Origin of the sequence: Actinopolyspora lacussalsi (genome assembly GCA_030803735.1) — a bacterium.
Lineage (GTDB): Bacteria > Actinomycetota > Actinomycetes > Mycobacteriales > Pseudonocardiaceae > Actinopolyspora > Actinopolyspora lacussalsi.
In genome coordinates this window covers 4662501-4720171 of sequence record JAURUC010000001.1, presented here as the reverse complement: position 1 = coordinate 4720171, position 57671 = coordinate 4662501, and the positions used below count along the sequence as shown (strand labels likewise).

Here is a 57671-nt window from a genome sequence, read left to right as displayed (position 1 = left end):
GCCGCGCTGGATCCGGCGACCGAGGCGATGGTGGCCGCGGCACACGCCGAGCTGGCCCGGAACCGGACGACGTTCGTGGTGGCGCACCGGCTGGCCACGGCCGCCCGTGCGGACCGGATCGTGGTGCTGGGCGGCGGCAGCATCGTCGAGCAGGGCGGGCACGGGGAGCTGCTGGCCGCGGGCGGGGTCTACGCGCGGCTCTGGGCCAACGGCGGTTCCGCCGACGACGCGGACGTGGCTGTGCCCGGCGCGGGGGAAGAGCTCGGGGCCGGGCGCGAGGAGTCGGCTCCGGCCAACCGCTGAGGCGGGGGGATCCACGCCGGAGGGACTGTCCGCGGCCGCAGGAAGTGTTCACGGCCGCAGGGACTTCGCGAGGATGCGGCCGAGGTCCCGGCTTCGACGTTCACCGGGTCGGTACCGGCCGCGCTCGCACCACATCCGCACGCCACTCGGAGCAGCCTCCGGCGACTCGGAGTAACGCCGAGTTGGCACCTGGCTGACAACGGTGTGGGCCACATTGCTCTGGGCTCGCACAGTTTCCCGTGATGTGGTTCATTCGGCTCAGGATACGGGATTGTTCACTTTTGCGTGAAACCTCACATTCGGGTTCCGTTTCGACATCGCGGACCTTCGGGAAAGCAAGATCACAAAAACCAAAACCCCACATACTACCGGAAACCGTGGATCTCGTCCGCCGGAAAACGCGCCGGAAAAGCAGCCGCGGCAACAACCTGATCGATTCGGAACGGCCGGAACCCGACCGGAGTGCACGGGACAGACCCAACCGAACGCCCCGGAAGCGTTAGCCTGGGTTGCGAGCGTTGAAAAACCACGAGCAGATGGATCGAGGCGAACGCCAGCCGTGTCCAGCAGCAGCCCTGCGTCACAGTTCGGCCCCAACGAGTGGTTGATCGAGGAAATGTATGAGCAGTACCTCAACGACCCCTCATCGGTAGACTCCGCCTGGCACGAGTTCTTCGCGGACTACCGTCCCGCGGGGCACTCGGCAACCGAGTCCGCCGCTGCGGCGACAGGCGCAACAACAGGCCAGAAGACCGCGACCGCCACCAAGTCCGGTGAGCAAAATGGTCAGGTGCACGACGACGGTGCCCGTACGACCACCACGACTCCACCGGCGAGCGACGCGCAGCAGACCGCCACCCGGCAGGGTGCGAACGGAGCCCAGCAGCGCACCACCTCCGGACAGGCGGGAACGCAGCAGGACGGAGGCGGCCGTTCGGCCACTTCACAACCGTCCGGGGCGCAGCAGTCCGCCAAGCCCTCCCCGCAGGAGGCAGCCAAGGCCGCTCCCGTGAAGGAGGAGTCCGGCGGCGAGGAGACCAAGACGCTGCGCGGGCCGGCCGCGGCGATCGCCAAGAACATGGAGCAGTCGCTGACCGTGCCGACCGCCACCAGCGTCCGCGCGGTCCCGGCCAAGCTGCTGTTCGACAACCGCATCGTGATCAACAATCACCTGAAGCGGAACAAGGGCGGCAAGATCTCGTTCACCCACCTGATCGGGTACGCCCTCGTTCGGGCGCTGCGGGACTTCCCCGGCATGAACCGCCACTACGGCGAGGACGCCAAGGGCAAGCCCGCCGTGGTGACGCCGGAGCACGTCAATCTCGGGCTGGCCATCGACCTGCCCGGCAAGGACGGCTCCCGCAATCTGGTGGTTGCCTCCATCAAGGCCTGCGAGAACATGAACTTCTACCAGTTCTGGCAGGCGTACGAGGACATCATCCGCAAGGCGCGCAACAACGCGCTCACCGCCGAGGACTTCGCCGGCACCACGATCTCGCTGACCAACCCCGGCCCCAGCGGGACGAACCACTCGGTGCCGCGGCTCACCCAGGGCCAGAGCGCCATCATCGGCGTCGGCGCCATGGAGTACCCGGCCGAGTTCCAGGGGGCCAGTGAGAAGGCCCTGACCGAGATGGGCGTCAGCAAGATCGTCACGCTGACCTCCACCTACGACCACCGGGTCATCCAGGGCGCGGAGTCCGGCGAGTTCCTGCGCAAGGTGCACCAGCTGCTGCTGGGCGAGGACAACTTCTTCGACGACATCTTCTCCTCGCTGCGCATCCCCTACGAGCCGGTCCGCTGGTCGACCGACATCCCGGAAGGCGCGGTCGACAAGACCGCCCGGGTGCTGGAGCTCATCGACGCCTACCGCACCCGCGGTCACCTCATGGCCGACATCGACCCGCTGAACTACCGGCAGCGGCGCCACGAGGACCTCGACGTCCTCTCGCACAGCCTCACGCTGTGGGACCTGGACCGGGAGTTCCCGGTCGGCGGCTTCGCGGGCCAGGAGCACATGTCGCTGCGCGACGTGCTCGGGGTGCTGCGGGACTCCTACTGCCGCACGGTCGGCGTGGAGTACATGCACATCCTCGAGCCGGACGAGCGCGAGTGGCTGCAGCACCGGGTCGAGAAGCCGCACGAGAAGCCGGTCCAGTCCGAGCAGAAGTACATCCTGTCCAAGCTCAACGCCGCCGAGGCGTTCGAGACCTTCCTGCAGACCAAGTACGTCGGCCAGAAGCGGTTCTCGCTGGAGGGTGCCGAGACGGTGGTCCCGCTGCTGGACGCGGTGCTGGACTCCTCGGCGACCTCCGAGCTGGACGAGGTCGTCATCGGCATGCCGCACCGCGGCAGGCTCAACGTGCTGGCCAACATCGTCGGCAAGCCGATCGCGCAGATCTTCCAGGAGTTCGAGGGCAACCTCGACCCGGGCCAGGCGCACGGCTCCGGCGACGTGAAGTACCACCTCGGTGCCGAGGGCAAGTACTTCCGCATGTTCGGCGACGGCGAGACCAAGGTGTCGCTGACCTCCAATCCCTCGCACCTGGAGGCGGTGGACCCGGTACTCGAGGGCATCGTCCGCGCCAAGCAGGACATCCTGGACAAGGGCCAGGAGGGCTTCACCGTGCTGCCGGTGCTGCTGCACGGCGACGCCGCGTTCGCCGGACAGGGCGTGGTCGCCGAGACGCTGAACCTCTCGCAGCTGCGCGGCTACCGCACCGGCGGCACCGTGCACGTCATCATCAACAACCAGGTCGGCTACACCACCACCCCCGAGTCGGGACGGTCGAGCAAGTACTCCACCGACGTGGCGAAGATGACCGGCTCGCCGGTGTTCCACGTCAACGGCGACGACCCCGAGGCGTGCGTCTGGGTCGCCAAGCTGGCCGTGGAGTACCGCAACACCTTCGGCAAGGACGTGGTCATCGACATGGTGTGCTACCGCCGCCGCGGGCACAACGAGGGTGACGACCCGTCGATGACGCAGCCGGAGATGTACGACGCGATCGACAAGATGCGCAGCGTCCGCAAGACCTACACCGAGTCGCTGATCGGACGCGGCGACATCACCGTCGACGAGGCGGAGAAGGCGCTCAAGGACTACGCCAACCAGCTGGAGCACGTGTTCAACGAGGTGCGCGAGCTGGAGAACCACCCGCCCGAGCCGAGCCCCTCGGTGGAGTCGGAGCAGCAGATCCCGGCCAAGCTGGAAACCGGCATCTCCGAGGACGAGCTGCGCAGGATCGCCGACGCGCAGATCGACCTGCCGGAGGGCTTCACCCCGCACTCGCGCGTGAAGCCGGTGCTGGAACGGCGCGCCAAGATGGGCAAGGAAGGCGGCATCGACTGGGCGTTCGGCGAGCTGCTGGCGCTGGGGTCGCTGACCACCTCGGGCTACCCGGTGCGGTTGACCGGGCAGGACACCAGGCGCGGGACGTTCGGCCAGCGGCACGCGGTGGTCATCGACCGCAAGAGCGGTGCGGAGTACGCCCCGCTGCAGCACCTCTCCCCCGAGCAGGCCAAGTTCCTGACCTACGACTCGGCGCTGTCCGAGTTCGCGGCGGTGGGCTTCGAGTACGGCTACTCGGTGGCGCACCAGGACGCCATGGTGCTGTGGGAGGCGCAGTTCGGTGACTTCTTCAACGGCGCCCAGTCGATCATCGACGAGTTCATCTCCTCCGGCGAGGCCAAGTGGGGCCAGCGCTCCGACGTGGTGATGCTGCTGCCGCACGGCCACGAGGGTCAGGGTCCGGACCACAGCTCGGCCCGCATCGAGCGGTGGTTGCAGCTGTGCGCCGAGGGATCGATGACGGTGGCGATGCCCTCCACACCCGCGAACTACTTCCACCTGCTGCGCAGGCACGCGATGGACGGCATCGACCGGCCGCTGGTGGTCTTCACGCCGAAGTCGATGCTGCGGCTCAAGGAGGCCACCAGCCCGATCGAGCACTTCACCAACGGCAAGTTCGCCTCGGTGATCGACGACCCGAGCGAGCCGGACCCGTCCGGGGTTCGCAAGCTCGTGCTGTGCACCGGCAAGCTGTACTACGAGCTGGCGGCCGAGCAGGCCAAGCGGGAGGCGAAGGACACGGCCGTGGTCCGGCTGGAGCAGCTCTACCCGCTGCCGCACCGCAAGCTCGGCAGGCTGCTGGAGCGCTACCCCAACGTCGAGGAGATCCGCTGGACCCAGGAGGAGCCGCGCAACCAGGGTGCCTGGCCGTTCCTCGGGCTGGCGCTGCCGCGCGAGTTCGGACCCGAGTTCGCGAGCAAGCTCAAGGTCGTCGGGCGCCGTCCGATGGCCGCACCGGCCACCGGGTTGAAGAAGGTGCACGACGTGGAGCAGGCAGAGGTCATCACCAACGCCTTCGCCGACTGACCGGGCGTTCCCGGTCGGATTTCTCGGCTGGTCGCTTGGCGGAACCTCTCGCACGGCTCTCGCTGCGGGGAGGCCCGACATCGGGTAGTTACTACACAACGTCGGGCCTTCCTCGCGAGAGCCGCACGGGAGAACCCGCTGCGGTGTCGACTGCACAGGTGGGGAACAAACAGCAGTGCCGAGCGCGCGGATGGTTCGGCTGCATGAGCGGTGGTTCGGCTCCGCGCCGAACTACCCGGGCTGATTCCGGAACGGATTCGTTCGAGCGGGCCGTCGATTCGTACGCGGATCGGCGGCCCGTTCTCCGTTCGCGCGAACGAGCGAAGTCCGCAGCCACGGACCTGTGGAAGGAGCAGTGATGTTCAGCGGACGAAGAGTCCCTTCTCGGTCGCGACAGCGGCCTGCCTGGTGTCGCGCGTGACGATCACGAGATCGTCGCCCGCGGCCAGCGGAGCGGCCTGTTCGAGAGCCGCCGCGAGATGTATCGCATCCAGCGTGCGGATCGCGTAGCCGATCACCAGTTCCTTGGCCCTGGGCAACAGCAGCCCCGGATTCAACCGCAGCGGGGTTATGACTCCCTCCTCACCGCAGTCCCAATCGAAACGGTTGATCACGTGCGAGGAGATCTCGACACGGTTGCCGCGCTGTGCGGCGGAGACGGCGGAAGCGAATTCGACCCTGGTCAACTCGCTGGTGACCACGGGGAGCTCGCCTTCCAGCAGCAGTTCACGGAATTCGGCGTGCTCGGCCTCGTCGGCGAGGTAGGCACGTATAAGACTGCTGGTATCGGCGTACAGCAGGGTCACCAATCCCCCCGATCGGCTTCCAGCGCCTCGCTTGCGCTACGACCGAGCCCCCGGGTCGCCGCTTCCAGTTCGTCCAGGCTCAACACGTTCTCGGGCGGCTGAACTTCCGCCAGCAGGCCGGAAGCACGAGCCCGCCGGCGTACCGTCCGATGGCCGGCCGGCCCGTCCACGACTTGCGAGAGCGCCTCCGTGACCAGATCGTTCATACTGCGGTTCTCGCTGGCCGCTTTCGCTTTCAGCTGCCCGTGCAGCTCGTCGTCTATCCGCGTTATCAGCTGCCGCATGCAGTTATGATAGCAAAAAAGAAAGGTTTGATAGCACGGACTCCGAGGCGATATGCCGGGCACTCGTTCCGGTCGGCGGCCCGTTCTCGTTACCGGTACCGCACACCGGCAGGGCCGCTCACTCTCGCGGCGGGTGGGCCTTCCCCCTTCCGGCGGAATCCGTACGACCCCCGAGTGCCCCGTGGGGCCGAACCACCTCGGGTTGCCTACGCTGCCGGAGAACCCCGAAATCGGGAACGCGAAGCGGTTAGGAGAGACGACGTGTATTTCACCGATCGTGGTCTCGAGGAGCTGGAGGAACAGCGCGGCGACGAGCGGGTGAACCTGACCTGGCTCGCCGACCGGATGCGCGCCTTCGTCGACACGAACCCGGAGTTCGAGGACGCGGTGGACCGGCTGGCCACCTTCCTCGCCAGGGACGAGGGCGACGAAGCCGATTCGGAGGAGGAAGAGGTCAGCGAGGCCGTGGAGAGCTGATCCCGCCCCGCTCCAGAACCGCGCTGTGCAGCCTCGCTTATCAGCCTGTGCGGAAAGTCCTGCTGGACCGCCGCCAACCACGGGGAGACAATCCGGCTCGGCGATCCCGATGCGCTCACCGGCGCTTCGGCGGCAGACCGCGGCAAACCACGGGCCAACAGCCCCGCCGGATCGCCAGCGGAATTGGAGGAACAGTGCGAGCACTGGTGAAACCCACCGCCGGGCCGGGACTCGAAATGACCGAGGTCCCCGACCCGAAGCCGGGCGCGCGGGACGTGGTCCTCAGGGTGCTGCGCACCGGCATTTGCGGAACCGACCTGCACATCGACGGCTGGGACGACTGGGCCGCCGAGAACATCACCCCGCCGCTGGTCGCGGGCCACGAGTTCGTGGGCGAGGTCGTCGAGATCGGGGCCGGTGTGCGCCAGGTGGCGGTCGGTGACCTGGTCAGCGGTGAGGGGCACGTGGTGTGCGGCCGGTGCCGCAACTGCCTGGCGGGAAGGCGCCATCTGTGCCCCAACACCAAGGGGCTGGGCGTGCACTACGACGGTGCGTTCGCCGAGTACGCCGTGCTGCCCGAATCGAACTGCTGGGTGCACCACCAGCACATCGACCACGACGTCGCCGCGATCTTCGACCCGTTCGGCAACGCCGTACACACGGCGCTGAGCTTTCCCGTGGTGGGCGAGGACGTGCTCATCACCGGTGCGGGCCCCATCGGGCTGATGGCCGCGAGCGTGGCCCGGCACGCGGGCGCCCGGCACATCGTGATCACCGACGCCAGCGAGTACCGGTTGGACCTGGCGCGGCGGATCGGCGTCGACCTCGCCATGAACATCGCCGAGCACGACCTCACCGAGGTGCAGGAACGGCTGGACATGACCGAGGGGTTCGACGTCGGCATGGAGATGTGCGGGCAACCCGTCGCGCTGCGCGACATGATCGCGAACATGGCCCACGGTGGTCACATCGCCATGCTCGGCCTGCCCTCCGAGGGCTTCGGGATCGACTGGAGCTCCGTGGTGCTGAAGATGCTGACCATCAAGGGAATCTACGGCAGGGAGATGTTCGAGACCTGGTACTCGATGTCGGTTCTGCTGGAATCGGGGCTGGACCTGAGCCCGGTGATCACACACCGGTTCGCCAGCGCCGACTATCAGAAAGCCTTCGACACTGCCCGACAGGGCCAGTGCGGCAAGATCATCCTGGATTGGACGGTGGAGTAGCCGATGTTCGGCAAAGCTGCCGAGGAACTGCGTGGCAGGCTGGACGAGATCCGGTCGGCCGGGCTGTACAAGCGGGAACGCGTCCTCGAAACGCCGCAGCGGGCACGCGTGGGAGTCGGCTCGGAAGCGGACAGCGGCGAGGTCCTCAACCTCTGCGCCAACAACTACCTCGGGCTGGCCGATCACCCGAAGCTGATCGAGGCCGCCAAGAACTCGCTGGACGAGTGGGGACTGGGGATGGCCTCGGTACGGTTCATCTGCGGTACCCAGGCCCCGCACAAGGAGCTGGAACGGCGCCTGTCGGAATTCCTGGGCACCGGCGACACCATCCTGTACAGCTCGTGCTTCGACGCCAACACCGGGCTGTTCGAGAGCCTGCTCGACGAGCAGGACGTGATCATCTCCGACGAGCTCAACCACGCGAGCATCATCGACGGTGTCCGGCTGTGCAAGGCACGGCGTGCGCGCTACGGCAACCGGGACACCGCCGATCTGGAACGCAAGCTGGTCGAGCACGCCGACGCCCGCTACCGGTTGATCGTCACCGACGGCGTGTTCTCCATGGACGGCTACCTGGCCCCGCTGGACGAGATCTGCGAGCTGGCCGAGCGCCACGACGCGATGGTCATGGTCGACGACTCGCACGCGGTCGGCTTCCTCGGGCCCAACGGCGCGGGGACCCCCGAACTGTTCGGTGTCACCGACCGGGTGGACATCGTCACCGGCACGCTCGGCAAGGCGCTGGGCGGCGCCAGCGGTGGTTACGTGGCGGCGTGGCCGGAGATCGTGGAACTGCTGCGGCAGCGGTCCCGACCCTACCTGTTCTCCAACTCGCTGGCCCCGCCGATCGTGGCCTCCGCGCTGGCCGCGCTGGATCTGGTGGCCTCGGAGCCGGGCATGCGGGAACAGCTGCGCTCCAACAGCGAGTTGTTCCGCCGCAGGATGACCGAAGCGGGCTTCGACCTGCTCCCCGGGGAACACCCGATCATCCCGGTGATGATCGGCGACGCGGCCGAGGCCAGTCGGATGGCGGATCTGCTGCTGGAGGAGGGCGTCTACGTGATCGGGTTCTCCTACCCGGTCGTGCCGCACGGCAAGGCACGCATCCGCACCCAGATGTCCGCGGCGCTGACCTCGGAGGACGTGGAGAACGCCGTCACGGCTTTCATCAACGCCCGGGAGAAGGCGGGTAAACTGGCCGAGTGATTGACCCGCGTCGACTGACCGTGCTGCGCGCACTGGCCGACCACGGCACGGTGCGCGCGGCGGCCGAGACGCTGTACCTCACCCCGTCCGCGGTCTCGCAGCAGCTCACCGCCCTGGAGCAGGAGGCGGGACAGGCACTGCTGATCCGCAGGGGCAGGCGGGTCGAGCTGACCGCGGCCGGGGAGCTGCTCGCCGAGCACGCGAAGGCCGTGCTGGCCGAGGTGGAACGTGCCGAGGCCAGCATGGCGGCCTGCGCAGCGGGCACCGTCGGGCGCGTCGAGGTGGCCTCGTTCGCCTCCGCCATCACGCGAGTGGTGGCGCCGTCCATCACCGCGCTGCGCGCCACCGCACCCGGGGTGACGGTGCTGGTGCGCGACGCCGAGGCGCACAACAGCCTGCTCATGCTGCTCGCGGGCGAGACCGACATCGCGATCTCGATGGAGTACGGCGCGACCGTCCGGTCCGACGAGGACCGGCTCACCAGGTATCCGCTCTACGCCGAACCGTTCGACGCGGTGCTGCCACCGCGCGATCCGCTCTGCGAGCGGGAGAGCCTGCCGGTGACCGAACTCGGCGAGTCCGACTGGATCGCGCCGCTGGCGGGAAACCCCTGCCGGGAGGTGGCGCAGACCTGTTTCGCCGACGCGGGATTCGCCCCACCCATCACCCACACCTCGGACGATTTTCACGCGGTGGTGGCCCTGGTGGCCGCCGGGACGGGCATGGCGCTGGTGCCGCGCAGCGCCATCCCGGCCGAGCACGGCGCCGAGGTGCGGCCGTTGCGCGACCGGGTTCCCACCAGGCGGGTCTTCGCGGCCGTACGGCGCGGCAGGGAGGAGCACCCGCTGCTGCGGCGGGTGCTGGATGCCCTGCTCACCTGCTCCGAAGAACTCTAGAAGCAGTGACGGCTTGCCGGGATAGACCGGGTAGCCGGCACGTGAGATGCGGCATACTCGCGGAACACCCGCCGGTTGGGGACACGTCCGACGATCGGCGTCCGACACACGGCGGATGAACGGCGAGCAGCCCGAATCACGCCAGGCTCGAAAGGAACGACACATGGCAGAGCAGGACAGCGAGCGGGCCGACAACGACTCCTCCGAGTCCCGGAAGCCCGTCCGGGTGGGCACTTCGGCCGACTCCTCGGAAGGCAGGACCAGCATCGCCGCCACGGTGGTGCAGAAGATCGCGGCGATCGCGGCGCGCGAGATCTCCGGGGTTCACGCGATGGGAGGCGGCGTTTCCCGCGCTTTCGGCGCGCTGCGGGAACGCATCCCCGGCGGCAGCGGCACCTCGACCGTCTCGGGCGTGCGGGTCGAGGTCGGCGAGAAGCAGACGGCGGTGGACCTGGACGTGGTGGTGGAGTACGGCCTGTCCATCGTGGAGCTGACCAGGAGCGTCCGGCGGAACGTGATCGAGTCCGTGGAACGCATGACCGGGCTGGAGGTCATCGAGGTCAACATCGACGTCAACGACATCCACCTGCCCTCCGAGGACGAGGAGGCGGAACCGGCGTCCTCCCGGGTCGAGTGAGTCGCGCACGCCGGTGAGCACGGCCGGAGCGCGCACACCGTGCTGCGAATGAGGAGCGATACCACCTCCGGGCATGCACGCGGAGGCCCACCGGTGGTGTGATGCGGTGGAAGGATTCGACGAAAGCGAGCGGCAATGGCGCCTGTGGAACGACAGCTGATCATCGGGGGTGGCTTCCGGGAAGCGGCCGACGGCCGAAGGACCACCGACAACGACCCCCTGACCGGCGAGGTGTTCGCCACCGTCGCGGCGGCCTCGGTCTCCGATGTCACCGAGGCGGTCGACGCGGCCGCGGCCGCGTTCGACGAGTGGTCGCGCACCGGGGCTCTGCGGCGCAGGGAGATCCTGCTGCGGGCCGCGGACCTGCTGGGGCAGTACACCGAACAGGCCGTCGAGCTGATGGCCGGTGAGGTCGGCGGCACTCGGCCGTGGGCGATGTTCAACGTCGAGCTGGCCGCCGACATCCTGCGCGAGGCCGCCGCGTCCACCACCGGACCGCGCGGCGAGGTGCTCACCTCCTCCGACCCCGACGAGTGGAGTTTCGCGCTGCGTCAACCCGCCGGAGTGGTCGCCGCCTTCGCGCCGTGGAACGCACCGCTGATCCTCGGCACCCGCTCGTTCGCCACCGCACTGGCCATGGGCAACACCGTGGTGCTCAAACCGAGCGAACAGGCCCCGCTGGCGGCCGGTCTGTGGCTGGCCGGGATCCTGCGGGAAGCCGGGCTGCCGGACGGCGTGCTCAACGTGGTCACCAACGACGGCGCGGACGGCGCCGAGATCGGCAACGCCCTGATCGCCGACCGCAGGGTCCGGCGGGTCAACTTCACCGGATCCACCGAGGTCGGGCGTTCCATCGGGATCGAGGCCGCCCGCCACCTCAAACCCGCCGTGCTGGAACTGGGTGGCAAGAACTCGGTCCTGGTGCTCGACGACGCCGACCTGGACTACGCGGTGGACGCGGTGACCTTCGGCGCGTTCATGAACGCGGGCCAGATCTGCATGTCGGCCGACCGGGTGCTGGTGCCCGAGACGATGCGGGCGGAGTTCGGCGAACGCCTGGGCAAGAAGGTAGCCGGACTTCCCTTCGGTGATCCCCGGGAGACGGACACCGTGATCGGCCCGGTGATCGACGAACCGGCCGCGCGACGGATCGCCTCGCTGGTCGACGACGCACTCGCCCGGGGAGCCGTGGCGCACTGCGGCGGGCAACCACCGGAGGGGGCGATGTACCGGCCGACCGTGCTGAGCGAGGTCACACCGGAGCACCGGATCTACTCGGAGGAGATCTTCGGCCCGGTAACCACGGTGCTCGGGTACGAATCCGTCGAGGAGGCGATCGGGGTGGTCAACGACACGCCGTACGGGCTGACCGGTGGCGTGATCACCACCGACACGCGGAAGGGCTGGGAGATCGCGCGGCGTGTCGAGACCGGCATCTTCCACATCAACGACCAGTCGGTCGGCGATCAGCCGCAGGCGCCGTTCGGCGGGATCAAGGACTCCGGTTTCGGCCACTTCGGCGGGCGCAGCGGCGTCGAGGCGTTCACCGACACCCGCTGGGTGACCTTCCGGGAGCGGCAGGCGCGGTACCCGTTCTGAGCACGCGCGGGGGAACGTCGCGCAGCTGGTCGGGTAGCCGGCACGTGAGTCGGCGCCTCGCCGCGTTGGGCCCGCTCTTGAGTAACGACGGTGCGTCCCCCGCTCAGCGCACCGGTCGTCCGGCTTGCCACACCCGGTGGGTCAGCGGAACCCCGGGGCGATAGGCCAGCCAGGACGCGGCGGGGGCGTCCAGCGCGTGCACATCGGCACGGGCGCCCGGACGCAACACACCGAGCGCTCCCTCGCCGGTGTCGCGCCGCAGTGCCCGGGCACCTCCCCTCGTGGCCGCGTACACCGCCTCGGACACGGTCATCCGCAGTTGCAGCACCGCCGTGGCGACGCAGAACGCCATGGACGAGGTGTAGGACGAACCGGGGTTGCAGTTGGTGGCCAGTGCCACCGTGGCCCCGGCGTCGAGCAGCTCCCTGGCGGGCGGCAGCGGTTGACGCGTGGACAGGTCGCAGGCGGGCAGCAGGGTCGCCACGGTCCCCGACCCGGCGAGCGCGGCGATGTCGGTACCGGTTAGGTGCGTGCAGTGGTCCACACTGGCCGCTCCCAGCTCCACGGCCAGCGCCACGCCCGAGCCCGGTTCCAGCTGGTTGCCGTGCACCCGCAGCCCCAGGCCGCGTTCCCGAGCGGCCAGCAGCACGCGGCGGGCCTGCTCGGCGTCGAACGCGCCGCGTTCGCAGAACACGTCGCACCAGGACACGTCCTCGGCGACCGCGTCGAGCATCGGCCCGCACACCAGGTCCAGGTAGTCCTCGGCATCCCGTTCGGGAGGCACGAGATGGGCGCCGAGGTAGGTGACCTCGTCCACCTCGGCCGCCGCGATGCGGGCGGCACGCAGCTCGTCCTCGACGGTCAGTCCGTAACCGGTCTTGGTCTCCAACGACGTCGTGCCCTGCGCGGCCGCCTCGGCGATGTGGGCACGCAGGTTCGCGGCGAGCCGCTCGTCGTCGGCCGCGCGGGTGGCGCGCACGGTCTCGGCGATCCCGCCCGCGGTGTAGGGCTTTCCGGCCATGCGGGCGGTGAACTCGGCGGTGCGATCACCGGCGAAGACCAGGTGGGTGTGGCTGTCGACCCAGCCGGGCAGTACGGCTCGCCCTTCGAGATCGACGCGGTTGTCGGCCCGCGGCGCGCGCTCGGCCGCGCCGACCCAGGCCACCCGGTCCCCCTCGAGCACCAGGGCCGCGTCGGTCCGCGTTCCCAGTTCCTCGTCGTTGGTGGTCAGCTCGGAGATTCCGGTGATAAGGGTGGACGTCATCGATCTTCCTCGCCACGTGGGTGGACTCGCGGGAAACCTCGTCGCTCACGAGTCCTCGACCAGTTCCCGAGTGCTTTCGCGCAACGTGCCCGCCACGTCCGGCACGAGCTGGTGGACGCCCTCGCGGACCACCCGCCTGCCGTCGACGACCACATCGGTCACGTCCCCCGACGTCGCCGCGGTCACAGCGGCACGCGGGGGCACCCCGGCCAGCCGCGGGCTGTCCAGGTCCAGGGTGACCAGATCCGCGCGGGCGCCGAGCTCGATGCTGCCCGCGTCCGGCCAGCCCAGCGCACGATGTCCGGTTCCGGTGGCCATCATCGTGAGCTCGTCCGGGGAGAAGTGGCCGCGCACCTCGCTGCGCAGCCGCATGCCGGACTCGACGGCACGTGCCTCGGCGAACGGATCGATCACCGAGTGCCCGTCACTGCCCAGCGACAGCGGGCAGCCCGCCACCGAGAGCTCGTCGGCCGGACCTGTCCCGTCGGCCAGGTCCGACTCGGTGGTGGGGCACAGGCACACCCCGGCGCCGCTGCGTCCCAGCCTGGCGATGTCGCCCGCCGTCGGGTGCGTGGCGTGCACCGCCGTGGTGGCGGTTCGCAGCATCCCCTGCTCCTCCAACAACTGGGTGGGGGTGCGACCGTGCACCGCGAGGCAGGCGTCGTTCTCCGCACGCTGCTCGGACAGATGAACGTGCAGCGGCACCCCTCGGGTGCGGGCGAACTCGCGCACCACCGGCATGGCGGCTTTCGGAACGGCCCGCACCGAGTGCAGCGCGGCACCGAGGATCACCCCGTCGTGGCTGCCGTCGAATCCGTGCACCCGCTGGGCCCACTCGTCCGCGGTGTCGTCGGAGAACCGGGTCTGCACCCCTTCCGGCGGGGGACCGAAACCACTGCTGAGATAGCAGGTGTCCAGCAGGGTCAACCTGATCCCGGCCTCGCGGGCCGCTGCCACCAGCGCCGCGCTCATGGCGTTGGGATCGTCGTAGCGCTGCCCGCCCGGGGCGTGGTGGAGGTAGTGGAACTCCCCCACGGCGGTGAACCCCGCCAGCACCATCTCCGCGTACACCCCCAGGGCCAGCCGGTAGTAGGTGTCCGGGTCCAGTCGCTCGGCCACGCGGTACATCCGGTCGCGCCAGGTCCAGAACGTGCCGCGTTGCTCCGCTCCCCTGCCGCGCAGCGCGCGGTGGAAGGCGTGCGAGTGCACGTTCGCGGCACCGGGCAGGGTCAGGCCGCGCAGTCGTGGGGTGTCCGGCGGTGGTTCGACCGCCGGGGTGACGCCGGTGATTCGCGCACCGTCGGTCTCGATCAGCACGTCACGGCCGGGGCCGTCCTGCAGCCAGGCCCACTCGCACCAGTAGGACATCCGTTCGGGCAGCTCCTCTCGTGTCACGGGCACCGCCTGTTGTCGAGGCCGACGGACGTCGGGTCCGGCGGTCATCGGCTCCACCGCCGCAGCACCGTCGCGAGCGCTTCGGCACCGGCGTCGCAGTCGGCCGGTTCGGCGTGCTCCTCCGGAGCGTGACTGACACCGGTGGGGTTGCGCACGAACAACATGCCGGTGGGCATCCGCGCGGCGAGCACCCCGGCGTCGTGCCCGGCGCCGGTGGGCAGTTCCGGTGCGTCCAACATCGTGGTGAGCTCGTCGCGCAGCGAGCCGTCGAAGGACACCGTGTCCGAATAGGACTCCTCGGACAGTCGTACCGAGCACCCCTCCTCGGCTGCCAGCACGCCCGCACGGCGGTGGAGCTCGTCCACCATTCCCCTGGTGTCGGCGTCGGTGTGCGCGCGGGCGTCCAGCCAGACGTCGACCGAGGCGGCGATCACGTTGGTTCCCGACGGGAGCGGCTGGATACGTCCGACCGTGGCTCTGGCGTCGTCGTGGTTCGCGGCGACGCGACGGGCTTCGGCGACCAGCAGCGAGGCGGGCAGCATCGGATCCCTGCGGTCGCCCAGTGGGGTGGCTCCGGCGTGATTGCCCTGTCCGGTGAACCGGAACCGCCACCTGCCGTGGGCGAGCATCGTGGACGCCACCCCGACGGGTCGCTGTCGGTGTACCAGCCCCCTGCCCTGTTCCACGTGCAGTTCCAGGAACCGGGACACCCGGGCCAGGTTGGACTCGTCCGGTCCGGTGTGGTCCGGGTTCTTCCCGGCAGCGCGCATCGCCTCGGCCAGTGTGGTTCCCGAGTCGTCGCGCAGCCCGAGCACTCGCTCCGGCGCCACGGTTCCGGCCGCCAACCGGGAACCCAGGCAGGGGAGCCCGAAACGCCCGCCCTCCTCCTCGGCGAAGACCACCAGGGCCAGCGGACGACCGGGGCGGAATCCCTCGGCACGCAACCGGTCCACCGCGGACAGGGCGCTGACCACGCCCAGCGGCCCGTCGAACTCGCCGCCGCCGGGCACGGAGTCGAGATGACTGCCGGTCGCGACCGCCCCCTCGCCGGGGCCGGACACTCCGGGTCCCGACCACCAGGCCCAGAGGTTGCCGTTGCCGTCGGGCACGACCTCCAACCCCCGTCGTGCGGCCTGTTCGACGAACCACTCGCGCAGCTCGTGCTCCGGGGTTTCGAAGACGTGCCGGGAGTACCCGCCACGGCCGTGGTCCCTACCCACTCGCTCGATGTCGGCGAGCAGCTCACTCGGCGTGGACACCGTTCCCTCCGTTCACTCGCTCCTCGGAGCTTCCCGCTCTCCGGTGGCCGTTGCCGATTCCGTTCCCCGCCCGTTCCGTTCCCCGCCCGGCGATTTCGCGAGAAATCGACACTCCCACGGGGGTGGTGGCGCGGCCGGGCGTCAATTTCGCGAGAAATCGACGTCCACCGACGATCAACCGCGCGGCTTTCGTCAGCCGCCCAGGCTTCGTCAAGGTCGTGGAATTCGGACACCGCGTTCGTCGGCCACCTCGCGCGCCCTGTCGTAACCCGCGTCGACGTGGCGCATCACCCCCGTGCCGGGATCGTTGGTCAGCACCCGACGCAGCTTGCGCTCCGCCAGCTCACTGCCGTCGGCCACGATCACCTGACCCGCGTGCAGCGACTTGCCGATACCGACACCACCCCCGTTGTGCACGGACACCCAGGTCGCACCGGATGCCGTGTTGACGAGGGCGTTGAGCAGCGGCCAGTCCGCGACGGCGTCGGAACCGTCTGCCATCGCCTCGGTCTCGCGGTAGGGCGAGGCCACCGAACCGGTGTCCAGATGGTCCCTTCCCAGCACCACCGGGGCACGCAGTTCGCCGGAGGCGACCATCTCGTTGAACCGCACCCCCGCCAGTTCGCGCTGTCCGTAGCCCAACCAGCAGATGCGGGCGGGAAGCCCCTGGAACGAGACCCGCTCGCCCGCCATCCGGATCCAGCGGGCCAGGTGCTCGTCCTCACCGAACAGCTCCAGGATCGCCCGGTCGGTGGCGGCGATGTCGGCCGGATCGCCGGACAGCGCGGCCCACCGGAACGGCCCCTTGCCCTCGCAGAACTGCGGCCGGATATAGGCGGGCACGAAGCCCGGGTAGTCGAAGGCTCGCCCGTAACCGGCGGTGCGGGCCTCGCCGCGCAGCGAGTTTCCGTAGTCGAACACCTCGGCCCCCGCGTCGTGGAAGCCGACCATCGCCTCGACGTGCCGGGCCATGGACTCCCTGGCGCGCGCGGTGAACTCCTCCGGATCGCGACCGGCGTAGTCGGCCCAGTCCGCGGTGGACACCCCGACGGGCAGGTAGGACAGCGGATCGTGCGCGGAGGTCTGGTCGGTGACGATGTCCGCCTCGACACCGCGCCGCAGCAGTTCCGGCAGCACCTCGGCCGCGTTGCCGATCACCGCCACCGAGCGGGGTTCGCGGCGTTTCCTGGCCGACTCGACGCGTTCGAGCGCGTCGTCGAGCCCCTCGGCCACCTCGTCCAGATAACCGTGCCCGACACGGCGGTGCGCCCGGTCCGCGTCGCACTCGACCACCAGCGCCACCCCCTCGTTCATGGTCACCGCGAGCGGCTGGGCACCGCCCATCCCGCCCAGTCCGGCGGTGACGGTGAGGGTTCCGGCCAGTGTCCCGCCGAAGCGTTTCGCGGCCACCGCCCCGAACGTCTCGTAGGTGCCCTGCAGGATCCCCTGCGTACCGATGTAGATCCAGGAGCCGGCGGTCATCTGGCCGTACATCGTCAGCCCCAGCGAGTCGAGCCTGCGGAACTCCGGCCAGTTCGACCAGTCCCCGACCAGGTTCGCGTTGGCGATCAGCACCCGCGGCGCCCACTCGTGGGTGCGCAGCACCCCGACCGGTTTGCCCGACTGCACCAGCAGGGTCTCGTCCTCGGAGAGTTCGGTCAGCTCACGCACGATCGCGTCGTAGCTGGCCCAGTCCCTGGCGGCCTTGCCGGTGCCGCCGTAGACGACCAGGTCGTCCGGCCGTTCGGCCACCTCGGGGTCCAGGTTGTTGCGCAGCATGCGCAGCGGTGCTTCGGTGCTCCAGCTCCGCGCGGTCAGTTCGGTTCCGCGCGGGGCGCGCACGGTACGGCTCGCTGTTGTCACGAGTGGCCTCCGAGTACGGGATCGACGTGTTCGGCCGCCGCCCGGTGGACCTCACCGGAGGCGAGCAGCTGTTCGGCGGCCAGGATCTGGGGAGCGACGTGCTCGTCCGGCCCCGGACCGGACACCTGGGTACGCAGCAGGTCGCGCACCGCAGCCGTGGCGGGTGCCGGACGCAGCGGCGCGCGCAGGTCGAGCGCCCGGGCGGCTGTCAGCAGCTCGACGGCCAGCACCTTGCGCAGCCCGGACACGGCGGTGCGCAGCTTGCGGGCGGCCGACCAGCCCATGGACACGTGGTCCTCCTGCATCGCGCTGGTCGGGATGGAGTCGACCGAGGCGGGATTCGCCGCGCGCTTGAGGTCGGTGACCACGCCTGCCTGGGTGTAGTGCGCGATCATGTAGCCCGAGTCCACCCCGGGGTCGTCCGCGAGGAAGGCGGGCAGGCCCTGCGACCTGGCGACGTCGAGCATCCGGTCGGTACGGCGCTCGGCGATGCCCGCGACGTCGGCCAGCGGTATCGCGAGGAAGTCGAGCACGTGCGCCAGCGGCGCGCCGTGGAAGTTGCCGTTGGACTCCACGCGCCCGTCGTCGAGCACCACCGGGTTGTCGATCGCGGCGGCGAGCTCGCGTTCGGCGACGGTGGCGGCGTGCTCGATGGTGTCGCGCGCGGAGCCGTGCACCTGGGGCGAGCAGCGCATCGAATAGGCGTCCTGCACCCGGGTGCAGTCGGGTCCGCGGTGACTGGCCACCACGGGTGAATCGGCGAGCAGCGCACGCATCCGCGCGGCCGAGTGGGCCTGTCCCGGATGCGGGCGCAGCGCCTGCAGGTCGGCCGCGAACGCGCGGTCGGTGCCCAGCAGCGCCTCCACGCTCATCGCGGCGGTGACGTCGGCGACGTCGACCAGTTCGGACAGGTCGCGCAGTGCCAGCACCAGCATCCCCAGCATGCCGTCGGTGCCGTTGGTGAGTGCGAGACCTTCCTTCTCGGCCAGCGTGACCGGCCGGATTCCCACCTCCGGCAGCGCCTCGGCCGCGGGCCTGCGCGCTCCCGCCGCGTCGAACACCTCGCCCTCGCCGGTCAGCGCCAGCGCCACGGCGGCCAGCGGCGCCAGGTCGCCGGAGCAGCCCAGCGAACCGTACTCGTGGACCACCGGGACGATGCCGGAGTTGAGCAGCTCGGCCAGCGCGTGCGCGGTCTCGGGGCGCACCCCGGTGCGGCCGGTGGCCACGGTGTGCAGCCGCAGCAGCATCAGTGCGCGCACCACCTCCGGCTCCACCGGATCGCCCGCCCCGGCCGCGTGGGAGCGCACGAACGACGCCTGCAGCGCGGCCCGCCGTTCCGGTGGGATGTGGCGGATTGCCAGCGCGCCGAAGCCGGTGGAGACCCCGTAGGTGGGTTGTTCGGCGGCGGCGAGGGTGTCGATGTGCTTGCGGGTGTCGCCGATGCCCTGCTCGGCCGATTCGGAGAGCCGCACGCTCGCCCGCCCACGGGCCACCGCCATCACCTGTTCGACGGTGAGTGGTTCCGGCCCGACCTCGGTGGGCGCGGTGCCGGAATGCCCCGGGACCGGATGCTGGGTGGGCGGATGCTCGACGTTGTACCGCATGGGTCCATCCCATCGCGGGACGCGCCTGCCGGAAAGCCGGGATACGGTGTTCGTGTCTGGGATTTCAGACATCGGCGCGTTGCCGGGTAGGCATACCGTTCCGGGGCGTCGGTCAACCGGATCGGGATCAACCGGATCGGGGTCGGCGAGCTCGGTGCGGCGGGCTTGGTTCAGCCGGTCGGGCCGGTCGCGTTCGAAGGAGAGAGCTCTTGGGATCCAGCAGCGACGTTCCGGCGCTGCGACGCGGACTCGCGGTGTTGCGAGTGCTGGCGGCACGGCCCGGACCGGTGTCGGCGGCGGTGATCGCGCGGGAGCTGGAGCTGCCCCGCTCCACGACCTATCACCTGCTGGCGGAGCTGACCGAGGCCGGTTTCGTGACCCACCTGCCCGAGGAACGGCGCTACGGGCTGGGGGTGGCGAGTTTCGAACTGGGTTCGGCCTACCTGCGGCACGAGCCGCTGGAACGGCTGGCCGGACCGTTGCTGCGGGATCTGGTGGACCGGGTGGGCTACAACGCACACCTCGGCGTACTGCACGGCAACGAACTGCTTTACCTGATCAAGGAACGGCCGTCACGACCGCAGACGCTGGTCACCGACGTGGGCGTGCGGCTACCCGCGCAACTGACCGCCTCGGGCAGAGCGATGCTGGCGCACCTGCCACGCACCCAGGTCCGGGCGCTGTTCCCCCGCGGGGACAGTTTCGTGCTGCGCACCGAGCGGGGACCGCGGGATCTTCCCGAGCTGCGGCGACTTCTCAGGCGGGAGTACCGGATGGGGTGGTCGGTGGAGGACGGCCAGATCACCGAGGGGTTCGCCTCGGTCGCCAGCGCGGCGTTCGATCACGGCGGGCGTCCCACCGCCGCCATCAGCGTCACCATGCGGCACCACTGCGAACCGGTCGAGACGGCCGCGGCGGAGAGCGGACGATCCCGCGCACCGTGCGGGGCGAACTGGCCGGAACTCGCCCGGCTGGTGCGGGCGACAGCCGACGAGCTGACCAACCGGATAGGTGGGCGAACCGGCCGAGGCGATTGAGCCGCGACCCGACGTCCACGCGGCCGGCCGACACCGGTCGTGGTCAACGGTCGAGTCCGGACCGCTCCGGAACTCGGCAGTGCACTACCGACGGTCCTCGGCGAACCGGGACCTCGGCGGAGGGGATGGGCCGTACCGGTGGCGGTGCAGGATCAGCAGCGCGAAGTAGCCGACGATACCCGCGAACGCGAGGATGCCCAGCGCCTTCGATCCCTGCTGACCCGGCAGCATCAGGTTGGCACCGTTCAGCGAGATCATCAGCCCGAGCAGCAGCTGGTTGCGCCCGGCCGCGCGACTCGCGGCTGTGCCGCGAGCCCAGGGGCGTACCGCCACCCTCCCGGTCCAGCCCAGGGTCCCGAACAGCACGGCCGCAGCACTTCCGACGAATCCGACCGCCAGGGAAACGAGCAGGAACCAGTCCGTCATCCCGCCAGCCGCTTCGCGGCGTAGGGCGACTGCGAACCCGGCTGCGGCCGGGGACCGTACTTCCTTCGGTGCAGGATCGACAGGGTGAAGAAAGCGACCATGGTCACCGCCAGCAGGGCACTCAGCGGACCGAATCCCGTGCCGGGCACGACTGCCACAACACCGTTCATTCCGATGATCAGGCCGAGCAACATCTGGTTCCGGCCGCCCTCCCGGTTCGCCCGGGTCCAAGGCGCCCAGCAACTGGCGGAGACCTTACCCGCCCAGCCGAGCGCGCCGTAGACCATGAACATCGCGCCGACGAGCGGCGCGACCACCAGCCACGCGACACCGAAGGAGTCCATGACTCCGCGATACCAAACAACCGGCCCCGTTGTCCGCCACGTTACGAAATCTCCACAGCGGACTCACCCGGACGTCCGAAAGTTCCGCTTCCACACAGCGTTCCGAGCGCACGGCACTCCGAGCGCGGGAGCGGCCTGGAACCGATCCGCTACCCCACCGTGCGTTTCGAGGCATACCGCTCTCCGGGCCGCGGTGGCGGACCGTACCGCCTTCGGTGTCGAAGCCCCAGAATCAGATAACCGAGCGCGGCCACGACAGCGACGACGGACAACAGCAGCGAGACGAGCCCCGACCACACGGTGCCGATCCCGAGCAGCAAGTAAGCGGAACCACCAGCGCCGGGCACGAGCCCGAGCGGAATGAAGTTGCGGCCACTGTCGCGGAAACTCCACAGCGGACTGCCTCGGACAGCGGAACCGCCGTCCGAGCCGGTCGGGGGCGACGAACGCAGGGCCCCGACCGGACGGACGCCGCGCGGTCAGGGTGTCGCGGGAGTCGGGAGCACGCTCTCGGGCTCGGTGTCGTACTCCAGCTCCATGTCGTGGTCGATCCCCTCGCCACCGGTCAGGCGCAGCCGGACCGAGTCGGGTTCGGGACCACGGGCCGCCAGTGTGTAGTCACCTTCCGGAAGACCGTCGAACGCGTAGCTACCGTCGACTTCCGGGCTGGTCACGGCCACACTGGTACCGCGCTCGTCGAGCAGGACCAGGCGGAGCTCGGTCAGCGGGGTGCCGTCCGTACGGGCTCGCACGGTGCCCCGGATCCGCCCCGAGGCGGACAGCGCGAGATCGTGGTGGGTGTTCTCCCCGGCCCCGCACGTCACGGCAACCGCAGCGGGCCGGTGTCCGGGGGCCGAGGCGGTGAGCGTGTAGGTGCCCGCCTCCAGCCGGGGAAGCCGGTAGTCCCCCGCCGGTCCGGTGGTCACCGCGTCGAGCACCTCTCCCCGGGCATCGGTGATCGTGACCGTGGCCTCGGAGAGCCCGCTGTCACCGCTGCCGGTGACAGTGCCGGTGACGGCGGCTGTGGGGTCACCGATTCCGCTGCCACCCACGGTCATGTCGCGACGGGTGGACCGATCGCCGACGCCGATCGTGCGGACTCCGGGAGCGTGTTCCCCGGAGGCGGCCACGAGCAGGTAGTTTCCCGGGCTCGGCAGGGTGAGTTCGTACTCGCCGTTCCCGTCGGTGCGAGTCTGCGCCACCTGATTGCCCGTCGGCTCGATCACGGTTATCGGTGTGTCCGCCAGGGGGCGCCCCGCGGTGTCGTGCAGCTGCCCGTGAGCGCCGGGTCCTGCCGTCTCAGCCGGTTCGGCCCCGGATAAACCGCCGGTCTCCGCCGCGGTCACCGAGGCGGTGGTCATCGCCGTGGTCTCGACCCGCGAGGTTTCCGACCGGGTGTCCAACGGCTCGGCATCCGCACGAGCGGGCGCGCCGTGCTCCTGGTTTTCGGAGGTCGCACCCGCCTCGGCGTTGCGCTCGGTGCCCAGCGGCTTCTCCCGCTGCAGCAGCGCGAGCACGAACGCCGCACCCAGCAGCGGGACGAAGTAGAAGAACACCGGCGGCAGCGCTCCGGCGAACGCCTCGACGAAGCCGTCGCGCAGCTGCGGCGGCATCTTCTCGAGTGCCTCCGGGGTGATGCTGCTGGCGTCGGTCGAGGCCTGCTCGGCCAACCGCGGCGGCAGCGTCTGGTCCAGCTGGCCGGACAGCCTGCTGTTGAACAGCGTTCCCACCAGCGCGGTACCCACGGAGGCACCGAGCTGCCGGAAGAAGTTGACCCCGGAGGTCGCCGATCCCAGGTCGGCGCGGGACACCGAGTTCTGCACGGCGGTGGTCAGCACCGGCATGATGGAGCCGATCCCGGCGCCGAGCAGCACCATGTAGCTGCCCGACTGCAAGCGGGTGGTTTCGACGCCCATCGTGGAAAGCAGGTACATCCCGACGCCTGCCAGCACCGTGCCGTAGATCGGGAAGATCTTGTAGCGCCCGAACTGCGTGATCAGCTGTCCGGTGAGGAACGAGGCCCCCATCATGCCGATGACCATGGGCAACATCAGCAGCCCGGAGTTGGTCGCTCCCGCGCCACCGACGATCTGCAGGTAGGTCGGGATGTAGGTCACCGCTCCGAACATGGCCAGCCCGACCGCCAGACCCAGCGAAACGCAGATCACGAAGATGCGGTCGGTGAACAGCCGCAGCGGGATCACCGGTTCGGTGGCGCGGCGTTCGGCGAAGACCCAGCCCACGGTCAGTACGACGAACCCGGCCAGCAGCCCGAGGATCGTCGGGCTGTCCCAGGCGTAGTCGGTACCGCCCCAGCTGGTGACAAGCACCAGGCACGTGACGGCTCCCGCCATCAGCGCCGCCCCGGGATAGTCGATGCGCGGGGACCGGTCACTGCCGGGAAGCTTGAGCACCAGGCTGACCACGGTGATCGCCACCGCACCCAGCGGAATGTTGATGTAGAAGATCCAGCGCCAGTTCAGCTGCTCGGTGAAGAAGCCGCCCAGCAGGGGCCCGAGCACCGTGCCGATTCCGATCAGCGGCGCCAGCATGCTCATGTAGCGTCCCCGCTCCCGGGGACTGGTGATCTCGCCGATGATCGACTGCGCACCGACCATCAGTCCACCGGCCCCGACTCCCTGGACGGCGCGGAAGGCGATGAAGGCGTTCATCGACTGCGCGATTCCGGCCAGCACGGAGCCGAGCAGGAACATGCCGATGGAGAACAGGAAAACGGGTTTGCGGCCGAGCAGGTCCCCCAACTTGCCGTACAACGGCATGGTGACGACCTGGCCGAGCAGATAGGCGGTGACCGTCCAGGAGATCCGGTCGAAACCGTCCAGGTCACCGGCGATCGTGGGCAACGCCGTGGACACGATCGTCTGGTCCAGCGCCGCCAGCAGGATGCTCAGGATCAGACCGACGAAAATCAACCAGATGCGGCCCTGACTCAGCCGCGTCCCCTCTTCCGGAGGTGAGGTTTCCTCCCCGGTGGGTGACGTGGTCGCGTCGCGGGCGCGCGAGGGCGCGGCGTTCGGCAACGAAACTCCTCGTCGTCAACAGGCGGTGTCGCTCGTGGAGCGCGCGGTGCGGGGTCCCCGGTCATACCCGGCACCGGGGAGCCGTTCGGTTTCAGAGGCCGAGCTGAAGACGGTCGAAGGCCTCGTCGATCAACGCGTCGAGTTCGGCGTCACTGCCGCCGTGCCAGTGCTGGAAGGTCACGCGAGCCACCGTGGTGACCGTCGCCGCCACCAGCTTGGGGCGTAGCTCGCTCTCGACGCCCACGCCGAGGTGTTCCGCCACCGCTTCGGCGATGGCGCGTTCGGCGGCGGCGAAGTTGGCCATGTGCTGCGGCAACAGTGCCGGACACTCGGAGAGCAGCCGTTTGCGCAACAGCATCTCCTCGCGCATGTCGACGACATCGACCGCTGCATCGTGCAGGGCCCGTCGCAGGATCGACAGCAACGGCTGATCGGAGGCGGCCTCCAGGGCCGCGCTGATCCGGCACTGGAGCTCGGCTCCGTCACCGACCAGCGCTTCTTCCTTGCTGCCGAAGTAGTTGAAAAATGTTCGTGTCGAGACTCCGGCCTCCTGGCCGATCGCCTCTACCGTGACCTGATCCACACCGTGAGCCGCGGCCAGTCGCAGTGCCGCACCGCGGAGCGCGCGGCGAGTGGCCCGCTTCTTGCGCTCGCGAAGCCCCGCACCGGCAGTCACGTGTGTCGTCGTCACGCGGCTATTATTGCGCTCAATGTAAATTTGCGCAACACGCAAAATCATGTCACCAGCCACACCCCGACACCTCGGTAGTATTTGCGCGATTGGCAACTTTCCGTGCCAAACACGCATGACAGTTCTAGCGTGGGACACATGAGCCACCCACACGCGAACGCGACTCACCACGATGCCGCGCACGACCACCAGCACGACCGGAATCAGGCCGAGATCCTCGAACTGGATGCGGAAGTGCTCGCCGAGCACATCGATTCGATCGCCGCGTGGCTGCCAGTCACGGCCGCTCCCCGCGAGATCGTGGACCTGGGCTGCGGGACGGGAGCAGGAACGTTCGCTCTGCTCAACCACTTTCCCAGGGCGCGCGTAACGGCGGTCGACTCCTCGCCGGGGCACCTCCAGCGGCTGCGTGAGAAGGCGCAGGCAGCGGGGTTGACGGAGCGCGTGCGCACCGTGGAGGCCGATCTCGACGCCGACCGGCCCGACCTCGGCACGCCGGACCTGGTGTGGGCGTCCGCATCGATGCACCACATGGCCGAGCCCGACCGCGCGCTGCGCCGGATCAACGAGATCCTCGCCCCCGGTGGACTGCTCGCCGTCGTCGAGCTGGCGGGCTTTCCCCGCTTCCTGCCCGAGAACGCCCCGGAAGAGCGCCCCGGCCTGGAGGAGCGTTGCCACGCCGCGAGCGAGCGCCGCCACGCCGAGCACCTGCCCCACCGGGGCGCTGACTGGGGGCCAAAGCTGACCGCCGCCGGCTTCACCGTGGTGGGCGAGCGCGGCGTCACCGTCGACATCGAGGGTTCCCGCGACGAAGCGGTCGGCAGGTACGCCCTCGGCAGCCTGCGACGCATCCGCGGCGGCATCGCCGAGACACTGGCGGCCGAGGACCTGAGTGCGCTCGACAGGTTGCTCGACACTGAGGGGCCGGGCAGCATCCTGCGCCGCGACGACCTCGCGGTGCGCACCGAACGCACCGTCTGGGCCGCGCGCTCCGGGACCTGACTTACGAGCGACCACTGCCCGGATTCAGCGCCACCAGATACCAGTTGCCGGGCACCCGCTCATGCGGCGGGGAGCTCCCGCCGAGCGAGTTCCCGGCAACCCGGGCGGCAACGCCGCGTCAGACTTCGAGGCCGCTTCAGAGCTCGAGTTGGTCCACGAACCGTTTGGCCAGATCCTTCGGATTGGCCTTGTCCACCGACATCTCCTTGTTCATGCGGGTGAGATCGGCCGTGGTCAACTGTTCGGAAACCCTGTTGAGCACCTCGGCCCGCTCGTCGTTCAACGCCCCCTCGTGTGCCAGCGGCAGCACGTTCTGCGCGGGGAACATGTTCTTCGGGTCGTCCAGGGTCGCCAGGTTGTCGCGGTCGATCGCGGCCGTGGTGCTGAACAGGTTGGCCACCTGGATACGGCCGTCGTTGAGCGCGTCGACCCGAACGCTGCCCGCTTCCAGGTTCTTGATGTCGGCGAAGGTGCAGCCGTAGACCTCGGAGATGCGCTGCTTCCAGCGCGGTGCCCACTCGGAGGGCGCTCCCAGCACGAGGTCGCCACAACGCGATCCCAGATCCGACATGGAACGCAGCCCGGTCTGGGCGGTCTCGCTCGTCACCGTGAGCACGTCGGAGTTCTCAGCCGCGGAGTAGTCCAGCACCCGGAGGCTGTCCGGCAACGCTCCCTCGAGCTCCCGGTAGATCCTCTCGGAGCCGGTGGCCGAGGCGTTCTCCTCGAAGTGCCGCAGCAGGTTGCCCGTGTACTCCGGAATCACCGAGATCTCACCGTCGCGGACCGCGCCGACGTAGACCTCGCGAGCACCGATGCGGCCCTTGGTCGTGACCTCGGCACCGGTGCCGCGCAGCGCTTCGGCGTAGATCTCCATCAACAGCTGGCTCTCGCTGAAGTTGGCCGATCCCACGACGATCGGCCCGCCCGAGTCGGCACCCGACTCGGTGGGATCGGCGCATCCGGACAGCAGTCCCGTGGCGGCCACCAAGGCGACCACCGGTGCTACCAGCCGCTTCATCGTTGTTTCCTCCTGCCTCGGGGCCGTGCCCCGGTGTTCGCGGCGGTAAGCGTCACCCCGCGTGGTACGAGCAACCAGGTGAGCCCCGCCAGTGCCAGATCGACCAGCACGGCCAGCAGCGCGATCAGGATCGCGGCCGAGGCCATCTGGTCGTAGCGCCCGATCGTCTGCCCCTCGATCAACAACTGCCCCAGACCGCCGAGGCCGACGTAAGCCGCCACCGCCGTGGTCGCCATGACCTGCAACATCGCGTTGCGCACCCCGCCCATCAGCAGGGTGAGCGCGTTGGGAAGCTCCACCTGCCACAACCGCTGCTTCGAGGTCATGCCCATGCCCTTGGCGGCATCCACCGCCTGGGAAGGAACGGCACGCACCCCGGCGTAGGTGCCGGACAGCACCGCGGGAAAAGCGAGCACCACCAGCGCGGCCAGCGCGATGCTTCCCCGGAACAACACCGCGAGCCCGGTCACCAGACCAAGTGTGGGCAGGGCGCGCATGGCGTTGCTGAATCCCACGAGGAACACCGAACCTCGACCGGTGTGTCCGATGTAGAGGCCGAGCGGAACCGCCAGCAGGGCAGCGGCGCAGACCGCGAACAAGCAGTAGAGCAGGTGCAGCCACGCCTGGCGCAGCACACCTTCGTCGCCGGTCCAGTTGGACGGGTCGAGCAGCCAAGCCGCTATGTCGGTGATCAAGAAGCGATCACCGCCCGCCCGGCGCGTTCCCACGGGGTCAGCAGGCGGCAGCCGAGCACCAGCAGCAGATCGACCAGCAGCGCCAGCAGCACGGTGAGCACGATTCCGACCGGTATCTGCACCAGGTCCCGCTCGAAACCGACCATGAACAACCGCCCCAGCCCGCCGGTCCCCACCAGAGCACCCACGCTGACCAAGCTGATGTTGCTCACTGAGGCCACCCGCACTCCCGAGGTCAACGCCGGGACCGCCAACGGCAGCTCCACCGTGAGGAACCGGCGGTGCGGGCGGTAGCCCATCGCGGTGGCAGCGATCGTGACGTGGGTGGGCACCGCCTCCAGGGCGTCGAGCACCGGGCGCACGAGCAGCGCGGTGGTGTAGAGCGTCAGCGCGATGACGACGTTGAGCGACGAGGTGAAGTCGGTACCGAGCAGGCTGGGCAACAGCACGAACACCGCGAGCGACGGGATGGTGTAGACGATGCCCGCGGTGCCGAGCAGCGCCGCCCGCGACCAGCCGACCCGTTGGGCGATCCTGCCCAGCGGCAGCGCCAGCAGCACCCCGGCCAGCAGCGGAACCAGCGAGAGGTAGACGTGTTGGCCGATCTGCTCCAGCAGCACCTCGCGGTTGGACGGACTGGAGAAGTACCTGAGCAGTTCGTCCATCACTGGACAGCACCCTCGGCGACCGCCGGATGTCGCCGTGATTCCAGGATGTCGAGCACCTGGCGGGCCGTGACCACGCCGAGGTGGACACCGTCCTCGTCCACGACGACCCCGAGACCGGAGGGAGCCGACAGGGCAGCGTCCAGCGCGCCGCGCAGCGGGGCACCGCTGGTGTGCAGCGATCCACCCGCGATCAGCTGGTCCTCGGTGAGCTGGCCGTGGATGGGGGCTCCCGGCGGGAGCCAGCCGCGTGGCCGGTCGTGCGGGTCGAGCACCAGCACCCACTCGGCCTGGCTGGGAACATCGGCGCTGGTGTCGCCGATGCGAACGGTGTCCACGGAACCGGGGACGAGCCCGTCCGAATCCACGAAGGACAGTCTGCGGTAGCCGCGGTCCCGCCCGACGAACGAGGTCACGAAGTCGTCGGCGGGTTCCGCCAGCAGTTGTTCGGGAGGCGCGTACTGCGCGAGGTAGCCGCCCTGCCGCAGCACCGCGACGTTCTCGCCGAGCTTGACCGCCTCGTCGATGTCGTGCGTGACGAACAGGACGGTCTTGCCCAGCTCGCCCTGCAACCGCAGCAGCTCGTCCTGCAGCCCCTCCCGTACCACGGGATCGACGGCGCTGAACGGTTCGTCCATCAGCAGCACGGGCGGATCGGCGGCCAGTGCGCGGGCGACCCCCACCCGCTGCTGCTGCCCACCGGAAAGCTGCACCGGGTAGCGCTTCCGGAGCTCGGCCGGCAGTCCCACGCGTTCCAGCAGACCCTCGGCCCGACGCCGCGCGTCGCGTCTGCTGTGCCCGAACAACCGGGGCACGGTGGCGACGTTGTCGCGAACCGTGCGGTGCGGGAACAGTCCCGCCTGCTGGATCACGTAGCCGATACCCCTGCGCAGCCCGGCCGGCTCGGAGTCGCGAACATCGTCGCCGTCGACCAGTACTGTCCCCGAGGACGGTTCGATCATCCGGTTGACCATCCGCAGCAGTGTGGTCTTGCCACAACCGGAGGGGCCGACCAGCACGGTTATCGTTCCCACGGGAACGGTCAGGCTCAACTCCTGCACGGCGACCGTGCCGTCGTCGTACTGCTTGCGCACGGACCGGAACTCGATCACCGAGCCCCCTCCCGGATCACCGACGGTCACTCGCCGACCGTCGCAAGCCTCGCCGAGCTTAACCCGATCAGCTGTCTCACGCGATGTAATGAGACTTACGCGTAACCACCGCTCCGTTCCGACAGCGGAAGTCACACGAACGTGCCCTGCGGAACTCACACCTGTGACACCGATGAACACGTTTCGAGCAAGACGGGCGCCGGGGTGTGGGACACCCGCTGGTGTGCACAATTGGTTGCGCACCGCCGAACCGGACGAGTGCGGACACCGACAGCGGGACGGGACATGAGCACCCAGGTTGAAGTCGCCACCGACTCCACGGGAGTCGAGGCGGTTCGCGAGCGACTCCACCACGAAGGCGTGCTCGCACGTCCGCTGCGGCACGTTTTCGCACTGCTGACACGCCGGGCGCACACCCTGCCGGAGCTGGTGCGGCTCTGCCGCACACCGCGCAGAACGGTGGAGGAACTGATTCGGCTGGCGGGCGAGGACGTCGAGCGAGGCCCGGACGGCTACCGACTGCGGGACTCCGCTCACGAGCTCTATCGGGAACGGATCCTGTTCGACGAGCACGAGGCCCCACGGGAGGACGAGGAGGTCGAGCGGCTCCTCCGCGAGTTCATCGCCACCGGCCCGGCGCCCTGCGCCGCGCTGGACCACGTGACGGCCACCGCCGGGACCGCGGTGCGCCGCGCCGCGTGGCTGCGCGACAACTACGACCTGCACCGGGCTCACCTGCTGCTGCTCGGTGATCACGACCTGACCTCGCTGGCGAGCTGCCTGCTGATTCCGGAGCTGCGGGTCACCGTGGTCGACCTCGACGAGCGGATCCTCGCCCACATCGACGGAATCGCGGCCGAGCACCAGCTGTCGGTGCACACCGTGCACGCGGACCTGCGGTTCGGACTGCCGACGGCGTTGGTGGACGGTTTCGAGCTGGTCTTCAGCGACCCGCCCTACACCCCCGAGGGGATGGGGCTGTTCACCGCACGGGCCGCGGAGGCCATGGCCGACGGCAACAGCAGACTGCTGCTGGCCTACGGCTTCAGCCCGCGCACACCGGCACTGGGGCACAAGGTGCAGCAGGAACTGCTGCGGCTGGGCATGGTGTTCGAGAACATCGTCGCCGATTTCAACGAGTACCACGGGGCCGAGGCCATCGGGAGCACGAGCGCGCTGTACGTGTGCCTGCCCACCGCGAAGGCCCACAGGTCGACGGGTGAGCGGCACGCGATCTACACCCACGGCCCGCAGTCGCTGGAAAGCGGCGAGGAAGCTCCCGGCACCGATTTCCTGCGGGCGCTCGGTGGGGCCGTCGGCAGCGAGGTAAGGGAACTGCGTTCGCCCGGCTGGCAACGTCCGCTGCGGACCGGTGGAGCGGTCCCGGTCTTCGACCTCCGCGCCGATCCCGGACCGTGGTTGCTGCGGATGCTGCTCGCCTGCAACGCCGAGCGGGCGGGTTTCCTCGTGCCGAACCGGCATCCCGACATCACCAGCGAGCACGCGCAGAGCTCGCTGTCGCACGTGGTGGGAGCCAAGTACTCGCTGCGCTTCCAACGCGGCAAACCGGACGCCAACCACGCGGTCGTGGTCGCGGAACGCCGGAAACAGGGCGGCGGGATCGCCGGGTACCTCTCGCACCGGGCGCACGGCAAGATCGGCAACGTCTGGCGCGAGGCTCTGATCGCGAACTCCGAAACCCCGTTGACCAAGCGTGCGGCGAAGGCGCACGTCGAAGCGCTCGTGGCCGACAGCGCCGATCTGGGGCTGCGGCTGATCGACCTCCCCCGCCACCGACTGAGCACGTTGCTGCACACCGAAGCCGACTCGTGAACCCTTCACACGCGCCGCTTCGGGGCGGGCGTCGATTTCTCGCGAAATCGCGGGGAGGGCGGTGAGGGCGGCACAGTCCGGGCTCCGTCGATTTCTCGCGAAATCGCCGCGCCATCGACGCAGGCCGAACTCCTACCACCTTCGCAGCAGAACCGACCGCGGGTTCTCCGGTGCGGCTCTCGTGAGGACGGCCCCGACGTTGTGTAGGTCGCTACCCGATGTCGGGGCACCCGCAGCGAGAGCCGTGCCGGAGGTTCCGCCAAGTCACCACCCGCGACAACCAAGCTGCGGAATCCACTAGTTCGGCCCGCGTGCGGCGATGAGGGAACCTCCGGCGAGCATGGCGTGGAACTCGGCGGCGGGAACCGGCGGTGAGAAGAACCAGCCCTGGTGCTCGAACACCCCCGCCCCTAGCAGGGTGTCGAACTGCTGCGCGTTCTCGACCCCCTCGGCGATGCAGGAACGCCCCATGGCGTTGGCCATGTCCACGACGGCCTTGGCCACCGCGAAGTCGCTGTTGTCGGAGTGGATGTCGGCCACGAACCGGCGGTCGACCTTGATGATCTGCGCGGGTAGTTCCTTGAGCCGCGCCAACGACGAGAAACCGGTGCCGAAGTCGTCCACGGCGAACCTCGCACCCCGATCGACCAGTTCCGTCATGGCCGCCCGAGCACGCGAGGGCAGATCGACCAGGGAACTCTCCACCAGTTCCAGCACCACTCTGTCCCAGGAGATACCCGCCTGGTTCACGCAGTCGGTGACGTAGTCGACGAAATCGTGATCACCGGGAACCATCCCGGCCAGGTTCACCGCCACCGACACCGCCGTCGCGCCGGATCCGGGCCACTCCGCCGCCTCGCGCAGCGAGGTGCGCAGCACCCAGCGGTCTATGTCACGCATCAGCCCGCCCTGGTCGGCGACCGGGAGGAAGGTCCCGGGGGAAAGCAGGCCACGTTCCTGGTGCGGCCACCGCAGCAGTGCCTCGGCGCTGACGATGATTCCGCGCCGATCCACCACCGGCTGGTAGTACAGCGTCAGCTGGTCGTGGTGCAGCGCCTCCCGCAGCTGGCCCTCCAGGTGGAGCTGGCTGTCCGCCGAAGCCATCAGCGACGGCCCGGCCAACGACACCCTGCCGGGGCCACCCCGCTTGGCCTCGAACATGGCGGCGTCGGCGAAGCGGAGCAGATCGGCACCGTCGTCGGTCCCGTCCGGCACGGAGGCACCGATGGAGGCCGACACCCGAACCAACTGGCCACGTACCGGAACGGCGGTTCGTAACAGACCGGAGACCCTGGTGGCCAGCGAGTCGGTACCCCCGACCTCGTGGACGTCGGAACAGATGACCACGAACTCGTCCCCGGAGATACGAGCGGCGACACAGCCGTCGGGCAGCCCGCCCTCCAACCGCCGGGCCAGTGCCACGAGCAGGTCGTCCCCCGCGTCGTGGCCGAGCGAGTCGTTGATCCGCTTGAAGTTGTCGATGTCGCAGAACAACACCGCGATGCGATCGGGATCGCCCTCCGCGAGCATGTTGCCCAGCATTTCCTTGACCGCGGCCCGGTTGGGCAGTCCGGTCAGCTCGTCGTGGGTGGCCTGGAACCGCAGTGCCTCCGCGTTGCGGCGACGTTCGGTGACGTCCTGGAAGACCACCAACCAGGACTTCGTTCCGTCGTCGCGCACCGACAACGAACTGTGCAGCTCGCAGTAGACCGGTCGACCGTCGGAGCGGGCCAGCATCCGCTGCAGCGGTTCGTCGCGTCGACCGTTCGAGGCGTCCCGCAGCTCGGTTCCGCCGAGGCCGCCCCCTGGGTCGTCGGGATGCGTTATCCCGCTGACCGTATTGCCCCGCAGCTCCTGCAGCCGGTAGCCGAGCAGGTCGCACATCGCGTCGTTGGCGTCGATCAACCGCTCGGTCTCGTCGAACAGCCCGATGCCGACCGGAACGACGCTCACCAGGTCGGTGAATCGCTGGCTGGAGCGTTCCATGCGGGTGACGGCGGTGCGCTGCTCGGTCACGTCCTGGGCGGTCCCGACCAGCAGTGGGCGGTCGGCGACGTCGGTTATCACCGCTCCGTGACAGAGCAGAATCCGCATCTCCCCGTCCGGACGGATATAGCGGTACTCGATCTCGAGGGGAATGTGGTTCTCGATCAACTCCTGCCAACAGCGGTCGACCCGCGGGCTGTCCTCCGGATGAATGTGATCGAGGTAGTACTCGTACGTGGTCTCGGTACCGGGAGGTGTACCGGTGATCTCCAGCAGTGTTTCGGACAACCGGAGCGTGTTGGTGTGCGGGTTCCCCTCCCAGGTACCCAATCCGGCCACGCGCTGCGCGTTCTGCAACTTGCGGCGTTCGTTGGCCAGCGTCCGCGCGGTGGGGGTCATCAGGTCGGAGACGTCGACGAGCAGCGTGACCGTCAACTTCGGGTTTCCGCGGTTCGGCCAGCTCAGGACACGGAACCAGATGTCCTGGGCACGATCACTCGGCTTGGCGAACTCCCCCTCGACGGTCAGTAACTCGTTCAGGGAGCGCCCCGGCAGAGCACCACCGGAGTTCGCTCCCAGCAGCGCGGCGGCCTGATCGGTGGCGCGGATGATCGTCCCGGACGGACTGCTCAACAGCGCGGGTGCATCGGGCAACGGTTCCACCGCCGCGTCGAGATCGGCGGTCACACCGGGACCGACCGGCTGGTACGTCTCCGGGGGATGTGGTTTCCCCCGTCCCGTTCGCCGGTCCTGTCTGCTGCGTTCGGTCACGGACCAACCTCCGCATCGCCACTGCGTTCGCGCTACGCCCCCGACCGGCTGATCGTTCAATAGTGGCATGAACCACAACTGATAATTCCAACCATACCGGCGTTCGGGTGAAAATCTAAGCCGCGACGTCACCGTTACGGCTGACTCTCCTCAAGCTGAGACGTGGAGCCGCCGACAACGTGACGCGCTGTCGAACAAATCACACAGTGACGTTCGGAACCGGGAGCGTGCACGGGTCGGGTGTCCCCGGGCTTCCGCCGGCCCGCCCGGCCGCTCGACGCGTCTCCCAGCCGGTCGTGGCGAAACGACTCGGGGCCGGTCGACGACAGGCGCTGTCGTCGACCGGCCCCGTCCTCTCGTACGGTTCCGGTTCGGCTTCCACCGCGGGAACCAACCTGCCGAGTAGTCTCGCCCCGCGATGCATCCGACTGCCGCTCCGGGAAGACGCGAACTCGCCCCGAGAGGCGAATACGCTGTTCAGGCCGTGGCCACGCCGTCCTTCCGGGCGGCCTCGGCGACCGCGTCGGCGACCTCCGGCGCGACCCTGGGATCCAGCGGGCTGGGCACGATGTAGTCGGCGGCCAGCTCCTCCGAGGCGACGGCCGCGATGGCCTCGGCGGCGGCGACCTTCATCCGGTCACTGATCATCCGGGAACCGGCGTGGAGAGCCCCCTTGAAGATCCCGGGGAACGCCAGCACGTTGTTGATCTGGTTCGGGAAGTCGCTACGTCCGGTGGCGACCACGCTCGCGTGCCTGGCCGCGACCTCCGGATGAATCTCGGGATCCGGGTTGGACAGCGCGAACACGACGGCGTCGTCGGCCATCGTCTCCACCAGCTCCTCCGGAATGGTGCCCGCGGAGACGCCGATGAGCACATCGGCACCGCGCAGGGCTTCGGGCAGTCCGCCGGTGACGTGCCGGGGGTTCGTGCGCTCGGCCAGTTCCGCCTTGATCGGGGTCAGGTTGTCCCTGCCGGAGTGGATCACGCCTCGCGAGTCCGCCACGACGACCTCACCGACACCGGCGGCCTCCAGGATCTCGGCACAGGCCACCCCCGCGGCCCCCGCCCCGGAGATCACCACGCGCAGCGAACCGAAGTCGCGTCCCGAGAGCCGGCAGGCGTTGCGCAGCGCGGCGAGGGTCACGACCGCCGTCCCGTGCTGGTCGTCGTGCATGACCGGGCAGTCCAGGGCCTCGACCAGCCTGCGTTCGAGATCGAAGCACCGCGGCGCGGCCACGTCCTCCAGATTGACCGCGCCGAACGAGGGACGCAGCCGGACCAGGGTTTCCACGATCTCGTCGTTGTCGGTGGTGTCCAGCACCAACGGGATGGAGTCCAGACCGGCGAAGTTCTTGAACAGCGCCGCCTTGCCTTCCATGACCGGCAGCGAAGCGCGCGGACCGATGTCACCGAGCCCCAGCACGGCGGTGCCGTCACTGACGACCGCCACCAGTCCACTGGTCCAGGTGTAGCGGGAAGTCAGCGTCTGATCCGCGTTGATCGCACGGCTGACCTTGGCCACACCCGGCGTGTACGCGATGGAGAGGTCGCGCGGACTCGTCAACGGGGCGGTGGGGGCGATGGCCAGCTTTCCGCCCTCGTGCGCTCCGAATATCTCCTCGTGGGTCAACTCCGCGTTCGGCGTTGCCGGTGCGGACGCGGAATCGGACGTGTTCTGATGATCACTAACGGTGGTCACGGCGTCCTCCTGTTGCCTTGACCTGGCCACCGGGAGCGACTCCCGGGCGGCAGATGGGCGACGTCGCACGCCGTGTGGACTGGTGCCACTCGACGAGGCGTCTAGGGGCGACCGAGACCGACTGCCCAGGTCCGGGCAGCAGCTCGGCGGACGCTGCGGTTCGCCGAGTATGTCAGCCACCCCCGGGGCTGTCTGCGACTAGGGTCACACCACACCAGCATATTCAACAAATTGTCAACACTCGTTCCGGTGATCGTTCGTACCGGGGAAGAAACTCCGCCGGTACTTTCCCGACGACACGACCGGAGAACACCGGTAATAGGCTGCCGGTGTGGACATGCGTCGACTGGGCATCAGCGGTGCCGTGGAATTCACCCCTCCGGTCTTTCCCGATCACCGGGGGCTGTTCGTTGCCCCCTTCCAGCAGGAGACGTTCGCCGAAGCGATCGGACACCGACTGCCCCTGGCGCAGCTCAACAACAGCGTGTCCCACCGCAACGTGGTGCGCGGTGTGCACTTCGCGGACGTTCCGCCGGGCCAGGCCAAGTACGTCTACTGCCCACGGGGGAGCCTGCTCGACGTGGTGGTCGACGTGCGGATCGGCTCACCCACCTTCGGGCGGTGGGAAGCTGTCCGGCTGGACTCGCGGAGCTACAACGGGCTGTACCTGGCCGAAGGTCTCGGGCACGCCTTCGCGGCGTTGGCCGATGACACGGTGATGATCTACCTCTGCTCGACGCCGTACAACCCTCCTGCCGAGCACGCGGTCAACCCACTGGACCCGGAGCTCGGACTGCCGTGGAACGAGCTCGACGCGGAACCGGTGTTGTCCGAAAAGGATCGTTCCGCTCCCTCGCTGGCCGAGGCGAGCGAGGCAGGCATCCTGCCGCGCTACGAGGACTGCCTGGAGCACTACGAGCGACTGCGCTCCGCCGAGTGACGGACCGAACGGTAGGCGCCGAGCGACAGACACTGCCTCACCATCGGACGTACGAACACGAATCGTGACCACCAGGAATACGAGCCGGACTCGTTTTCTTTGGGACCGCGGGGTTCCCACATCCGAACCACACCGGACGGTTCCCGGCGGTAACTACTCAACGTATCCGACCGGGGCGCGGCACCAGTCGCCAGCGGAGCACCCCCAGCACCTCCGCGGGGCCGAGCCGGCGGGAATCCGTGGAGGCCGCGGCATGGTCCCCGGTGACGTGCCAACCCCCCTCGACACGGCACACCGCCCGCTTCACCGAGAGCTGGTTCGGCCTGGACGGCCACCTGACGAGCACGACGTCACCGGGCCTCGGCTCGGTGCGCAACCGCAGCAGCACGATGTCCCCGTCCCGCAGCGTGGGAGCCATCGAGGGCCCTCGCACACGCAGCCTGCGCCAGCGCAGCCGACCGAGCGAACTCACACCTACCTCCGTAAGACAACGACGATCGTAACGGAGTAGGGTCGGCCCTGTCGGAGCATTCACTGTCACTTTCAGGGAGGAAGTATGCGACTCCTGTCGCGGCTTCTCGGCCCGCGTCTGGAAGCAACCGCCCACTGCGACCTGCCGTGCGGCGTTTACGACCCGGCCCAGGCACGGATCGAGGCCGAGTCCGTCAAGGCCATCCAGGAGAAGTACCAGAACAACGAGGACCCCGAGTTCCGCACTCGCGCGATCAACATCGCCGAGCAGCGCTCGGAACTGGTCAAGCACCACCTGTGGGTACTGTGGACCGACTACTTCAAGCCTCCGCACTTCGAGAAGTACCCGCAGCTGCACGAACTGGTGAACAAGGCCACCAAGGCCGCCGGTGCGGCTGGCACCAAGGGCTCGATGGACCCGGCCACGGGCCAGGAGCTGCTGGACTACATCGCCGAGATCGACAAGATCTTCTGGGAGACCAAGAAGGGCTGAACGCCCCGTAGGTCCTCACACGACGCCGGCCGGCCGGAACACGCTTCCGCCGGTCGGCGTCGTTTTTCTCCGGTCGTCGAGCCACGGTCGACGCGCGTTCGGCCGCGAACGCCGCATCCCTCGCCCCCGTTCTTCTTCGTCCTTTCGGGCCCCGCGACGCGCAACCGTTCGGACCGGTCGGAAACCGCGCGGAACGCGATCCGACCGCAGCCGTTTCACACCACTTTCCTTATCTCCGGCATCACTTTTTCCGCGGTCACGGAACCCAGGAAAATCGCGGCCACTCCGTGCTCGTCGTCCAGCACGAGCGTTATCGGCACGGTGGAAAGCGGAAGTCCGTCCAGAGCCAGTGCCACTTTACCGTCCGGGTCGTACACGGAAGGGTAGGTCACGTCCAGATTGTGCATGAAGTCCTGAGCGGACCTCCGGTTCTCGCGAACATTCACACCGAGGAATCGGATGTTCGCGTCCTCGGTCCGCCGGTTCAACCGTTCGAGTTCGTCCGCCTCACCCCGGCAGGGAGCACACCACGATCCCCACAGATTGAGCAGGACCGCTTTGCCCTCGTAGTCCGACAGAGCTATGGTCTTCCCCGGTTTCATGACGGAGGACCCGGACAAGTCCCCCACGCTGTCGCGATCCTCTTCCTCGTACAGGATCCTCGTCCTTCCGTCGGGTGACACGAATGAGAACTCGCCCCGCCCCGACCGCACTTCGCCTCCGGAAAAACCGCCGCAAGAAGTCGATGTCGTGGCGACAAGAATACCGGCCACTGCCGCGACGATTCGTTTCCTGACCACTCCCGACCGTCGAAATCGAACGAATTCGAATTTTCTTCGCTTCGACATGCGCGCATGGTACAACACCGACCGCGTGCCGCACGTGCCGCGAAAACCGAACGCATACGGATCTCATGAGCGTCTTCCCGAACGCGCTACCCAGGTTTTCGGAACGAATCAGCACCGGCGCCGAAAAGACCGGTGATCGGCCGTCGCACCCGGACACTGAACCGGGCAGCCGGACGGCCGGGAGCGGAAGACCCTGGGCACGGTCACACGCCGCCGCGACCGTGGCCGAGCCACCGCGGACGTACGAGAACGGTCCGGATCCCGAGAACACTCCGCGCTCCTCGTTCCGCAGCGCTCGAAATCCGATTGCGCCCGACCGACTCAGTTGCCAGGCTCGCTTCCGACCTCCACTCCCACTCTCGAAACGGAAACCGGTATGGACGTGCGGCCCCGCGTGGCGCGACCCGGCGAGGAACAACGTCTGATGTGGATCCAGCGGGAGGCGTGGTCTCCGGAAACGAGTCCGGCACCACCACAGTCATCGAAGGGATCGATCTTCGACGGACCCGTCGAGGCGGGCAACGTACTTGTCGCCGACGAGAACGGTCTCGCGGTGGGATTCTCGAAACTGGTCCCGCTGGCCACCTCGTATCCCGATCTCGCGGACGCCACGGCTCATGTGCAACAGCTGCACGGCTTCTCGGTGCTGCCCGATTACCGGGGACGGGGCATCGGAGGAACGATGCTGGAAGCCGTGCGCGCCGAATCGCTGCGGCGCGGCGCCACCCGCATCACGCTGCGGGTGCTGGGCACCAACGAACGGGCGATGCGGTTGTATCGCGCCGCGGGTTACGAGATCGAGGGCAGGCTGCGCGCCGAGTTCCGCATCGGGGACAGGTTCGTGGACGACGTGCTGATGGCGCTGGAGCTGCCCACGTGATCGCTTTCGGGGTCGACGTCCGCTAGAACGTCCCGGATCCGAGAAGATGATCATGTGAGCACGACTCGGTTAACCTGAACGGGTGTTAGATCACGCTGGGAACAACCACGCCGGGGACAACGGAGTACGACGAGTCACCGAGGCCGACCTGCCCGCCGTGGTGCGACTGGTGCACGAGCTCGCCGAGTACGAGAAAGCTCCCGAGCAGTGCGAACTCACCACGGAGCAGCTGCGGCGGTCGCTGTTCGGACCGGCCCCGGCGCTGTACGGGCACGTGGCCGAGTTCGACGGGCGAGTCGTGGGATTCGCGCTGTGGTTTCTCAACTTCTCCACCTGGCGGGGGACACACGGTATCTACCTGGAGGACCTCTACGTGGAGCCGTCGTACCGACGGCACGGTCTGGGGCGGGCGCTGCTGGCGGAACTGGCTCGGGAATGCGTCGAACACGGATACGCCCGGCTGGAATGGTGGGTACTGAACTGGAACGAGCAGGCGATCGGTTTCTACGAGTCGCTGGGCGCGATTCCGATGGACGAGTGGACCGTCTTCCGGTTGACCGAGGAGGCACTCGATCGAACAGCCCACGGTTGACGGATTTCCCACAGGCGAAAGCACGGTAATCTGCGAAACCGACACGCACCACACCAGCGCGAGGTGTCACCATGCCCACTCGCCCGATCAGTCGATACTTCAACCACGGGCTCACGTTCCGCTGGGCACAGGGCGACCGGGAAATCGCGGTCAAACGCGGTTACGTCGTGGAGGGCAACCCGTTCATCGAGGTCACTCGACCGAAGCACTTCACGATCGCGGACAGACCGAACGAGGACCCGGCCAGGGACCGTGAGAACTGGATAGCGACGATCCCGGCCAACCCGTCGGACTGGGACAAACCCGGCGCCCTGGCGCGGCTGGCCGAGAGCTGGGCAGCGGCCAATCCGCGCAGCATCCCTTCGGAGAACCGCGGCGAGGGTGGCTCGAACCAGCGTCGCTGACGCTGCTCGCGACAGTGCGCGGTTTGGACCGGGAGCGGGCGGAAGAGCCGGAAGCCCCGTGCCGTTCGACACGAGCCCCCGACGCCCACGGAAAACCACCACACGAGCGGGGACACGCTTCCCGGAAAACTTCGATCAGCCGGAGCGGTTCTCGGGCTCGGCGTCGGGAGCGGCACTGGAGCGCAACCACCACTCCCGCCCCGCACGGTTGAACAGGCACCACAGCACCAGCACGGCGGGAACGGCGAACCCGAAGGCCACCAGCGGGCTGTCCGAGGGACCCATCGCGTACCAGGAGGCACCGAGCAACAACAGTTGCAACAGCAGCACCGGTGTGCGGGCCCAGTGTTTGCTCCGCAACAGCCCGATGCCCGCGAAGAGCACACCGAGGGAGATGAGGCCGAAATAGCCGGCTTCACCATAAGTGGAGCTGCGGGTGAGCGATCCCACCGAACCGAGCTCGGCCTGGCTCGCCCGAATCAGCAGGGCCACGACGAATGTGATCCCGGCAACCGCCTGCAACACGGTCACCAGGCCGGCCAGGCGCACGGCGCGGGGGGCTGTCGCTGCCGACACGAATGCCTCTTTCCTGGGGTGATGTATCCACGGTGACGTAATAGGGCTCGTGGGAGAACTCCCGGCCGGGAGGGCTTCCGGGCCGACCCTCACCGGACGACACCGTCGTTCCGGACGCCGGGGACGGAGATCTCGCCGGACAGCCGTTCGCGGGTGGAACTTTCCGCCGCCGGGCACGTGCTCACACGATCCCGGGAGTACGAGCCCCTGAGCACCCTGTTTCGAGAATAGACCACTCATCCACGCCGACGACACGTTCCCGAGACGGCGGCTCCGGTTCCATCCGGCACACCGTTCCACCGCGAGCGCCGGGAGTTACGAGACGGGGTGGCGCCACACGAAACCTCCCGGGAACTACGGCTAGGCTTCGGGTGTGCGCGCTGTTCTCGTAGTCAATCCGGAGGCGACCTCGACCAGTGCCGCGGGTAGGGACGTGCTGGCCCACGCGCTCGCCAGCGAGGTCAAACTCGACGTGGTGCAAACCCGTTATCGCGGCCATGCCGCCGACGCCGCGGCACGAGCCACCCTCGAAGGGGCCGACCTGATCGTGGTGCACGGTGGTGACGGCACCGTCAACGAGGTCGTCAACGGAATGCTGCGCACGGAAGTGGCCACGACCACCCAGCGCCCGTGCCTGTCGGTGATCCCCGGCGGACTGGCCAACGTCTTCGCGGGCGCGCTCGGCGTACCCCGGGATCCGCTGGAGGCGACCCACGGGCTGCTGCACGCCTTGGCCGAGCAGCGCAGTCGCTGGATCGGCCTGGGCAAGGTGGACGACCGGTGGTTCACCTTCAACGCCGGGGTCGGGATCGACGCGGACGTGGTCGCCGAGGTGGAACGCCGGCGCGGCAAGGGGCGGCGAGTGACACCGTGGCTGTACACCAGCGCCGCGACCCGTTGTTATCTGGCCAGCGCCCGACGTAAACCATTACTCACCGTGCAGGCCGACGACGAGCCTCAGGTGACCGCATTACACGCGGCCATGATTTCCAACGCGGATCCGTGGACCTACCTGGGCCGCAGACCGGTGCACACCAACCCCGAGACCAGCTTCGAAACGGGTATCGGTGTATTCGCGCTCGGCAACATGCTTCCTCACTCAGTGTTACGACATGTAGCGCAAATGCTCAGCGATAGAGCTAAACCACAAGGAAAATCCCTTTTTAGGCGTGCGAACATCAGCAGGTTGCGAGTAGCCTGTGAGCGGCCGTTGCGAGTACAGGTCGACGGCGACTCCCTCGGCGAGCTTTCGGTGATCGATTTCGTGTCGGTTCCGAACGCTCTGTGCGTCGTTGGATAACTTGCCGCAACGGAAGCACCACACAGGGTCGGCCGCACCGTCTCCGGTGGTCACCCAACCCCAGGTCAAGATCTGTCGATCTTCCGGGTGAGCTCACTCACTCGGTAGTGATCGTCCCCTTGACATTACGCGAGTTCGTGAAAGCATTCACAAGCGCACGGACTCCGTGAAAGCATTCACAAACACCCCGGAACAACGATCGGCGCGCATTGGCGTGCCTAGCGAGGAGCAAAACGATGGACTGGCGCGACCGTGCGGTTTGCCGTGACGAGGACCCCGAGCTGTTCTTCCCCGTCGGGAACAGCGGTCCTGCCCTGCTGCAAATCGCCGAGGCCAAGGCTGTTTGCCGTCGTTGCCCCGTCACGTCCGAGTGCCTCGCGTGGGCCCTCGAGACCGGACAGGACGCAGGTGTATGGGGCGGTATGAGCGAGGATGAGCGTCGCGCGCTCAAGCGTCGCAACGCGCGGACACGCACTCGCACCACCAACGCCTGAGCGTCCGACAGATCCGTCCCGGCAGGACTCCGTGAGCGGAGACGGGCGAGACCCGTACGGATTCCCAGGGACGCCGTAATCGGACGCGCGACAGCCGGAAACCGCAACAACCGCACAACACCATCGATCGATCCGCGTCGATGTCGGTCGCGAACGCGATCACCGCGTTCCACAGGGGGGCCGACAGGATCGATCGGAGCACGCTCCCCCGTGTGCGCCCACTATCGACGCACTCAGCGGCAGCGACTCAGCGACGGTATTTCAACGGGACTCGCAGCACCGCCTCGGTACCCCGCTGATCACGCCCGCGCAAACTCAACGACCCGCGGAGTTCCGACTCGACGAGGGTCCGCACGATCTGCAGGCCGAGACGTTCGGCGTGCTCGAGGGAGAAGTCCTTCGGCAGGCCCTGACCGTCATCGGAGATCACCGCGTCCAGCCAGCGCGCCGAACGCTCCGCCTGTACCACGACCTCCCCGCCCTCGCCCTCGGCGAAGGCGTGTTCCAGAGCATTCTGAACCAGCTCGGTAAGGACCATCACCAGCGGAGTCGCCAGCTCCGCCGCGACCTCACCGAAACGCCCCTGCCTGCGTACGGTCACACCGCCGCTCGCGCTGGCGAGGTCACTCATCATCGGAATGACCCGGTCGACGACGTCGTCGAGATCCACTCGCTCATCGACCGACATCGACAACGTCTCGTGCACCAGCGCGATGGACGTCACCCGCCGCACCGATTCGTCCAGCGCCTGCCTCGCCGTGTTGTTGCCGGTACGCCGGGACTGCAACCGCAGCAACGCCGCCACGGTCTGCAGGTTGTTCTTGACCCGGTGGTGGATCTCGCGGATCGTGGCGTCCTTGGAGAGCAGCGCCCGATCCCGACGTTTGACCTCGGTGACGTCCCGGACCAGCACCAGCGCCCCGGCATCCTGGCCACGCGGCTGCAGCGGCAGCGCGCGGAACAACACCGTGGCCCCCTTGGCCTCGGCCTCGATCCGCATTCCCGGCTGACCGTCCAGAGCCTGCCGGATGCGCTGGGACACCTCGTCGGCGTCGAAGGGGTCGGACAACAGCGAACGGGTCAACGAGGCCAGCGGGCCGCCCACGAGGTCCGCGGCGTGGCCCATCCGGTGATACGCCGAGAGCGCGTTGGGACTGGCGAACACCACCGTCCCGGCGCTGTCCAATCGAATCAGACCGTCCCCCACCCTGGGACTGGTGTGCACGTCCGGGGAGGGTTCGGCGGTGGGAAAGCTACCATCGGCGATCATCTGGCAGAGATCGGCGGCACTGCCGAGGTACGAGATCTCCAGCGGACTGGGCACCCGGGGCACCGCGAGGTTGGTGTCCCGGCTCAACACCGCGACCACCGAGTCGTCCAACCGAACCGGAATGGTCTCGCGTCGCACGGGAACCCCCATGTGCCACCGGGGATCCTCTTCCCTGCAGATGCGTTTCTCCCGCACGGCCCGCTGCAGCTGCGGATGGTCCTGAGGGGTCACCGCCGTGCCCACCAGATCCTCCGAATGGGCCGTCGGCGCCGTTGTGGGACGCGCCTGCGCCACGCAGAGGAACCGATTGTCCCCCGGATCGTCCTGCCCGACGGGCACCCACAACAGGAAATCGGCGAAGGACAGGTCGGAGAGCAGTTGCCACTCCGCGACGACGAGCTGCAGATGGTCGGCCACCGTTCCCGACAGACCGGTGTGCTCGGCCAACAGATCACTGAGAGTAGACACGATCAGCCCTTTCGACCGCCCCACGACGAACCACGAACCGACGGCACCCGCTCCCGAGCGATCGCGGCAAGACCTGGCGAAGCACCGGTAGCGGGCGAGCGGGAAACCTCGGTCAGTTCGGGTTCTCGATCACGGCCAGCAGGTCCCCTTCCCGGACCACGTCGCCCGGGCTGACGGCGATCTCGTCGACCCGCCCCGGGCGCTCGGTGAGCACCGGGATCTCCATCTTCATCGACTCCAGCACGACCACCGAGTCCCCGTTGCCGAGCTGATCGCCCGGGCTCACGTCGACGGTCATGACGTTGGCAACCATCTCGGCGCGTATTTCGTGTGCCACCAGCTACCGCTTCCCTTCTGGAACCCGTCCGGCTGACGCTCGGCCACCAGGAAACCACGTGGGCAACCGCCCACGAACACCAGGTCACCTCGCATGTCAGACTGTGGGGGGTCGAATTCGAGTCGGATTAGGAGTGCCCAATGGCCAAGCGGGCCCGCAAGAAGAAGGCCGCGCGCAAGAACAACGCCAATCACGGCAAGCGTCCGCTGCGCGGCAAGTGAGGGTTTTTCGCGGACTATACGGCTCGCTCGCGCCACCGCGGCACCATGCCGCGTCCGCGGCCCACAACAAAGTGGCCCCGAACCGGTCAAGCCGGTTCGGGGCCATCTTTTCGTGTTGTCCGGCTTCTCGTGGCGTCCGGAGAGCGGCTACGGCGCAGCGGAGTCACTCCGCCGAAGAGGTCGGCCTGCTCCGCACCTCGACCGAGGCGCCCTCGGGGCCGTCCTCGACGGTCACCTCGGCCTGGCGCAGCACGTTCTCGCGGATCGAACTACGCAGCCTGTCGTGCAACTCGGCGGGAGCGTGCTCCCCACCGCACTTGCGGTGCAGCAACTCCTTTAGGTGCTCTTCGATTCCGTAGTGCTCCAGGCAGGAGTTGCACTCGTCGAGGTGCTTGCGCAGCGCGGCTCGCCGCTCCTGGTCGCACTCGTTGTCCAAGAACAGCCACACCTCGGCGAGCACGTCCTCGCAGGAAGCCCGCGGGTCTTCGCAACAGCTCACGGCGTGCTCACCTCCCGCTCCTCGGACCGCAGGAAGCCACGTTCACGCGCCACGTCGGTCAGCATCCCGCGCAGTTGCCTGCGCCCACGGTGCAATCGGGACATGACCGTGCCGATCGGAGTGTCCATGATCTCGGCGATTTCCTTGTAGGCGAACCCCTCGACATCCGCCAGGTAAACCACCATGCGGAACTCTTCCGCGAGCTGTTGCAACGCGTACTTCACGTCGGTGTCCGGCAACCTGTCGAGTGCCTCCAGCTCGGCGGAGCGCAGTCCGCTGGAGGTGTGACTCTCGGCCTGCGCCAACTGCCAGTCGGCTATCTCGTCGGTGGGCTGTTGCTGCGGCTGTCGCTGACGCTTGCGGTAACCGTTGATGTAGGTGTTGGTAAGGATGCGGTACAACCAGGCCTTGAGATTGGTCCCCCTGGTGTAGGACTTGAACGCCGAATACGCCTTGAGGTAGGTCTCCTGCACGAGATCCTCGGCATCGGCCGCGTTGCGCGTCATCCGCAGGGCGGCACCGTAGAGCTGATCCAGCAGCGGCATCGCGTCACGCTCGAAGCGGGCGACCCGTTGTTCGGCCGTCTCGGTCGCCTCGGATTCCTCCGCCCGAGTGACCTCGTCCCGTTGCTGCTGCTCACCGGTTTCCGCCGGCTGCTCGTTCTCGGCAGTACTGGCCTGCCCATTGGTACCAGGCACCGGGCTCCTTCCCCGCCACCAAGACGAAAGTGGAGATGGTGACGCCCCCATGCCCTCACCGGCATGAGTACTCTCCCAGGATACCCCGGCACCTTCACGTGCACGCTTCGCGGAATCCCGCGAACCGCGTGACGACACGCACTCTTTCAAGCTGGGCTGCTGGCCGCCGGAGACGGCCGTACCACTCTGCTCGGTCAACACGTCCCGTGCAACGATCGACAACGGCGTGCTATTCCACCCACCGGTCCGATCCGAACCACCGGTCGCACTGAACCGCCGCAACTGGTGACGCCACGTCCGTGGCCCGGTGCGTGCGGCACCTCCCCGTGGGACGGCGTCGATTTCTCGCGAAATTGACGACCCTGATACGGCGGTTCGGCCCCGTACTCCGTCGATTTCTCGCGAAATCGCCGCGCCGTCGACGCGGCCGAGCTCCCAGCACTCCCGCGGGCCGAACCCCGACCACCCTCGCGACCGGAAAACCTCGATCAGTCGAGGAGGCGCAGAATCCTGCCGAGCCACTCGGAGACGGCACGCGAAACCGCTCCCGTGTCGGCCCGCAACGAATGGTCCCCGGGAACCAGCACCACCTCACGGTTGGTGGACGGTTCCGGTTCGCCGAACGGATCGCTCTCGCCCTGCACCACCAGGGTCGGGAGCTCGACCGCGAAGAGCTCGTCACCTCGATCCTTGTCAGGCTTTCCCGGCGGGCGCAGCGGGAACGCCAGGCACAGCACGGCCGATGCTCCCCCGGCGTCGGCCGTGCGGCAGGCCACCCGCGCGCCGGAGGAACGTCCGCCGAAGATCAACGGGAGTTCAGGGAACCACCGCTGCCCCAGGTCATCGGCCACGGCCAGCCAGCAGGCGTCGAGCTGTCGGACCGGAGCGGGCGCACGACGCCCGGCCACCCGGTAGGGCTGTTCGACCAGCGCGACGTGCACGCCCGAGGAGGTGGCGGTACGCGCCGCGCAGACCAGGTCCTCGGCCTCGAAACCACCGCCGGCGCCGTGTCCCAGCAGCAGCGCCGCACGGCCCTCGGCGGCGCTGTGCAGTTCGGCACGGGCCACCCCGTGCGGAGTGTCCACCTCTACTCTTGTCATGATCCGAACAGCGCGTCCTTCTCGGGTACCGGCTCGGTCAGTCCCGGACTGTTGTTGGCCACACTGTTGACCGCACGCGAGACGGGGCGCATCCGTAGTCGCTCCACCAGCTCCCCCGAAGGCGGCACCAGCAGATCCGTGACGTCCTGGTTGTCCGGGTCCAGCCATTCCGCCCAGTCCCGGGACGCGAGCACCAGCGGCATGCGTTCGTGCACCTCGGCGAGCTCACCAACCGCTTCGGTGGTAAGCACGGCACAGCTGACCAGCGGCTCGGCCTCCGGCTCCGCCGGGTCGCGCCAGGTGGCCCAGATTCCCGCCATGCCGAGACTGGAGTCGTCCGGGTTGGTGACGTAGTAGGGCTGCTTGGGGCTGCTGTCCCGTTTCCACTCGTACCAGCCGTCGGCAGGCAGCAGGCAACGGTAATAACGAACAGCCCCCCGAAACGCCGGTTTGGTGGCCACGGTCTCGGAGCGGGCGTTGATCATCCGGCTTCCCACCGAGGGATCCTTGGCCCATTTCGGCACCAGTCCCCAACGCATCACCCGCACGGTGCGTTCGGAGCGGTCCGGATCGGGACTGCCCTCGGCGTCTCTCGGGTGCCGCTGGACGATACTGAACACCGGTTTGGTCGGAGCGACGTTGTAGTCGGGCTCCGGCGCCCGGGAACCGGTCTCGTCCCGCGCGTCGAACTCGGCGGCGAGCTCGCTCGGCGCCTTCGACGAGGCGTATCTACCGCACATCGCTTCGCACCTCCACTCCCTCCACCGCGAAGCGGCAGGCCCCGCGGAACCGGAACCCACGATTACCGTCCACGTTGCGGTTATGCTGCCAGTTCCACCACGTGCTCGCGCAACCCGCACCTGGTTGACGGGCACCCGCGAAAGCACACCCGAACTTCCGGGACGGGCGCAACGTGCGAGACCATCGAGCCATGAGCGCACCCTGGTCCGCCCCACCGGCCCGAGAAGCGGTGCACGCCACCGTCGAGGTCGCGGGCTCCAAGTCCATCACCAACCGGGCCCTCGTGCTCGCCGCACTGGCCACGGGTCCCTCGACGCTGCGATCACCGCTACGAAGCAGGGACACCGAACTGATGGCCGCGGCGCTACGCACGCTCGGTGTGGAGGTCGCGGACGGACCCGAGGGCGAATGGCTGATAGCCCCCGGCAAACCGCACGGCCCGGCGACCGTGGACTGCGGGCTGGCCGGAACCGTCATGCGGTTCCTGCCGCCACTGGCGTGTCTGGCCGAGGGCACGATCACCTTCGACGGGGACCCGCGGGCTCGGGAACGACCGCTGGACACGGTGCTTCGAGCGCTGCGGACGCTGGGGGCTCGGGTGAGCGGCGACGGCCTCCCGTTCACGATCGAGGGCTCGGGGGGAATGGACGGTGGTGAAGTCACTGTCGACGCGTCCGCCTCCTCACAGTTCGTGTCCGGGTTGCTGCTTTCGGCCGCTCGGTACGAGCGCGGGCTGACCGTGCGTCACGAGGGGGAATCGGTGCCGTCGCTGCCGCACATCGCGATGACGGTGCAGATGCTGCGTGCGCGGGGTGTGGACGTGGACGACTCGGAACCCGACACCTGGACGGTGTCACCGGGCGGGATCGAGCCGCTGGAGCTGCGGATCGAACCGGATCTGTCCAACGCGGCCCCGTTCCTCGCCGCCGCAGCGGTGACCGGCGGCGAAGTCACCGTGCCTGGCTGGCCCGAGCGAACCACCCAGGCCGGGGACGCCATCCGGTGGATCCTGCGGGAGATGGGGGCCGGGACCCGGCTGGACGAGCGAGGGTTGACCGTCACCGGCCCGGAACGGCTGCGCGGCGTGGACGTGGACCTGCACGAGGTCGGCGAGCTGACCCCTACTGTCGCCGCGCTGGCCGCGTTGGCGCACGGCGAATCGCGACTGCGGGGGATCGCGCATCTGCGCGGACACGAAACCGATCGACTGGCGGCGCTGCGCGCGGAGTTGACCGGTCTGGGCACGGAGGCCTCGGAGCATCCCGACGGGCTGACCATCGTTCCCCGGCCGATGCGAGGGGGGCAGTGGCACTCCTACGCCGACCACCGGATGGCCACGGCGGGAGCGATCCTGGGACTGCGGGTTCCGGGAACGGTGATCGACGACATCACGACCACCGGCAAAACACTTCCCGGGTTCGACGAGATGTGGACGAAGATGCTGGGCGGCCTGCGGTGACGGGAGCGGAGCGGTGATGACCAAGCGGGGGTGGCGAGACCTCGACGAGTCCGATGTCCGGGTGCGCCCGAACCGGCGCAACAGCAGACCCCGCAGCAAGCAACGCCCCGGACACTCCGATGCGCTCGTGGGGATGGTGGTGGCCGTCGACCGGGGCAGGTGGACGTGCGCCGTCGACGGTGACCCCCGGCAGCAGGTGGTTGCCATGCGTGCCAAGGAGCTGGGCCGAACCCCCGTAGTGATCGGTGATCGCGTCTGGCTGGTGGGTGACACCTCCGGCGAGCCGGACACGCTGGCCCGGATCGTGCGGGTCGAGGAGCGAACCAGCGTGCTGCGGCGTACCGCCGATGACACCGATCCGTACGAACGAGTGGTGGTCGCCAACGCCGAGCAGCTGGTGATCGTGAGTTCGCTGTGGGACCCACCGCCCCGCTCCGGGTTCATCGATCGCTGCCTGGTCGCCGCCTACGCCGGTGGGCTCACCCCGGTGCTGTGCCTGACCAAGGCGGATCTGGCGGCTCCGGAGGATTGGATCTCCGGTTACGCGGAGCTGGGGATCTCCGTGCTCACTACTCGCCTCGACGCCGAACCCACGGAACTGCGGGCCGCGCTGGACGGCCGCGTCTCCGCACTGGTGGGACATTCCGGGGTGGGGAAATCGACGCTGGTCAATCGCCTCGTGCCCGATGCGGAGCGGGCTATCGGACGCGTCAGCGAGGTAGGCAAGGGCAGGCACACCTCGACCTCGGCGGTGGCGATGGCGATGCCCGAAGACATCGGCGGCTGGGTCGTGGACACCCCGGGGATACGGTCCTTCGGACTTGCACACGTCACCGCGAGCGATCTCGTGGACTCGTTCGAGGACCTCGCCGCGGCGGCTGAGGAATGTCCGCCGAACTGCGGTCATCTCGGGGGTACCGAGGATCCGGACTGCCACCTCGACACGTTCGTGGCCGAGGAAGGTCACGAAGCGCAGCTGAACTCGCTGCGGAGACTGCTGCGCTCTCGCGCCGGGCGTGACGAGTGAATCAAATTCATAAAGTTTGTCGTCCTGCGGTGCGGGTCGTTGCTAGGGTCCCGATCCGGTCGAAACGATCGTTACGAAAGGACCGGAATGCGAAGACTGGCCATCGGGCTGACAGCACTGGCCCTGACGGGCGTCACCGCCTGCGGGACCGGACAGACCACTCAGTCGAGTGGTAACCCGTCCGGTGACGCGTCCGAGAAGACCGAGCAGAGCCTGAGTCCGCTGTCGAACGTCTCGGCACTCAGCGACACGGTCGGCGACGCGATGCAGGAGAGCTCCACCGTCAAGATGAGCATGCGGGCGGAGAATTTCCCGGCCGAGGCGGCGAAGACGATGAACTACGACTGCGACTTGGAGCTGGTCGGCCAGAACATGCACTGCACCGGCTTCATGGATTTCATCATGGAGTCGGACACCATGTACATGAAGTTCCCGAAGGAGATGCGGGAACAGCGTGGGATGACCAAACCGTGGGTCGAGATGTCGCCCGAGGACATGGGACAGACCAGTGCGGATTTCAGTGAGCTGACCAAGTTCAGCGACATCGAACGCATGCTGCCCGAGGGCGCGGAGATCAGCGAGAAGCGGAAAACCGAGCTCGAGGGTGAAAAGGCGGTCCGCTACGACGTGGCCGTCGACATGAACGTGATGGCCGAGAAGGGCGAAGAGCAGAACCGGAGCAACGCCCAGGAGATGCTCAAGGGCGGCGTCGAGAAGCTCCACTACGTGTACTGGGTCGACGAACGCGGCCTGCTGATGCGGGTCATCGCCAAAATGCCTCCCATCGGGGGAGCCCCCGAGGACGCGCGAATGGTGATCGACTACTCGGACTGGGGCAAGAAGGTCGACATCTCGGCACCGCCCGCCGAAGAGGTGAACAAACAGTTCACCCAGGGTCCGGCATGAACCACCCGCCGGCATGCTCCCCGGGCGAACGGCGATGCCGAGTGTAGGCGTGACGGGAAATCCCTCGAAATCACCACGTGTGGCCATCGGGCTTTGCTAGGTTGCGGGTGATCCACCCACAGGGGTGAGTCACGGTGAAGGGAGTTTCTCGTGCGCCGCACGACATTGGCACTGTCAGCGTTGGCACTGATCACCACGTTGGGGGCGTGTGGCACGACCTCATCGGACCAGGCGAGCACGGGTAACGGCGGGGACGGGCAGTCGCAGTCCTCCGGCTCCGAGCAGACCTTCCACCAGATCTCCGGACTCGTGTCACAGACGTCCAACACCATGGACGGTAAGCAAACGGTGACGATGAAGATGGAGATCGAGGGCGGCTCCGGCGCCCAGGGGTCGATGATGTCCGCCATGGGCGGCCAGACCTGTCAACTCGACCTCGCCGCGAGCGAGATGTCCTGTGACGGCGCCGTTCCGGTCGTGATGACCGAAAAGGCCATCTACATCAAGATGCCGGGTTCCGCGCAGAGCGGGAAGCCGTGGACGAAGACCAGTACGGGTTCCGCCGGTACGACCGGCAACATGGGTCAGCTCGGGAGCATGCGGCAGTACTCGGACATCGAGTCCATGCTGCCGGAGGGATCGAGCATCGAAAGCACCGAGCAGGTGACGCTCAACGGTGAGCAGGCCACCAGGTACGAGGTGGTCACCGATCTGAGCGAGGTCATGTCCCAGTCCGGGAGTTCGGTCAAGGGCGCTTACGAGCTCTTCCAGAAGCAGGGCATCGAGGAACTGCGGAAGACCGTGTGGATCGGCCCGAACGACCTGCCGATGCGGGTGAAGACGGTCACTCCCGAGATGGAGATGATGGGGACCGAGATCCCCGAGACGACGACGAAGATCACCTACTCCGGTTGGGGTGAACCGGTCGACATCACGGTTCCGCCCGCCGACAAGGTCCAGGGCGCCTGAGACTGCGGCTCCCGCCGAGCTCGGTGTACTCGTCTCCCGGTCGGCCGACCTCCGCGGAAGTCGACCGGGAATTCGGGTTTCGAGTGACCGGAGCTCCCCGGAACGGGCACTCCGGAACCGGACGTCACATCAGTTCGAGCATGAACGGCACCTCCTGCGGAGCGAACCAGGCCAGTTCGTGATCCTCGGCGTCCCCGAGAGCCAGCTCGGCCTTCTCCTCCCCGAGGTCCGCATCGTCGATGAGCGGAGCCGCCTGCCGCACCGCTTCCTCTGCCTCGGCGGTGTCCACGTGCACCGCGGCGATCTTTTTCCAGGGCACCGGATTGGCCAGCCGGACCACCGCGTGGTCCAGATCCGGCCGCAGCGTGGCCTCCTCGTCCCGCACATCGGCGGAGACCACCACTCGTCGAGGTGCCTCCTCCGTTTCGGCCTCCCGCGAATCACCGAGCTCCGTCGAAATCAGCCGGAGCGAGGCTCGGGCCGCCTCCCGCATGGCCGCGTACTCCAGCTCCTCGGCATCCCCGCTGGAATACGACTCCCGCAGGGCGGGAGTCAGTGCGAAGGCCGTGCCACTCAACGGCCGTAGCTGCTGTTGTTCGAAGAACTCCCGCAGCATCCGCACCGTGGCCGGCAAATAGATCCTCATACCTCGACCGTTCCGATCATCTCTTCAACCGACTCCTCGATCATCGCAGCAAGGACATCCACGTCCGGCATGGCTGCCCTGTCGGCGTTGAGGCCGATGAACAGTCCCCCGTTGTAGGAAGTGATCCCGACGGCCAACGACTGGTTCTTCACCAACGGGACCACCGGAAATATCTCGGACATCGGCGCACCGGCCGCGTACAACGGTACCTGCGGGCCGGGAACGTTGGTCACCAGCACGTTGAAGAGCCGGTTGGACAGCCCACTGGCGACCCTGGCCCCCAGGGCGTGCAGGGTCGGAGGGGCGAATCCGGAAAGCCGCACCAGTGCGTCCGCTCCCACGGACTGTCCCGATTCGGCGTGGGCACGCATGGCGTGACTCACCTGATGCAGCCTGATACTCGGGCTGGGCTCACCCACCGGCAGATCCACCAGGTACGAGGAGACCTCGTCGAACGGGAGGTCGCCGAGTTCGGCGCGCGCCACTGCCGCGGGGCCATCGGCTCGGACCGAGACCGGAACCATCGCGCGAACGGTACTACGAGTGGTCACCGCCTCACCCCGCGAAAGTAACCAGTTCCGGAAAGCCCCGGTGAGCACGGCCAGCACCACATCGTTGATGGTTCCGCCGTGCTGCCGCCGCACGTTCCGGAGGTCCTCGAGCCGCGCCCGGGCAACGGCGAACCGCCGCTGCGACGAAGTGGTTCCGTTCAACGGGGTCCCCGGCGGCGGAACAGCGGCGGTGCGCAGTGCGGAGTAGAGCCCCGCCACGGCTCCCGACAACTTGCGCAGCGTGGCGGTGGCGTCGACGGTAGTGGCACGAATGTTCTCCACCACCTCCCCCGGACGCCGAACAGCCTCCGTGACCGCGTTGACGGCGAGTTGAACGGCGCCCGGCTCGGGGCGCGGCAGCCAGGGACCGGTGTGCTCCGCCGATGAGTCAGCGGGAGTGCTCTGCAGGATCAGCTGGCCGATGTCGATAGCCCCGATACCGTCGATCATGGCCTGATGGGTCTTCGTGATCACCGCTGTTCGATCCTCGGAGAGCCCCTCCACCAGGTAGACTTCCCACAGCGGCCGAGTGGTGTCCAGTTTCCGCGACATCAACCGCTGGGTGAGGTCGTGCAGCTGCTCGTCGTTGCCGGGTTTGGGTAGTGCGGAACGACGTACGTGGTAACTGATGTCGAAATTCTGATCGTCCACCCAAACCGGTCTGGCGAGTCGACCCGGGATCTGCACGACTTTCTGGCGGTAACGCGGCACCAGCGCGAGCTTGCGTTCGATGAACGAAACCACACTGTCGTAGTCGAATCCGGAGCTCGGCCGCCGAAAAACAGCCACACCTCCGACGTGCATCGGTGTGGTGTGGTCCTCCAGATACAGGAATGAGGCATCCAGTGCGGACAACCGATCGGACATGACCGCGATACTGACACACGACGGACGCCGAACGAAGTGACGCCGAGCGGCCGTGTAGCGGTGAACTCCCGGCGAAGAAACCGATCAACGGCGGACCGCTTCCGACCCGCTCGTTCGACGAAGAGCGACAACTCTCCGAGAGGAGCCTCGCAACAGTGCCCGAAACCTCACCACGCGACCGATTCGTGACCGTCTACGGCCGTAAACCGGTGTTGGAAGCCCTGTCCGATCTCGAACTTCGCGTGGACAAGGTAGTTCTCGCCGAGGGAATCAGCGGCGGCATCGTCCGCGAGATCAAGGAAGCGGCCGACGACCGCGCTGTACCGGTGCGGCGCGCCAGCGCGCAACGCGTGAAGGTACTCGCGGGCAACGGACGCCACGACCAGGGTGTGATAGCCGACGTGGTGGCCCGGAAGATGCGTCCGCTGGAAGATGCGCTGGCGGATCCGGCAACCGCGCCCCGCAGCATGCTGCTGCTGGACGGGTTGACCACTCCGGCCAACGTGGGAATGATCCTGCGCACCGCGACGGCTTCGGGCATGGACGGCATCGTGCTGCCGCACCGTGGGGTGGCCAATGTGGACCCGTTGGTGGTCAAGGCTTCGGCGGGAATCGCCTTTCACGCTCCGATCCTGCGCAGCCCGGATGCCGGCACGGCCGCTGAAGCGCTGTCCGAGGCCGGATATCCGTTGTACTCACTGGATGCCCATGCCGGGACGAATCTCTTCCGAGCGGACTTTCCGAACCGGGCGGTGTTCGTGCTCGGTAGTGAAACGGCCGGTCTCTCGGAAGAAGTGGGCCAACGGATCACGGAGCGGTTGCGCATTCCGATGTACGGCGGGGTGGAGTCGTTGAATGTGGCCGCCGCTGCCGGTGTGATCTGCTACGAACTCGCACGAAGAGCTTCCGACTGAGTCGGGGAAAACATCCCACGGCGGTACTGCCTGCCCCGGCGATTTCGCGTGGCGTTGTCGGGGTAAGGGGGCAGAGAGTAGTCCGGCCCCACCCTGGTGGGTGGGGCCGGTTTGGGGGGGTTGGGTCGGCGGTGTCCGTGTCTCCCACACCCGTGGGGGTGCAGTACCTGGGGCGCTGGAGGGCTTAGCTGCCGGGTTCGGGATGGATGCCGGGCGTGTCTCCTCCGCTGTGGCCACCGACCCAAAAAACCATTGGGGGCTGATGGGGGTTCAGCCGGTATTGAATTGTCCAGGGGGTGGTGGCTGTGTTGGGAGCCGTATAGTGGTGGCGAGATCGCGTGCTTGCGGGTTGGTGCGTGTGTGGGCGGTGTGTTGTGGGGGTGTCGCCGTTCGGCGGGTTAGTACCCGTCCACTGAACACATCGCTGTGCGTACATGTCGGGCCTATCAACCCAGTCATCTGCTGGGTGCCTTATCCCCCCTTACGGGGGGTGGGAGACGTCATCTTGGGGTGGGCTTCCCGCTTAGATGCTTTCAGCGGTTATCCGTGCCGAACATGGCCAACCAGCCGTGCCCCTGGCGGGACAACTGGCACACTAGAGGTTCGTCCGTCCCGGTCCTCTCGTACTAGGGACAGCTCCCCGCACGTCTCCACACGCGCGCGGCGGATAGGGACCGAACTGTCTCACGACGTTCTAAACCCAGCTCGCGTGCCGCTTTAATGGGCGAACAGCCCAACCCTTGGGACCCACTCCAGCCCCAGGATGCGACGAGCCGACATCGAGGTGCCAAACCATGCCGTCGATATGGACTCTTGGGCAAGATCAGCCTGTTATCCCCGGGGTACCTTTTATCCGTTGAGCGACACCGCATCCGCATGCCGGTGCCGGATCACTAGTCCCTGCTTTCGCACCTGCTCGACCCGTCGGTCTCACAGTCAAGCTCCCTTGTGCACTTACACGCGCCACCTGGTTTCCGTCCAGGCTGAGGGAACCATTGGGCGCCTCCGTTACCTTTTAGGAGGCAACCGCCCCAGTTAAACTACCCACCAGGCACTGTCCCTGATCCGGGTCACGGACCGAGGTTAGACGCCCGGAACGACCAGAGTGGTATTTCACCAGCAACTCCCCACACACTGGCGTGCGTGGTTCACCGTTTCCCACCTATCCTACACAAGCCGAACCAGACGCCCATACCAAGCTGTAGTAAAGGTCCCGGGGTCTTTCCGTCCTGCCGCGCGAAACGAGCATCTTAACTCGTCCTGCAATTTCGTCGGGCCCGTGGTCGAGACAGCGCCCAAGTCGTTACGCCATTCGTGCAGGTCGGAACTTACCCGACAAGGAATTTCGCTACCTTAGGATGGTTATAGTTACCACCGCCGTTTACCGGCGCTTCGGTTCGCAGCCTCACCCCGAAGGGTTCACCACTCCCCTTAACGTTCCGGCACCGGGCAGGCGTCAGTCCGTATACCGCGTCTTACGACTTCGCACGGACCTGTGTTTTTAGTAAACAGTCGCTTGGGCCCAGACTCTGCGGCCACCCCCAGCTCACCCCGCCAATGGGGGATCACCAGGCGCGGCTCCCCTTCTCCCGAAGTTACGGGGACAATTTGCCGAATTCCTTAACCACGGTTACCCCGCTCGCCTCGGTATGCTCTACCAGACCACCTGTGTCGGTTTCGGGTACGGACCACGCGGCCCCTCGCTAGAGGCTTTTCTCGGCAGCCGGGGATCACCCACTTCGCCACACCGGCTCGGCATCCGGTCTCACACCACTGGCCACCCGGATTTGCCTGGGCGGCCGTGCTACACCGTTACCCCGGGACAACCATCGCCCGGGATGGGCTACCCTCCTGCGTCACCCCCTCGCTGCCCAGCACACCCACCAGCAACCACCACCCACACGAACCACCAGGACGAATCCCGATGGCCGCCATGAGTTGACGATCCCTGCATGGGGGCTGGTATGGGGCGGTGCCACGCGGGTACGGGAATATCAACCCGTTGTCCTGTCGACTACGCCTGACGGCCTCGCCTTAGGATCCGACTCACCCAGGGCGGAACAACCTGGCCCTGGAACCCTTGGTCTTCCGGCGGGACAGATTCTCACTGCCCATGCACTACTCATGCCTGCATTCTCACTCCCACACCCTCCACCACAGGTTTGCACCGCGGCTTCACCGGCGTGCGGGACGCTCCCCTACCCACAACAGCAACGCTGCTGTGTCACGGCTTCGGCGGTGTACTTACAAGCCCCGCTACATTATCGGCGCAGGATCACTTGACCAGTGAGCTGTTACGCACTCTTTCAAGGATGGCTGCTTCTAAGCCAACCTCCTGGTTGTCTCGGCAATCCCACATCCTTTTCCACTCAGCACACACTTCGGGGCCTTAGCCGGTGATCTGGGCTGTTTCCCTCTCGACCATGGAGCTTCTCCCCCACGGACTCACTGCCACGCTGCCAACGTTGATGCCATTCGGAG

The 57671-nt window shown here is 67.9% G+C and carries 52 protein-coding genes and 2 rRNA genes (2 of these 54 cut by a window edge); 24 read left to right on the top strand and 30 right to left on the bottom strand.

Features of this window, described 5'->3' with window-relative positions; translation table 11 throughout:
* Both J2S53_RS21055 and J2S53_RS21050 read left to right on the top strand, forming a co-directional pair.
* Window positions 1–303, top strand: partial view of an ABC transporter ATP-binding protein gene (locus J2S53_RS21055; protein ID WP_456242435.1) — the 3' end only. The gene continues 3603 nt to the left of window position 1, outside the view; the window shows 303 of its 3906 coding nt (coding positions 3604–3906); the start codon falls outside the window, past its left edge; its stop codon occupies window positions 301–303.
* Window positions 304–919: 616 nt separating this feature from the next.
* Window positions 920–4681: a multifunctional oxoglutarate decarboxylase/oxoglutarate dehydrogenase thiamine pyrophosphate-binding subunit/dihydrolipoyllysine-residue succinyltransferase subunit gene (locus J2S53_RS21050; protein WP_456242434.1), complete on the top strand. Its 3762-nt coding sequence runs from the start codon at window positions 920–922 to the stop codon at window positions 4679–4681.
* Window positions 4682–5043: 362 nt separating this feature from the next.
* On the opposite strand, the gene J2S53_RS21045 is transcribed toward J2S53_RS21050, so the two are convergent.
* Window positions 5044–5487: a type II toxin-antitoxin system VapC family toxin gene (locus J2S53_RS21045; protein ID WP_456242433.1), complete on the bottom strand. Its 444-nt coding sequence runs from the start codon at window positions 5485–5487 to the stop codon at window positions 5044–5046.
* Entirely contained in the window at window positions 5484–5771 is a 288-nt protein-coding gene (locus J2S53_RS21040; protein WP_456242432.1) for a toxin-antitoxin system HicB family antitoxin, read from the bottom strand. The genes J2S53_RS21045 and J2S53_RS21040 overlap by 4 nt, the downstream gene beginning before the upstream one ends.
* Before the next feature lie 261 nt (window positions 5772–6032).
* Here J2S53_RS21040 and J2S53_RS21035 point away from each other — a divergent pair, with 261 nt between their 5' ends.
* The 6 genes from J2S53_RS21035 to J2S53_RS21010 all read left to right on the top strand — a co-directional run bounded on the left by J2S53_RS21035 (window position 6033) and on the right by J2S53_RS21010 (window position 11812).
* The gene (locus tag J2S53_RS21035; RefSeq protein ID WP_092976175.1) at window positions 6033–6248 is read left to right on the top strand and encodes a DUF6104 family protein; all 216 of its coding nucleotides are present in this window, start codon (window positions 6033–6035) and stop codon (window positions 6246–6248) included.
* 194 nt (window positions 6249–6442) lie between these two features.
* On the top strand, window positions 6443–7474 hold the full coding sequence (gene tdh, locus J2S53_RS21030; RefSeq protein ID WP_456242431.1) for an L-threonine 3-dehydrogenase: 1032 nt from the start codon (window positions 6443–6445) through the stop codon (window positions 7472–7474).
* A gap of 3 nt (window positions 7475–7477) precedes the next feature.
* Window positions 7478–8680, top strand: coding sequence for a glycine C-acetyltransferase (locus J2S53_RS21025; protein ID WP_456242430.1), 1203 nt, complete (start codon window positions 7478–7480; stop codon window positions 8678–8680).
* Window positions 8677–9576 (top strand): LysR family transcriptional regulator, encoded by a 900-nt coding sequence (locus J2S53_RS21020; RefSeq protein ID WP_456242429.1) that lies wholly within the window; start codon window positions 8677–8679, stop codon window positions 9574–9576. The genes J2S53_RS21025 and J2S53_RS21020 overlap by 4 nt, the downstream gene beginning before the upstream one ends.
* 163 nt (window positions 9577–9739) lie before the next feature.
* Window positions 9740–10213, top strand: a complete 474-nt coding sequence (locus J2S53_RS21015; protein ID WP_456242428.1) for an Asp23/Gls24 family envelope stress response protein — start codon at window positions 9740–9742, stop codon at window positions 10211–10213.
* Window positions 10214–10348: 135 nt separating this feature from the next.
* Window positions 10349–11812: an aldehyde dehydrogenase family protein gene (locus J2S53_RS21010; protein WP_130469277.1), complete on the top strand. Its 1464-nt coding sequence runs from the start codon at window positions 10349–10351 to the stop codon at window positions 11810–11812.
* A gap of 103 nt (window positions 11813–11915) precedes the next feature.
* Here J2S53_RS21010 and hutI read toward each other — a convergent pair whose 3' ends face one another.
* The 5 genes from hutI to hutH form a co-directional block, all read right to left on the bottom strand.
* Window positions 11916–13076 (bottom strand): imidazolonepropionase, encoded by a 1161-nt coding sequence (gene hutI / locus J2S53_RS21005; RefSeq protein ID WP_456242427.1) that lies wholly within the window; start codon window positions 13074–13076, stop codon window positions 11916–11918.
* Window positions 13077–13121: 45 nt separating this feature from the next.
* A complete protein-coding gene (locus J2S53_RS21000; protein ID WP_456242851.1) occupies window positions 13122–14444 on the bottom strand; it encodes a formimidoylglutamate deiminase in 1323 nt (440 codons plus the stop codon).
* 71 nt (window positions 14445–14515) lie between these two features.
* The gene (locus tag J2S53_RS20995) at window positions 14516–15730 is read right to left on the bottom strand and encodes an allantoate amidohydrolase (protein WP_456242426.1); all 1215 of its coding nucleotides are present in this window, start codon (window positions 15728–15730) and stop codon (window positions 14516–14518) included.
* A 210-nt stretch (window positions 15731–15940) separates the two neighbouring features.
* Window positions 15941–17593, bottom strand: a complete 1653-nt coding sequence (gene hutU, locus J2S53_RS20990; RefSeq protein ID WP_456242425.1) for a urocanate hydratase — start codon at window positions 17591–17593, stop codon at window positions 15941–15943.
* Window positions 17590–19197 carry a histidine ammonia-lyase gene (gene hutH / locus J2S53_RS20985; protein WP_456242424.1) on the bottom strand — a complete coding sequence of 536 codons (1608 nt, stop codon included), beginning with the start codon at window positions 19195–19197 and terminating at the stop codon, window positions 17590–17592. The genes hutU and hutH overlap by 4 nt, the downstream gene beginning before the upstream one ends.
* A 209-nt stretch (window positions 19198–19406) precedes the next feature.
* Between hutH and J2S53_RS20980 the strand changes: the two genes are divergently transcribed.
* On the top strand, window positions 19407–20234 hold the full coding sequence (locus tag J2S53_RS20980) for an IclR family transcriptional regulator (protein ID WP_456242423.1): 828 nt from the start codon (window positions 19407–19409) through the stop codon (window positions 20232–20234).
* Between the two features lie 84 nt (window positions 20235–20318).
* On the opposite strand, the gene J2S53_RS20975 is transcribed toward J2S53_RS20980, so the two are convergent.
* The 4 genes from J2S53_RS20975 to J2S53_RS20960 all read right to left on the bottom strand — a co-directional run bounded on the left by J2S53_RS20975 (window position 20319) and on the right by J2S53_RS20960 (window position 24736).
* Window positions 20319–20660 (bottom strand): hypothetical protein, encoded by a 342-nt coding sequence (locus tag J2S53_RS20975; RefSeq protein ID WP_456242422.1) that lies wholly within the window; start codon window positions 20658–20660, stop codon window positions 20319–20321.
* Window positions 20657–21004, bottom strand: a complete 348-nt coding sequence (locus J2S53_RS20970; protein WP_456242421.1) for a hypothetical protein — start codon at window positions 21002–21004, stop codon at window positions 20657–20659. Before J2S53_RS20970 ends, J2S53_RS20975 begins: the two co-directional genes overlap by 4 nt.
* A 479-nt stretch (window positions 21005–21483) precedes the next feature.
* Window positions 21484–24045: an MFS transporter gene (locus J2S53_RS20965; RefSeq protein ID WP_456242420.1), complete on the bottom strand. Its 2562-nt coding sequence runs from the start codon at window positions 24043–24045 to the stop codon at window positions 21484–21486.
* A gap of 91 nt (window positions 24046–24136) precedes the next feature.
* Complete coding sequence (locus J2S53_RS20960) at window positions 24137–24736, bottom strand: acyl-CoA-like ligand-binding transcription factor (protein WP_456242419.1); 600 nt, start codon at window positions 24734–24736, stop codon at window positions 24137–24139.
* A 138-nt stretch (window positions 24737–24874) separates the two neighbouring features.
* On the opposite strand from J2S53_RS20960, the gene J2S53_RS20955 reads away from it, so the two are divergent.
* Window positions 24875–25738 carry a class I SAM-dependent methyltransferase gene (locus tag J2S53_RS20955; RefSeq protein ID WP_456242418.1) on the top strand — a complete coding sequence of 288 codons (864 nt, stop codon included), beginning with the start codon at window positions 24875–24877 and terminating at the stop codon, window positions 25736–25738.
* A 136-nt stretch (window positions 25739–25874) separates the two neighbouring features.
* On the opposite strand, the gene J2S53_RS20950 is transcribed toward J2S53_RS20955, so the two are convergent.
* The 4 genes from J2S53_RS20950 to J2S53_RS20935 are packed head-to-tail and all read right to left on the bottom strand — an operon-like array spanning window position 25875 to window position 29228.
* Complete coding sequence (locus J2S53_RS20950; RefSeq protein WP_456242417.1) at window positions 25875–26756, bottom strand: ABC transporter substrate-binding protein; 882 nt, start codon at window positions 26754–26756, stop codon at window positions 25875–25877.
* The gene (locus J2S53_RS20945) at window positions 26753–27451 is read right to left on the bottom strand and encodes an ABC transporter permease (protein ID WP_456242416.1); all 699 of its coding nucleotides are present in this window, start codon (window positions 27449–27451) and stop codon (window positions 26753–26755) included. Before J2S53_RS20945 ends, J2S53_RS20950 begins: the two co-directional genes overlap by 4 nt.
* Window positions 27448–28116: an ABC transporter permease gene (locus J2S53_RS20940; protein ID WP_175530211.1), complete on the bottom strand. Its 669-nt coding sequence runs from the start codon at window positions 28114–28116 to the stop codon at window positions 27448–27450. The genes J2S53_RS20945 and J2S53_RS20940 overlap by 4 nt, the downstream gene beginning before the upstream one ends.
* Window positions 28116–29228, bottom strand: a complete 1113-nt coding sequence (locus J2S53_RS20935) for an ABC transporter ATP-binding protein (RefSeq protein WP_456242850.1) — start codon at window positions 29226–29228, stop codon at window positions 28116–28118. Before J2S53_RS20935 ends, J2S53_RS20940 begins: the two co-directional genes overlap by 1 nt.
* A gap of 285 nt (window positions 29229–29513) precedes the next feature.
* Here J2S53_RS20935 and J2S53_RS20930 point away from each other — a divergent pair, with 285 nt between their 5' ends.
* Window positions 29514–31061 carry a bis-aminopropyl spermidine synthase family protein gene (locus J2S53_RS20930; RefSeq protein ID WP_456242415.1) on the top strand — a complete coding sequence of 516 codons (1548 nt, stop codon included), beginning with the start codon at window positions 29514–29516 and terminating at the stop codon, window positions 31059–31061.
* Window positions 31062–31358: 297 nt separating this feature from the next.
* Here the strand turns inward: J2S53_RS20930 and J2S53_RS20925 are convergent, their stop codons facing one another.
* Both J2S53_RS20925 and J2S53_RS20920 read right to left on the bottom strand, forming a co-directional pair.
* Window positions 31359–33818, bottom strand: coding sequence for a putative bifunctional diguanylate cyclase/phosphodiesterase (locus tag J2S53_RS20925; RefSeq protein WP_456242414.1), 2460 nt, complete (start codon window positions 33816–33818; stop codon window positions 31359–31361).
* Between the two features lie 477 nt (window positions 33819–34295).
* Entirely contained in the window at window positions 34296–35519 is a 1224-nt protein-coding gene (locus J2S53_RS20920) for an NAD(P)-dependent malic enzyme (protein ID WP_092924263.1), read from the bottom strand.
* A gap of 337 nt (window positions 35520–35856) precedes the next feature.
* Here J2S53_RS20920 and J2S53_RS20915 point away from each other — a divergent pair, with 337 nt between their 5' ends.
* Window positions 35857–36459, top strand: a complete 603-nt coding sequence (locus tag J2S53_RS20915) for a dTDP-4-dehydrorhamnose 3,5-epimerase family protein (RefSeq protein ID WP_456242849.1) — start codon at window positions 35857–35859, stop codon at window positions 36457–36459.
* Between the two features lie 157 nt (window positions 36460–36616).
* On the opposite strand, the gene J2S53_RS20910 is transcribed toward J2S53_RS20915, so the two are convergent.
* A complete protein-coding gene (locus J2S53_RS20910; RefSeq protein WP_092981707.1) occupies window positions 36617–36931 on the bottom strand; it encodes a S26 family signal peptidase in 315 nt (104 codons plus the stop codon).
* 84 nt (window positions 36932–37015) lie between these two features.
* On the opposite strand from J2S53_RS20910, the gene sodN reads away from it, so the two are divergent.
* Window positions 37016–37423 carry a superoxide dismutase, Ni gene (sodN, locus tag J2S53_RS20905; protein WP_043576769.1) on the top strand — a complete coding sequence of 136 codons (408 nt, stop codon included), beginning with the start codon at window positions 37016–37018 and terminating at the stop codon, window positions 37421–37423.
* 215 nt (window positions 37424–37638) lie between these two features.
* Here sodN and J2S53_RS20900 read toward each other — a convergent pair whose 3' ends face one another.
* On the bottom strand, window positions 37639–38043 hold the full coding sequence (locus J2S53_RS20900) for a TlpA disulfide reductase family protein (RefSeq protein WP_456242413.1): 405 nt from the start codon (window positions 38041–38043) through the stop codon (window positions 37639–37641).
* A gap of 604 nt (window positions 38044–38647) precedes the next feature.
* Between J2S53_RS20900 and J2S53_RS20895 the strand changes: the two genes are divergently transcribed.
* From J2S53_RS20895 to J2S53_RS20885, 3 genes are all read left to right on the top strand, one after another.
* Window positions 38648–39151 carry an N-acetyltransferase family protein gene (locus J2S53_RS20895; RefSeq protein ID WP_456242412.1) on the top strand — a complete coding sequence of 168 codons (504 nt, stop codon included), beginning with the start codon at window positions 38648–38650 and terminating at the stop codon, window positions 39149–39151.
* Between the two features lie 82 nt (window positions 39152–39233).
* Window positions 39234–39743, top strand: a complete 510-nt coding sequence (locus J2S53_RS20890; RefSeq protein ID WP_456242411.1) for an N-acetyltransferase family protein — start codon at window positions 39234–39236, stop codon at window positions 39741–39743.
* Between the two features lie 71 nt (window positions 39744–39814).
* The gene (locus tag J2S53_RS20885; protein ID WP_456242410.1) at window positions 39815–40147 is read left to right on the top strand and encodes a hypothetical protein; all 333 of its coding nucleotides are present in this window, start codon (window positions 39815–39817) and stop codon (window positions 40145–40147) included.
* A gap of 135 nt (window positions 40148–40282) precedes the next feature.
* Here the strand turns inward: J2S53_RS20885 and J2S53_RS20880 are convergent, their stop codons facing one another.
* Entirely contained in the window at window positions 40283–40723 is a 441-nt protein-coding gene (locus tag J2S53_RS20880; RefSeq protein ID WP_456242409.1) for a hypothetical protein, read from the bottom strand.
* Window positions 40724–41096: 373 nt separating this feature from the next.
* Between J2S53_RS20880 and J2S53_RS20875 the strand changes: the two genes are divergently transcribed.
* Entirely contained in the window at window positions 41097–42023 is a 927-nt protein-coding gene (locus J2S53_RS20875) for a diacylglycerol/lipid kinase family protein (RefSeq protein WP_456242408.1), read from the top strand.
* A gap of 236 nt (window positions 42024–42259) precedes the next feature.
* Entirely contained in the window at window positions 42260–42517 is a 258-nt protein-coding gene (locus J2S53_RS20870; RefSeq protein WP_092629718.1) for a WhiB family transcriptional regulator, read from the top strand.
* A gap of 247 nt (window positions 42518–42764) precedes the next feature.
* On the opposite strand, the gene J2S53_RS20865 is transcribed toward J2S53_RS20870, so the two are convergent.
* Window positions 42765–44255: a sensor histidine kinase gene (locus J2S53_RS20865; RefSeq protein WP_092924286.1), complete on the bottom strand. Its 1491-nt coding sequence runs from the start codon at window positions 44253–44255 to the stop codon at window positions 42765–42767.
* 112 nt (window positions 44256–44367) lie between these two features.
* Entirely contained in the window at window positions 44368–44592 is a 225-nt protein-coding gene (locus J2S53_RS20860) for a biotin/lipoyl-binding carrier protein (protein WP_165400765.1), read from the bottom strand.
* A 140-nt stretch (window positions 44593–44732) separates the two neighbouring features.
* On the opposite strand from J2S53_RS20860, the gene J2S53_RS20855 reads away from it, so the two are divergent.
* Window positions 44733–44813 carry a 50S ribosomal protein bL37 gene (locus J2S53_RS20855; protein ID WP_033374540.1) on the top strand — a complete coding sequence of 27 codons (81 nt, stop codon included), beginning with the start codon at window positions 44733–44735 and terminating at the stop codon, window positions 44811–44813.
* A gap of 163 nt (window positions 44814–44976) precedes the next feature.
* Here the strand turns inward: J2S53_RS20855 and rsrA are convergent, their stop codons facing one another.
* From rsrA to J2S53_RS20835, 4 genes are all read right to left on the bottom strand, one after another.
* Window positions 44977–45312 carry a mycothiol system anti-sigma-R factor gene (rsrA, locus tag J2S53_RS20850; RefSeq protein WP_456242407.1) on the bottom strand — a complete coding sequence of 112 codons (336 nt, stop codon included), beginning with the start codon at window positions 45310–45312 and terminating at the stop codon, window positions 44977–44979.
* Complete coding sequence (locus J2S53_RS20845) at window positions 45309–46010, bottom strand: sigma-70 family RNA polymerase sigma factor (protein ID WP_092981682.1); 702 nt, start codon at window positions 46008–46010, stop codon at window positions 45309–45311. Before J2S53_RS20845 ends, rsrA begins: the two co-directional genes overlap by 4 nt.
* Window positions 46011–46498: 488 nt before the next feature.
* Window positions 46499–47110 (bottom strand): alpha/beta hydrolase family protein, encoded by a 612-nt coding sequence (locus J2S53_RS20840; protein ID WP_456242406.1) that lies wholly within the window; start codon window positions 47108–47110, stop codon window positions 46499–46501.
* Window positions 47107–47850, bottom strand: a complete 744-nt coding sequence (locus J2S53_RS20835; RefSeq protein ID WP_092981677.1) for an SOS response-associated peptidase — start codon at window positions 47848–47850, stop codon at window positions 47107–47109. The genes J2S53_RS20840 and J2S53_RS20835 overlap by 4 nt, the downstream gene beginning before the upstream one ends.
* A 191-nt stretch (window positions 47851–48041) precedes the next feature.
* Between J2S53_RS20835 and aroA the strand changes: the two genes are divergently transcribed.
* The 4 genes from aroA to J2S53_RS20815 all read left to right on the top strand — a co-directional run bounded on the left by aroA (window position 48042) and on the right by J2S53_RS20815 (window position 52212).
* Window positions 48042–49310, top strand: a complete 1269-nt coding sequence (aroA, locus tag J2S53_RS20830; RefSeq protein ID WP_456242405.1) for a 3-phosphoshikimate 1-carboxyvinyltransferase — start codon at window positions 48042–48044, stop codon at window positions 49308–49310.
* Window positions 49311–49326: 16 nt separating this feature from the next.
* Window positions 49327–50337 (top strand): ribosome small subunit-dependent GTPase A, encoded by a 1011-nt coding sequence (gene rsgA, locus J2S53_RS20825; protein ID WP_130469240.1) that lies wholly within the window; start codon window positions 49327–49329, stop codon window positions 50335–50337.
* A gap of 87 nt (window positions 50338–50424) precedes the next feature.
* Window positions 50425–51243, top strand: coding sequence for a hypothetical protein (locus J2S53_RS20820; RefSeq protein ID WP_456242404.1), 819 nt, complete (start codon window positions 50425–50427; stop codon window positions 51241–51243).
* A 150-nt stretch (window positions 51244–51393) separates the two neighbouring features.
* Complete coding sequence (locus J2S53_RS20815) at window positions 51394–52212, top strand: hypothetical protein (protein ID WP_456242403.1); 819 nt, start codon at window positions 51394–51396, stop codon at window positions 52210–52212.
* Between the two features lie 124 nt (window positions 52213–52336).
* Here the strand turns inward: J2S53_RS20815 and J2S53_RS20810 are convergent, their stop codons facing one another.
* Window positions 52337–52858, bottom strand: a complete 522-nt coding sequence (locus J2S53_RS20810; protein ID WP_456242402.1) for a DUF6912 family protein — start codon at window positions 52856–52858, stop codon at window positions 52337–52339.
* Window positions 52855–54276, bottom strand: coding sequence for a WS/DGAT/MGAT family O-acyltransferase (locus J2S53_RS20805; RefSeq protein ID WP_456242401.1), 1422 nt, complete (start codon window positions 54274–54276; stop codon window positions 52855–52857). Before J2S53_RS20805 ends, J2S53_RS20810 begins: the two co-directional genes overlap by 4 nt.
* A gap of 155 nt (window positions 54277–54431) precedes the next feature.
* On the opposite strand from J2S53_RS20805, the gene J2S53_RS20800 reads away from it, so the two are divergent.
* Window positions 54432–55190 carry a TrmH family RNA methyltransferase gene (locus J2S53_RS20800; RefSeq protein ID WP_456242400.1) on the top strand — a complete coding sequence of 253 codons (759 nt, stop codon included), beginning with the start codon at window positions 54432–54434 and terminating at the stop codon, window positions 55188–55190.
* Between the two features lie 123 nt (window positions 55191–55313).
* Here J2S53_RS20800 and rrf read toward each other — a convergent pair.
* Both rrf and J2S53_RS20790 read right to left on the bottom strand, forming a co-directional pair.
* Window positions 55314–55431 (bottom strand): 5S ribosomal RNA (rrf, locus tag J2S53_RS20795).
* A gap of 136 nt (window positions 55432–55567) precedes the next feature.
* Window positions 55568–57671: ribosomal RNA gene (locus J2S53_RS20790) — 23S ribosomal RNA — on the bottom strand (it continues 1000 nt past the right edge of the window).

Excerpts from the sequence above, each read along its gene's own strand:
- J2S53_RS21050 (WP_456242434.1), top strand. The coding sequence starts at position 920 with ATGTATGAGCAGTACCTCAACGACCCCTCATCGGTAGACTCCGCCTGG.
- J2S53_RS21040 (WP_456242432.1), bottom strand. The coding sequence starts at position 5,771 with ATGCGGCAGCTGATAACGCGGATAGACGACGAGCTGCACGGGCAGCTG.
- J2S53_RS21025 (WP_456242430.1), top strand. The coding sequence starts at position 7,478 with ATGTTCGGCAAAGCTGCCGAGGAACTGCGTGGCAGGCTGGACGAGATC.
- J2S53_RS21015 (WP_456242428.1), top strand. The coding sequence starts at position 9,740 with ATGGCAGAGCAGGACAGCGAGCGGGCCGACAACGACTCCTCCGAGTCC.
- J2S53_RS21010 (WP_130469277.1), top strand. The coding sequence starts at position 10,349 with ATGGCGCCTGTGGAACGACAGCTGATCATCGGGGGTGGCTTCCGGGAA.
- hutI (WP_456242427.1), bottom strand. The coding sequence starts at position 13,076 with ATGACGTCCACCCTTATCACCGGAATCTCCGAGCTGACCACCAACGAC.
- J2S53_RS21000 (WP_456242851.1), bottom strand. The coding sequence starts at position 14,444 with ATGTCCTACTGGTGCGAGTGGGCCTGGCTGCAGGACGGCCCCGGCCGT.
- hutH (WP_456242424.1), bottom strand. The coding sequence starts at position 19,197 with ATGCGGTACAACGTCGAGCATCCGCCCACCCAGCATCCGGTCCCGGGG.
- J2S53_RS20975 (WP_456242422.1), bottom strand. The coding sequence starts at position 20,660 with ATGACGGACTGGTTCCTGCTCGTTTCCCTGGCGGTCGGATTCGTCGGA.
- J2S53_RS20970 (WP_456242421.1), bottom strand. The coding sequence starts at position 21,004 with ATGGACTCCTTCGGTGTCGCGTGGCTGGTGGTCGCGCCGCTCGTCGGC.
- J2S53_RS20955 (WP_456242418.1), top strand. The coding sequence starts at position 24,875 with ATGAGCCACCCACACGCGAACGCGACTCACCACGATGCCGCGCACGAC.
- J2S53_RS20950 (WP_456242417.1), bottom strand. The coding sequence starts at position 26,756 with ATGAAGCGGCTGGTAGCACCGGTGGTCGCCTTGGTGGCCGCCACGGGA.
- J2S53_RS20940 (WP_175530211.1), bottom strand. The coding sequence starts at position 28,116 with ATGGACGAACTGCTCAGGTACTTCTCCAGTCCGTCCAACCGCGAGGTG.
- J2S53_RS20930 (WP_456242415.1), top strand. The coding sequence starts at position 29,514 with ATGAGCACCCAGGTTGAAGTCGCCACCGACTCCACGGGAGTCGAGGCG.
- J2S53_RS20915 (WP_456242849.1), top strand. The coding sequence starts at position 35,857 with ATGCGTCGACTGGGCATCAGCGGTGCCGTGGAATTCACCCCTCCGGTC.
- sodN (WP_043576769.1), top strand. The coding sequence starts at position 37,016 with ATGCGACTCCTGTCGCGGCTTCTCGGCCCGCGTCTGGAAGCAACCGCC.
- J2S53_RS20895 (WP_456242412.1), top strand. The coding sequence starts at position 38,648 with ATGGACGTGCGGCCCCGCGTGGCGCGACCCGGCGAGGAACAACGTCTG.
- J2S53_RS20885 (WP_456242410.1), top strand. The coding sequence starts at position 39,815 with ATGCCCACTCGCCCGATCAGTCGATACTTCAACCACGGGCTCACGTTC.
- J2S53_RS20870 (WP_092629718.1), top strand. The coding sequence starts at position 42,260 with ATGGACTGGCGCGACCGTGCGGTTTGCCGTGACGAGGACCCCGAGCTG.
- J2S53_RS20855 (WP_033374540.1), top strand. The coding sequence starts at position 44,733 with ATGGCCAAGCGGGCCCGCAAGAAGAAGGCCGCGCGCAAGAACAACGCC.
- J2S53_RS20840 (WP_456242406.1), bottom strand. The coding sequence starts at position 47,110 with ATGACAAGAGTAGAGGTGGACACTCCGCACGGGGTGGCCCGTGCCGAA.
- J2S53_RS20835 (WP_092981677.1), bottom strand. The coding sequence starts at position 47,850 with ATGTGCGGTAGATACGCCTCGTCGAAGGCGCCGAGCGAGCTCGCCGCC.
- aroA (WP_456242405.1), top strand. The coding sequence starts at position 48,042 with ATGAGCGCACCCTGGTCCGCCCCACCGGCCCGAGAAGCGGTGCACGCC.
- rsgA (WP_130469240.1), top strand. The coding sequence starts at position 49,327 with ATGACCAAGCGGGGGTGGCGAGACCTCGACGAGTCCGATGTCCGGGTG.
- J2S53_RS20820 (WP_456242404.1), top strand. The coding sequence starts at position 50,425 with ATGCGAAGACTGGCCATCGGGCTGACAGCACTGGCCCTGACGGGCGTC.
- J2S53_RS20810 (WP_456242402.1), bottom strand. The coding sequence starts at position 52,858 with ATGAGGATCTATTTGCCGGCCACGGTGCGGATGCTGCGGGAGTTCTTC.
- J2S53_RS20805 (WP_456242401.1), bottom strand. The coding sequence starts at position 54,276 with ATGTCCGATCGGTTGTCCGCACTGGATGCCTCATTCCTGTATCTGGAG.